The 55,671-nt window shown below is 67.7% G+C and carries 54 protein-coding genes (2 of these 54 only partly in view); 26 read left to right on the top strand and 28 right to left on the bottom strand.

Features of this window, described 5'->3' with window-relative positions:
* The 6 genes in view from HFK18_RS05940 to HFK18_RS05915 are tightly spaced (each overlapping or abutting the next) and all read left to right on the top strand, a layout consistent with a single transcriptional unit that may run on beyond the window.
* A protein-coding gene (locus tag HFK18_RS05940) for an RDD family protein (protein WP_180165068.1) crosses the window boundary here: on the top strand, nt 1–117 show its 3' portion. 573 nt of this gene lie to the left of the window's left edge; 117 of the gene's 690 nt are visible here — the last part of the coding sequence; its start codon lies off the left edge, out of view; it ends in the stop codon at nt 115–117.
* The gene (locus tag HFK18_RS05935) at nt 114–1,106 is read left to right on the top strand and encodes a stage II sporulation protein M (protein WP_180165066.1); all 993 of its coding nucleotides are present in this window, start codon (nt 114–116) and stop codon (nt 1,104–1,106) included. The genes HFK18_RS05940 and HFK18_RS05935 overlap by 4 nt, the downstream gene beginning before the upstream one ends.
* Nucleotides 1,096–2,730, top strand: coding sequence for a DUF4129 domain-containing protein (locus tag HFK18_RS05930; protein WP_180165063.1), 1,635 nt, complete (start codon nt 1,096–1,098; stop codon nt 2,728–2,730). The genes HFK18_RS05935 and HFK18_RS05930 overlap by 11 nt, the downstream gene beginning before the upstream one ends.
* Nucleotides 2,727–3,911 (top strand): DUF4350 domain-containing protein, encoded by a 1,185-nt coding sequence (locus HFK18_RS05925; protein WP_180165061.1) that lies wholly within the window; start codon nt 2,727–2,729, stop codon nt 3,909–3,911. Before HFK18_RS05930 ends, HFK18_RS05925 begins: the two co-directional genes overlap by 4 nt.
* A complete protein-coding gene (locus tag HFK18_RS05920) occupies nt 3,908–4,894 on the top strand; it encodes a MoxR family ATPase (RefSeq protein ID WP_100553942.1) in 987 nt (328 codons plus the stop codon). The genes HFK18_RS05925 and HFK18_RS05920 overlap by 4 nt, the downstream gene beginning before the upstream one ends.
* Complete coding sequence (locus HFK18_RS05915) at nt 4,891–6,189, top strand: DUF58 domain-containing protein (RefSeq protein WP_180165060.1); 1,299 nt, start codon at nt 4,891–4,893, stop codon at nt 6,187–6,189. The genes HFK18_RS05920 and HFK18_RS05915 overlap by 4 nt, the downstream gene beginning before the upstream one ends.
* A 129-nt stretch (nt 6,190–6,318) precedes the next feature.
* On the opposite strand, the gene HFK18_RS05910 is transcribed toward HFK18_RS05915, so the two are convergent.
* Genes HFK18_RS05910 through HFK18_RS05900 form a run of 3 tightly spaced genes read right to left on the bottom strand, consistent with a single transcriptional unit; the run spans nt 6,319 to nt 8,721 of the window.
* On the bottom strand, nt 6,319–6,966 hold the full coding sequence (locus HFK18_RS05910) for a hypothetical protein (protein ID WP_180165058.1): 648 nt from the start codon (nt 6,964–6,966) through the stop codon (nt 6,319–6,321).
* The gene (locus tag HFK18_RS05905) at nt 6,966–8,144 is read right to left on the bottom strand and encodes a glutathionylspermidine synthase family protein (protein ID WP_180165056.1); all 1,179 of its coding nucleotides are present in this window, start codon (nt 8,142–8,144) and stop codon (nt 6,966–6,968) included. The genes HFK18_RS05910 and HFK18_RS05905 overlap by 1 nt, the downstream gene beginning before the upstream one ends.
* Before the next feature lie 7 nt (nt 8,145–8,151).
* Complete coding sequence (locus HFK18_RS05900; RefSeq protein ID WP_032976852.1) at nt 8,152–8,721, bottom strand: DUF1190 domain-containing protein; 570 nt, start codon at nt 8,719–8,721, stop codon at nt 8,152–8,154.
* 342 nt (nt 8,722–9,063) lie between these two features.
* Between HFK18_RS05900 and ilvD the strand changes: the two genes are divergently transcribed.
* Entirely contained in the window at nt 9,064–10,902 is a 1,839-nt protein-coding gene (ilvD, locus tag HFK18_RS05895; protein WP_180165054.1) for a dihydroxy-acid dehydratase, read from the top strand.
* A 100-nt stretch (nt 10,903–11,002) separates the two neighbouring features.
* Entirely contained in the window at nt 11,003–11,602 is a 600-nt protein-coding gene (locus tag HFK18_RS05890) for a hypothetical protein (RefSeq protein WP_180165052.1), read from the top strand.
* 21 nt (nt 11,603–11,623) lie between these two features.
* Here HFK18_RS05890 and dinG read toward each other — a convergent pair whose 3' ends face one another.
* The 3 genes from dinG to aroE all read right to left on the bottom strand — a co-directional run bounded on the left by dinG (nt 11,624) and on the right by aroE (nt 15,078).
* Nucleotides 11,624–13,726: an ATP-dependent DNA helicase DinG gene (gene dinG / locus HFK18_RS05885; RefSeq protein ID WP_180165051.1), complete on the bottom strand. Its 2,103-nt coding sequence runs from the start codon at nt 13,724–13,726 to the stop codon at nt 11,624–11,626.
* A 152-nt stretch (nt 13,727–13,878) separates the two neighbouring features.
* Complete coding sequence (locus tag HFK18_RS05880; RefSeq protein ID WP_108265742.1) at nt 13,879–14,229, bottom strand: hypothetical protein; 351 nt, start codon at nt 14,227–14,229, stop codon at nt 13,879–13,881.
* 3 nt (nt 14,230–14,232) lie between these two features.
* Nucleotides 14,233–15,078: a shikimate dehydrogenase gene (aroE, locus tag HFK18_RS05875; protein WP_180165049.1), complete on the bottom strand. Its 846-nt coding sequence runs from the start codon at nt 15,076–15,078 to the stop codon at nt 14,233–14,235.
* Between the two features lie 48 nt (nt 15,079–15,126).
* Between aroE and HFK18_RS05870 the strand changes: the two genes are divergently transcribed.
* The gene (locus HFK18_RS05870) at nt 15,127–15,990 is read left to right on the top strand and encodes a PD40 domain-containing protein (protein ID WP_180165047.1); all 864 of its coding nucleotides are present in this window, start codon (nt 15,127–15,129) and stop codon (nt 15,988–15,990) included.
* Between the two features lie 234 nt (nt 15,991–16,224).
* Here the strand turns inward: HFK18_RS05870 and HFK18_RS05865 are convergent, their stop codons facing one another.
* The 4 genes from HFK18_RS05865 to HFK18_RS05850 form a co-directional block, all read right to left on the bottom strand.
* Entirely contained in the window at nt 16,225–16,494 is a 270-nt protein-coding gene (locus HFK18_RS05865; RefSeq protein WP_108265739.1) for a hypothetical protein, read from the bottom strand.
* 33 nt (nt 16,495–16,527) lie between these two features.
* The gene (gene hemB / locus HFK18_RS05860) at nt 16,528–17,517 is read right to left on the bottom strand and encodes a porphobilinogen synthase (RefSeq protein ID WP_180165045.1); all 990 of its coding nucleotides are present in this window, start codon (nt 17,515–17,517) and stop codon (nt 16,528–16,530) included.
* A 19-nt stretch (nt 17,518–17,536) separates the two neighbouring features.
* Entirely contained in the window at nt 17,537–18,454 is a 918-nt protein-coding gene (locus HFK18_RS05855) for a bestrophin family ion channel (RefSeq protein ID WP_100462056.1), read from the bottom strand.
* Between the two features lie 123 nt (nt 18,455–18,577).
* Nucleotides 18,578–18,826, bottom strand: a complete 249-nt coding sequence (locus HFK18_RS05850) for a hypothetical protein (RefSeq protein ID WP_032952021.1) — start codon at nt 18,824–18,826, stop codon at nt 18,578–18,580.
* Nucleotides 18,827–19,008: 182 nt separating this feature from the next.
* Here HFK18_RS05850 and HFK18_RS05845 point away from each other — a divergent pair, with 182 nt between their 5' ends.
* Entirely contained in the window at nt 19,009–19,467 is a 459-nt protein-coding gene (locus HFK18_RS05845) for a hypothetical protein (RefSeq protein ID WP_099819834.1), read from the top strand.
* 83 nt (nt 19,468–19,550) lie between these two features.
* Here the strand turns inward: HFK18_RS05845 and HFK18_RS05840 are convergent, their stop codons facing one another.
* From HFK18_RS05840 to HFK18_RS05825, 4 genes are all read right to left on the bottom strand, one after another.
* Nucleotides 19,551–21,353: a DUF885 domain-containing protein gene (locus tag HFK18_RS05840; protein ID WP_180165043.1), complete on the bottom strand. Its 1,803-nt coding sequence runs from the start codon at nt 21,351–21,353 to the stop codon at nt 19,551–19,553.
* Between the two features lie 76 nt (nt 21,354–21,429).
* Entirely contained in the window at nt 21,430–21,945 is a 516-nt protein-coding gene (locus HFK18_RS05835) for a cytochrome c oxidase assembly factor Coa1 family protein (protein WP_180165041.1), read from the bottom strand.
* Between the two features lie 25 nt (nt 21,946–21,970).
* Nucleotides 21,971–24,196, bottom strand: a complete 2,226-nt coding sequence (locus HFK18_RS05830; RefSeq protein WP_180165039.1) for a DPP IV N-terminal domain-containing protein — start codon at nt 24,194–24,196, stop codon at nt 21,971–21,973.
* A 210-nt stretch (nt 24,197–24,406) separates the two neighbouring features.
* Nucleotides 24,407–25,096 (bottom strand): glutathione binding-like protein, encoded by a 690-nt coding sequence (locus HFK18_RS05825; protein WP_180165037.1) that lies wholly within the window; start codon nt 25,094–25,096, stop codon nt 24,407–24,409.
* Nucleotides 25,097–25,209: 113 nt separating this feature from the next.
* On the opposite strand from HFK18_RS05825, the gene HFK18_RS05820 reads away from it, so the two are divergent.
* Nucleotides 25,210–25,839: a TIGR00645 family protein gene (locus HFK18_RS05820; protein ID WP_100553955.1), complete on the top strand. Its 630-nt coding sequence runs from the start codon at nt 25,210–25,212 to the stop codon at nt 25,837–25,839.
* A gap of 200 nt (nt 25,840–26,039) precedes the next feature.
* Nucleotides 26,040–27,047, top strand: a complete 1,008-nt coding sequence (locus HFK18_RS05815) for an energy transducer TonB (RefSeq protein ID WP_180165035.1) — start codon at nt 26,040–26,042, stop codon at nt 27,045–27,047.
* A gap of 74 nt (nt 27,048–27,121) precedes the next feature.
* On the opposite strand, the gene HFK18_RS05810 is transcribed toward HFK18_RS05815, so the two are convergent.
* Complete coding sequence (locus HFK18_RS05810; RefSeq protein WP_180165033.1) at nt 27,122–27,376, bottom strand: hypothetical protein; 255 nt, start codon at nt 27,374–27,376, stop codon at nt 27,122–27,124.
* A gap of 75 nt (nt 27,377–27,451) precedes the next feature.
* Between HFK18_RS05810 and HFK18_RS05805 the strand changes: the two genes are divergently transcribed.
* Entirely contained in the window at nt 27,452–28,255 is an 804-nt protein-coding gene (locus HFK18_RS05805) for a helix-turn-helix transcriptional regulator (protein WP_180165031.1), read from the top strand.
* Between the two features lie 72 nt (nt 28,256–28,327).
* Here the strand turns inward: HFK18_RS05805 and HFK18_RS05800 are convergent, their stop codons facing one another.
* The 4 genes from HFK18_RS05800 to HFK18_RS05785 form a co-directional block, all read right to left on the bottom strand.
* Nucleotides 28,328–29,512, bottom strand: a complete 1,185-nt coding sequence (locus HFK18_RS05800; protein WP_100553959.1) for an ABC transporter permease — start codon at nt 29,510–29,512, stop codon at nt 28,328–28,330.
* Nucleotides 29,509–30,255, bottom strand: a complete 747-nt coding sequence (locus HFK18_RS05795) for an ATP-binding cassette domain-containing protein (RefSeq protein ID WP_100462046.1) — start codon at nt 30,253–30,255, stop codon at nt 29,509–29,511. The genes HFK18_RS05800 and HFK18_RS05795 overlap by 4 nt, the downstream gene beginning before the upstream one ends.
* A complete protein-coding gene (locus HFK18_RS05790) occupies nt 30,252–31,778 on the bottom strand; it encodes an alpha/beta hydrolase (RefSeq protein WP_180165029.1) in 1,527 nt (508 codons plus the stop codon). Before HFK18_RS05790 ends, HFK18_RS05795 begins: the two co-directional genes overlap by 4 nt.
* Before the next feature lie 119 nt (nt 31,779–31,897).
* Nucleotides 31,898–33,091: a GGDEF domain-containing protein gene (locus HFK18_RS05785; RefSeq protein WP_257216080.1), complete on the bottom strand. Its 1,194-nt coding sequence runs from the start codon at nt 33,089–33,091 to the stop codon at nt 31,898–31,900.
* A 135-nt stretch (nt 33,092–33,226) separates the two neighbouring features.
* Between HFK18_RS05785 and HFK18_RS05780 the strand changes: the two genes are divergently transcribed.
* Both HFK18_RS05780 and HFK18_RS05775 read left to right on the top strand, forming a co-directional pair.
* Nucleotides 33,227–33,712: a DUF1203 domain-containing protein gene (locus HFK18_RS05780; protein ID WP_180165027.1), complete on the top strand. Its 486-nt coding sequence runs from the start codon at nt 33,227–33,229 to the stop codon at nt 33,710–33,712.
* Between the two features lie 236 nt (nt 33,713–33,948).
* The gene (locus HFK18_RS05775) at nt 33,949–35,118 is read left to right on the top strand and encodes a lytic polysaccharide monooxygenase (RefSeq protein WP_180165025.1); all 1,170 of its coding nucleotides are present in this window, start codon (nt 33,949–33,951) and stop codon (nt 35,116–35,118) included.
* A gap of 91 nt (nt 35,119–35,209) precedes the next feature.
* Here HFK18_RS05775 and HFK18_RS05770 read toward each other — a convergent pair whose 3' ends face one another.
* On the bottom strand, nt 35,210–35,959 hold the full coding sequence (locus tag HFK18_RS05770; RefSeq protein WP_180165023.1) for a ferredoxin--NADP reductase: 750 nt from the start codon (nt 35,957–35,959) through the stop codon (nt 35,210–35,212).
* A gap of 84 nt (nt 35,960–36,043) precedes the next feature.
* Between HFK18_RS05770 and HFK18_RS05765 the strand changes: the two genes are divergently transcribed.
* The 4 genes from HFK18_RS05765 (at nt 36,044) to HFK18_RS05750 (ending at nt 40,341) form a co-directional block, all read left to right on the top strand.
* Nucleotides 36,044–37,012, top strand: coding sequence for an ABC transporter ATP-binding protein (locus HFK18_RS05765; RefSeq protein WP_162291996.1), 969 nt, complete (start codon nt 36,044–36,046; stop codon nt 37,010–37,012).
* Nucleotides 37,009–37,809, top strand: a complete 801-nt coding sequence (locus HFK18_RS05760) for an ABC transporter permease (RefSeq protein WP_099819852.1) — start codon at nt 37,009–37,011, stop codon at nt 37,807–37,809. The genes HFK18_RS05765 and HFK18_RS05760 overlap by 4 nt, the downstream gene beginning before the upstream one ends.
* A gap of 665 nt (nt 37,810–38,474) precedes the next feature.
* On the top strand, nt 38,475–39,413 hold the full coding sequence (panE, locus tag HFK18_RS05755) for a 2-dehydropantoate 2-reductase (RefSeq protein ID WP_180165021.1): 939 nt from the start codon (nt 38,475–38,477) through the stop codon (nt 39,411–39,413).
* Between the two features lie 4 nt (nt 39,414–39,417).
* Nucleotides 39,418–40,341, top strand: coding sequence for an NAD-dependent epimerase/dehydratase family protein (locus tag HFK18_RS05750; RefSeq protein ID WP_180165019.1), 924 nt, complete (start codon nt 39,418–39,420; stop codon nt 40,339–40,341).
* A 13-nt stretch (nt 40,342–40,354) separates the two neighbouring features.
* Here the strand turns inward: HFK18_RS05750 and HFK18_RS05745 are convergent, their stop codons facing one another.
* The gene (locus tag HFK18_RS05745; protein ID WP_180165017.1) at nt 40,355–41,152 is read right to left on the bottom strand and encodes a TatD family hydrolase; all 798 of its coding nucleotides are present in this window, start codon (nt 41,150–41,152) and stop codon (nt 40,355–40,357) included.
* 68 nt (nt 41,153–41,220) lie between these two features.
* On the opposite strand from HFK18_RS05745, the gene hrpB reads away from it, so the two are divergent.
* Nucleotides 41,221–43,728, top strand: coding sequence for an ATP-dependent helicase HrpB (gene hrpB / locus HFK18_RS05740; RefSeq protein WP_180165015.1), 2,508 nt, complete (start codon nt 41,221–41,223; stop codon nt 43,726–43,728).
* 128 nt (nt 43,729–43,856) lie between these two features.
* Nucleotides 43,857–44,246: a hypothetical protein gene (locus tag HFK18_RS05735; RefSeq protein WP_025877588.1), complete on the top strand. Its 390-nt coding sequence runs from the start codon at nt 43,857–43,859 to the stop codon at nt 44,244–44,246.
* A gap of 105 nt (nt 44,247–44,351) precedes the next feature.
* Here HFK18_RS05735 and HFK18_RS05730 read toward each other — a convergent pair whose 3' ends face one another.
* Both HFK18_RS05730 and HFK18_RS05725 read right to left on the bottom strand, forming a co-directional pair.
* A complete protein-coding gene (locus HFK18_RS05730; protein WP_180165013.1) occupies nt 44,352–44,891 on the bottom strand; it encodes a pseudouridine synthase in 540 nt (179 codons plus the stop codon).
* A 176-nt stretch (nt 44,892–45,067) separates the two neighbouring features.
* Nucleotides 45,068–45,925, bottom strand: a complete 858-nt coding sequence (locus HFK18_RS05725; protein ID WP_180165012.1) for a class I SAM-dependent methyltransferase — start codon at nt 45,923–45,925, stop codon at nt 45,068–45,070.
* A gap of 169 nt (nt 45,926–46,094) precedes the next feature.
* On the opposite strand from HFK18_RS05725, the gene HFK18_RS05720 reads away from it, so the two are divergent.
* A complete protein-coding gene (locus HFK18_RS05720) occupies nt 46,095–47,051 on the top strand; it encodes an aldo/keto reductase (protein WP_180165010.1) in 957 nt (318 codons plus the stop codon).
* 66 nt (nt 47,052–47,117) lie between these two features.
* Here HFK18_RS05720 and HFK18_RS05715 read toward each other — a convergent pair whose 3' ends face one another.
* Complete coding sequence (locus HFK18_RS05715) at nt 47,118–48,023, bottom strand: NAD(P)/FAD-dependent oxidoreductase (RefSeq protein ID WP_180165007.1); 906 nt, start codon at nt 48,021–48,023, stop codon at nt 47,118–47,120.
* Nucleotides 48,013–48,468: an Rrf2 family transcriptional regulator gene (locus HFK18_RS05710; RefSeq protein ID WP_180165006.1), complete on the bottom strand. Its 456-nt coding sequence runs from the start codon at nt 48,466–48,468 to the stop codon at nt 48,013–48,015. The genes HFK18_RS05715 and HFK18_RS05710 overlap by 11 nt, the downstream gene beginning before the upstream one ends.
* Nucleotides 48,469–48,651: 183 nt before the next feature.
* Here HFK18_RS05710 and HFK18_RS05705 point away from each other — a divergent pair, with 183 nt between their 5' ends.
* On the top strand, nt 48,652–50,772 hold the full coding sequence (locus HFK18_RS05705; RefSeq protein WP_180165004.1) for a methyl-accepting chemotaxis protein: 2,121 nt from the start codon (nt 48,652–48,654) through the stop codon (nt 50,770–50,772).
* Between the two features lie 91 nt (nt 50,773–50,863).
* Here the strand turns inward: HFK18_RS05705 and HFK18_RS05700 are convergent, their stop codons facing one another.
* A complete protein-coding gene (locus HFK18_RS05700; RefSeq protein WP_180165002.1) occupies nt 50,864–51,766 on the bottom strand; it encodes a LysR family transcriptional regulator in 903 nt (300 codons plus the stop codon).
* 105 nt (nt 51,767–51,871) lie between these two features.
* Between HFK18_RS05700 and HFK18_RS05695 the strand changes: the two genes are divergently transcribed.
* Together HFK18_RS05695 and dkgB are read left to right on the top strand one after the other, a co-directional pair.
* Nucleotides 51,872–53,086, top strand: a complete 1,215-nt coding sequence (locus tag HFK18_RS05695) for an MFS transporter (RefSeq protein ID WP_089237714.1) — start codon at nt 51,872–51,874, stop codon at nt 53,084–53,086.
* Nucleotides 53,087–53,171: 85 nt separating this feature from the next.
* A complete protein-coding gene (dkgB, locus tag HFK18_RS05690; protein ID WP_099819865.1) occupies nt 53,172–53,981 on the top strand; it encodes a 2,5-didehydrogluconate reductase DkgB in 810 nt (269 codons plus the stop codon).
* Between the two features lie 116 nt (nt 53,982–54,097).
* Here dkgB and HFK18_RS05685 read toward each other — a convergent pair whose 3' ends face one another.
* A complete protein-coding gene (locus HFK18_RS05685; protein ID WP_180165000.1) occupies nt 54,098–54,805 on the bottom strand; it encodes an alpha/beta hydrolase in 708 nt (235 codons plus the stop codon).
* Nucleotides 54,806–54,850: 45 nt separating this feature from the next.
* Between HFK18_RS05685 and HFK18_RS05680 the strand changes: the two genes are divergently transcribed.
* Complete coding sequence (locus HFK18_RS05680) at nt 54,851–55,231, top strand: YbjQ family protein (RefSeq protein ID WP_180164998.1); 381 nt, start codon at nt 54,851–54,853, stop codon at nt 55,229–55,231.
* Nucleotides 55,232–55,284: 53 nt separating this feature from the next.
* On the opposite strand, the gene HFK18_RS05675 is transcribed toward HFK18_RS05680, so the two are convergent.
* On the bottom strand, nt 55,285–55,671 hold the final stretch of the coding sequence (locus HFK18_RS05675) for a bifunctional acetate--CoA ligase family protein/GNAT family N-acetyltransferase (protein ID WP_180164996.1). The gene runs 2,334 nt beyond the window's last position; 387 of the gene's 2,721 nt are visible here — the last part of the coding sequence; the start codon falls outside the window, past its right edge; the stop codon is at nt 55,285–55,287.

The raw sequence follows: 55,671 nt of genomic DNA, 5'->3' as shown, positions 1-55,671 counted from the left end.
TCTCCCGCGCGCCAGCAGGAGCTGGCCGGCATCGCCGAGCCATTGACCAGTGCGTCCGGCCAGGTCGGCGTGCTGCGCCTGTATGCGATGGCCAACTGGCTGCTGGGTCGACGATGAAGCAGGAACAGTTCGTCGCCCGCCATCAACAGGAATGGCATGACCTGGAGCAGTGGCTGCAGCATCGCGCAGGTGCCTCGCGTCGGCGTCGGCGCAAGCCGGGCGCAGAGGAGGCCGGCGATGTCAGCTTCCCGCAGCGTTACCGACGGCTGTGCCAGCAGCTGGCGCTGGCCCGCGAACGCGGCTACAGCCCGCAGCTGGTGCAGCGCCTGCAGCAGCTGATGCAGCACGGCCATGGCGTGCTGTACCGCACGCCACCCACCCGCTGGCGGCGCGCATTGGAATTCCTGGTCGCTGATTTCCCGCTGCTGGTACGCAGCCAGGCGCGCAGCATGTGGGCGGCGCTGGCGATGTTCGCGGTGCCCGCGCTGGCCTGCTTCGTGCTGGTGCAGGTGTACCCGGACAGCATCCACCTGCTGATGGACAACGGCCAGATCGCCGAGATGGAACGCATGTACGATCCATCCGCCGAGCGCCTGGGCCGCGACAGCGGCACCGACTGGATGATGTTCGGCTACTACATCATGAACAACATCAGCATCGCCCTGCGCACCTTCGCCAGCGGCCTGCTGGCCGGATTGGGCACGTTGCTGGTGCTGGTGTTCAACGGCATCACCATCGGCTCGGTGGCGGGCCATCTGCAGCACATCGGCCACGGGGGCCCGTTCTGGCGCTTCGTGGTTGGCCACGGCGCGTTCGAACTGACCGCCATCGTGATCGCTGGCGGTGCCGGACTGCAGCTGGGCATGAAACTGCTGGCGCCCGGGCGGCGCCGCCGCCTGGATGCGCTGGTCGAAGGGGGACGCATCGGCGCGCGGCTGTGCCTGGGCGTGGCCTTCATGCTGCTGCTGGCAGCGTTCGTGGAAGCGTTCTGGTCGTCCATCGCCGAAATCCCGGCTGCAGTGAAGTTCAGCGTGGCCGGTGTGCTGTGGGCCGGCGTGCTGCTGTGGCTGTGGCGCGGTGGACGCGGAGGCAGCCATGCGGATTGACCACCTGGACGTGGTGCTGCGCGCGCGCAGCAGCTGGGAAGCAATGGAGCTGGGCACCGCGCTGGCCCGCCGCCATGCACGCGGCGTGTGGGGCAGCTGGCTGCTGGCCAGTGCGCCGTTGTTCGTGCTGTTCAATGCGCTGGCCTGGTGGCTGGATGGCTTCGGCTGGGCCTGGCTGGCGATGTGGTGGTGCAAGCCTTTGTTCGAGCGCGCGCCGCTGTACGTACTTTCGCGCGGCATCTTCGGCGAGCGGGTTGGTCCGCGCGCTGCACTGCGCGCGCAGCGGCAGTGGGGTGGCAGTGGCTTCTGGGGCTACCTGGGCTGGCGCCGTTTCAGCGGTCTGCGCAGCCTGTGCCTGCCGGTCAATCTGCTGGAGGGCAATGCGCCCGCACAGCGCGGTGCTCGCCGGCGAGCGGTCGCTGCCGGCGCCGCGGGCCCTGCACTGGTGCTGGCGATGATCTGCCTGGCCTTCGAGCTGGTGCTGGTGGTGGGCGCGATCGCAACCATCTTCATCTTCATTCCCCTGGAACTGCTGCCCGAATCCTGGCGCGCGGCGTGGGCGATGGTCAGCGTGGAAGCGCCTGCGTGGGCCAAGCTTGGCCTCAACCTGCTGTGCTGGCTGGCAGCGGCGCTGATCGGCCCGTTCTACGTGGGCGCTGGCTTCGGCCTGTACTTGAACCGGCGCACGCAGATGGAAGCCTGGGACGTGGAAATCGCCCTGCGCCGCCTGCGCGAACGCTTGCTGCCCATCGCCTCTTCGTTGGTGCTGCTGCTGTGCCTGGGGCTACCGTTGGCGCCCGTACACGCGCAGGACGCCGACACACCGGACGCCGCGCAGACCGCCACGGCCAACGCCGATGAAGACGCAGAGGCGGAGGATGCTGAAGAAGCCGATGACGTGGCCACTGCGGAAAACGATCCGGCCAATACACCGGCGCTGATCTTCGGCGACACGCCGGTGGATACCGCTGGCTTCCGCCAGGCCGTGAACCGCGCCTATGAAGATCCGCTGCAGCGGCCGACGCGGCAGGTCAGCCGGTGGAAGCCGATCGAAGACGCGGCCGAAAAGAACAAAGACAAGAAAGAGCTGCAGAAGGACACCGGCAGCAACGCCGACCGCAAGGCGCGCAGGAGCGGCCAGCTGTGGCTGGCACGGATCGCCGAATGGGGCCTGTGGGGACTGCTGGGCGTCCTGCTGCTGGTGCTGCTGTTGACCGCGCGGCTGTGGCTGCCGTGGTTGCGCGGTTCCGGCCGGCGCAAAGAAAAGCAGGCACCGCAGATCACCGAAGAGCAGGTGGTAATGCCGGTGGTGCTGCCACCGGATGTAGCGACCCAGGCCGGCTTGCTGTGGGACCAGGGACGCCCGCGGCAGGCGCTGGCCCTGCTGTATCGCGCCAGCGTACGCACGCTGGTGGAGCGCACAGGTATCGCGTTGCCGCCCGGTGCGACCGAAGCGCAGTGCCTGCGTGCCTCGCGGCGCATGACCGACAGCAGCGACCGTGAACTGTTCGCACGCATCGTGCGCATGTGGCAGTACGCCGCCTACGGTGGCCGCCTGCCCAGCCGCAGCGATTTCGATGCGTTGGCCAGTACCCTGCGCCAACAGTACGGGTGGCACGCATGACGCCGCGCCTGTTCTGGTCATTGCTGCTGGGCGCACTGGTCCTGTTCGGGGTACCGCTGACGATCCTGTTCCTGCGCACGCACGAAAAGGTGACCGAGACCGTGGTGCTGCCGCCGCAGGGCGAAGCCAGCTACAACCCGCTGTATGTGTTGGGCCAGGCCCTGCGCGCCGACGGCATCGAGGTGCAGTCCCGGCAGCGGTTGGACCTGGCACAGATGCCACTGGCCGCCACCGATACGCTGGTGCTGCTGCAGGACACCGCCGACATGCCGCCGCGCACTGCGCAGGCTCTGCTGGACTGGGTGGATACCGGCGGCCATCTGCTGCTGCGCACGCAGCCGCCGGCCGAGGACGACGCCAGCAGCACGCAGGGTCCCTTGCTGGACAGGATCGGCGTGGACAGCCTGTTCCATGGCAGCGACTGCCAGCCCTTCCATGTGGTCGATGACCCCAGCCATGTCGAGTTCTGCGGCGGCCGGCGCTTCAGCCTGGGCTTCCAGGCCAACGCCACGGCCGAGCGCCGCTGGGGTGGCAACGAAGGACTGGTGTTCGCGCGTCTGCCACACGGCAAGGGCCGCATCGACGTGCTGGCGGACATGGACGTCATGCGTGGTGAAGGACCGAACGCGTCCACGCGCCGCCGCCCTGTCGATGCTGTTGCCCGCGATGGCCTGCATGACCTCTCGCACCGCGACCTGACACGCTACCTGCTCGATCCCAACTATGGCCGCGGCACGGTCTGGCTGGTGTACGGCAGCCGCCCGCCCTCCCTGGCCGCGCGCATCTTCTACCAGGGCTGGCCACTGTGGGTGCCGTTGCTGCTGGCGATCCTCGGCTGGCTGTGGTCGCGCGCGCAACGCTTCGGCAGTGCCCTGCCCGCACCGGTGATCGAGCGCCGTTCGTTGCTGGAACACGTCCGCGCCAGTGGCGAACTGCTGCTGCGCTTCGGGCATGGCGCGCGCCTTTACCAGGCCGTGCAGGCGTTGTTCCTGCATCGCCTGCGCCTGCGTGCACCCGTGGCTGCCGCACTCGATGGTGTTGCGCGTGACCAGGCCATCGCCGCGGTGCTGCAATGGCCGGTCAGTCGTGTCACCAGTGCACTCACGCCGCCTTCGCCGCATGATTCCTCCGCCCTGCGCGAGCGCATCCGCTTGCTGCTCCAGATGAGATCCCTGCTATGACCGATGCCCCTGAACTTCCGGCGGCCGCCACCGCCCGCCTGATCGAACGCGTCGACGCCATCCGTCAGGCCGTCGGCCATGCCTTCATCGGCCAGGCCGATGTGCTCGACCAGATCCTGGTCGCCCTGCTGGCCGGTGGCCACGTCCTGATCGAAGGCGTGCCCGGGCTCGGCAAGACCCTGCTGGTGCGCGCGCTGGCGCAGGCACTGGAACTGGACTATGGCCGCGTGCAGTTCACCCCCGACCTGATGCCCAGCGACGTCAGCGGCCATGCGGTGTACGACCCGAAGAGCGAGAGCTTCAAGATCCGTCGCGGCCCGGTGTTCACCAATCTGCTGCTGGCCGATGAAATCAACCGCGCCCCGGCCAAGACCCAGTCCGCGCTGCTGGAAGTGATGCAGGAAGGCCAGGTCACCATCGAAGGCAAGGCCTTCACCCTGGCGCCGCCGTTCATGGCGCTGGCCACGCAGAACCCGCTGGAACAGGAAGGCACCTATCCGCTGCCGGAAGCGCAGCTGGATCGTTTCCTGCTGAAGGTGCTGATCGACTATCCGCAGCTGGAAGACGAGAAGCGCATGGTCGCGGCGATCACCAGCGGCCGTGCCGCCAGCGATTTCGACCTGAGCCAGGTGCCGCGCGTACTCGGTGCCGGTGAACTGTTGGCGTTGCAGCAGGCGACCGCGGCGATCACCGTCGATGACGAAGTGATCGACTACGCGGTGCGCATCGTGGCCGCCACCCGGCAGTGGCCCGGCATCGCCGTTGGTGCCGGACCGCGCGGCAGCATCGCCCTGGTTCGTGCCTCGCGCGCGCAGGCGGTGCTGGCCGCGCGTGATTTCGTCACCCCCGATGATGTCCGCGACATCGCCCGCCCTGCCCTGCGCCACCGCATCGCACTGGCACCGGAGCTGCAGATCGAAGGCCAGGATGCCGACGATGTGCTGGGTGCGCTGCTGGCCAAGGTCGAAGCACCGCGCCGATGAGGCCTGCGCCGCTGCTGCTGGCGTTGCTGCTGGCCTGGGCCGTGCTGGGCGGCATGGTGCTGGGCGGCCTGCTGCCGCGCTGGAGCTGGGCGCTGGCCGGCGCATTGATTGCGGTGCTGGCACTGGTTGATCTGTGGCGACAACGGCGACGGCCGTCGCCCAGCGTCGAACGCGACGTGCCCGAGGCGCTGGCACTGGGCGTGCGTCGCGAGATCTGCCTGCGCCTGCACAGCGAACAGAACATGCACGTGCACGTGTTCGATCTGGTGCCGGGCGGTTGGCCACTGGAGTCGCTGCCACAGCGCGTGCCGTTGCGGGCCGGCCATGTCAGCTCCCTGCATTACCACGTGCAGCCGCAGCAGCGCGGGCGCTTTGCCTTTGAAGGCGTGCAGCTGCGCATCCGCTCGCCGTGGCGGCTGTGGTGGCAGCAACGCACGCTGCCACCGGCGCTGGAGGTACGGGTCTATCCAAACTTCGTGCCGCTCACCCGCTTCGCGCTGTTCAGTGCCGACCAGGCCTCACGCCTGGTCGGCGCCCATGTGAAACGGCGGCGTGGCGAGGGCACCGACTTCCACCAGATGCGCGAGTACCGCATCGGCGACAGCCTGCGCCAGCTCGACTGGAAGGCCACCGCACGCGCGCGCAAGCTGATCTCGCGCGAGTACCAGGACGAGAAGAACCAGCAGCTGCTGCTGATGCTCGACAGCGGCCGGCGCATGCTGGCCAGCGAAGGCGGGCTCTCGCATTTCGACCATGCCTTGAACGCCTCGCTGGTGGTGGCTTACCTGGCGCTGCGCCAGGGCGATGCCGCCGGCCTGTTCGCGGTGGGCGGCGAGCGCCGCTGGGTGGCACCGCAGCGCGGCATGGGCACGGTGCAGCACCTGTTGCGCGCCAGCTACGACCTGCAGCCACAGGCGGTGGCCACCGATTACCTGGCCGCCGCCACCGAAGTATCGCTGCGCCAGCGTCGACGCGCGCTGGTGATGCTGGTCAGCAACGTGCGCGATGAAGACATCGAAGACCTGCTTGCTGCCGTGCGCCTGCTGCAGCGCCGCCACCTGGTGTGCGTGGCCAGCCTGCGCGAGCGCGAGCTGGATGCCGCGCTGGAGGGCGAGGTGCATACGGTGGAAGACGCCGCGCAGGCTGGCGCCGCCGCGCTGTACCTGCAGCAGCGCGCGCAGGCGCACGACGCGCTGCGTGCCGAACGGGTGATGGTGCTGGACGTGACCGCCGATGCGCTGCCCGCAGCGCTGGTGGAACGCTACCTGGCGGTGAAACGCGAAGGGTTGCTGTAACCGGTAATGCCGGCCGCTGGCGGGCGGATCACCGTGGGTACCGGGCATGGCCCGGCGCTACCGGCCCGTTGCTCTGGTAGCTGCCAACCTTGGTTGGCACACAATCAACGGCGCCGACCAAGGCCGGCACTACCCCTGCAGCAAGCGCTTCTGCAACCGCTCCACCGCGCGCTGCAGCAGCACGCGATGCCGCGCCAATTTCATCCACTGCGGCAGCCGCGAGAACATCGAGCGATGATGCCCTTTGGTTTCACGCAGTGTCGCGACGGCGTACTGATGAAGCGCCTGCAGATGCTCGGCGTTGTAGGCCCAAAGCAGACCTGCGCGGGTCGGCTCGACCAGATGCAGCGGAAGGCCGAAGTGCGGATCAGCCGGCTCGGCATCGCGCAGCGGGGTGGCCGACACGTCGACATCGCTGCTGCGCCCACATTGCCCACATCGCGCGGGAAAGGTGGCCGGCAAACGAACACCCGACGCGATCCGGCGATGCACGTACAGCCATTGGTGCCCGCAGTACCCGCACGGCCGACGCCCCTGCATGCACACCGCGCCCACCCAGTCGCCACTGTCCAGCGCAACGCTGCAGCCGGTGCAGCGGAAACGCACCGTCCAACGGTAGGGCTGCCAGCTCGCCAGCACCCAGCCCGGCGTATCGCAGCGGTGGCAGCGCACCGCGATGCGGTCGGCGAACGCATTCAGGCCGCGACCATCGTCGAAATGACGGCCCGGCACGGGAGCAGGACGCCCGCGCCGACCGGGCGGGCGTTGCACCGCCATCAGACGTAGATCCGCGTCGGCGCTTCGTCGATGATCGCGTGCGGCACGAAGCGCGCACTGTCGCGGGTGATCGCGCTGTCGTCCTCGCGGATGCCGATGCCGCAGGCGTGGTCGCCGATCACCCAGCTGCCGATCAGCGGGTAACCGCCTTCGAAGCGGGTGAGCGGGTGCGCACGCTGGAGGATCGCCGGACCGTCGTACGGGCCGTCGCTGCGCTGCGTGCTGCCGTCGGCCAGGTGCATCTCGATGTTGGCGCCTTCGCGCGAGAACAACGGCTTGCGCACCCAGCCCGAGGCCAGCGCGCTGCCGTCATCGAAATGCGCTTCCAGCAGGTTCGGATGGCCAACGTTGCGCTGCCACAGCAGCGGCAGGATGCCCTTGTTGCTGAGCACCGCCTTCCATGCCGGTTCCAGCAGCTGCACGCCCGACCCCGGCAGCGCACGGCCGAATTCCTCGGCCATCAGGTCTTCCAGCGGGTACAGCTTGAACAGCGTGCCGATCACCGTATCGTCCAGCGCGGTGAAGCGCCCGTCTTCGGAAAGGCCGATGTCCTCGATGGCGATCGCCTGCCCATGCAGGCCCGTCTGCGAAGCGCAGTCGCGCAGGTAATCGACCGTACCGCGGTCTTCGTCCGAGCTGCCCACCGCACTGAAGTACAGCGGCGGCGGCAGCTGCGTGGCCAGTTCGCCGAAGCGTTCGACCAGGGCTTCATGGATCGCATTGAACTGGTCGGCATGCTGCGGCAGGCGGCCGGCATTGCGCTGGTCCTCCAGCCATTGCCACTGGAAGAAGCTGGCTTCGAACAGCGAGGTCGGCGTGTCGTAGTTCAGCTCGTACAGCTTGGCCGGGCCGGTGCCGTCGTAGGCCAGGTCCAGGCGCCCGTACAGGTGCGGCTGGCGCTGGCGCCAGCTGTCGGCGATCCAGTCGCGGTAATGCGCGGGGATCGCCAGCTGGTCCATCAGGCGCTCGCTGGCAATGACACCGCCGACCAGGTCCATCGCCATCTGGTGCAGTTCGGCGCTGGGGTCTTCGATGTCCTGTTCGATCTGGCGCAGGGTGAAGGCGTAATACGCGCTTTCATCCCAGTACGGCTGGCCTTCGATGGTGTGGAAGCGGAAACCGGCTTCCTCCGCGCGCGCCCGCCACTGGGCGCGCTCGGCAATACGGATACGTTGCATGGATTGATCAGCCGCCGACGCTGCTGCCGCTGCGGCGCGCACTGGTGCTGCCGAAGCCGCTGCGGCTGGCGGTCACCGCACGGTTCGGTTCGCTGCTGACCGGAGCCAGCCCGGCCTTGCCCGCGCCGATGCCGCTGGCGGTGTTCAGGCCGCCGCTGCCACCCGGGGCAGGACGCGCCCAACCGGCGCTCTTGTCCTGGTAGGCCGGCGCCGACGCCGGCGCCTGCGGGGCCAGGCCACCGCGGTTGCTCAGCATCTGCGACATGAAGAAGCCCATCATCATCGGGCCGATGAACGACGTACCGGCCGAGGTGTGCTGCTGCACGCACTGCTCAGGCTTGTAGTCCTGTTCGCAGGCTTCCTTGGTCGCGTACTTCGGCGCTGCATCGGCGGACTTCTTCTGCGCCTCGGCAAATGCATTGCGACAAGCCGAAGGATCAGCGGTAGCCGTGGTGCAGGCCTCCACCGAGGTATACAGGCCTTCCTGCACCTGCACCTGCTCTTCCTTCTGGCAGGCAGTGAACAGCAGCGGCGCAGCGCTCATCAGCAGCAGCGCAGTGGTGCGGGAACGTTTCATGGCCTCATGCCTTCAAGTCGGAACAATGCCCCATCATGCCAAATCCCGGCCAACAACCGGAATCGGCAAAGTGGGAAAGATGAACGGAATTTCATTTTCGTCGCCCACATGCCGCGCCATCCACGCATGGCGTGGATCTACCGAGTGCCTGGTCTGTGCAGCCCATCGTCCGGGCAGGAGCCCCCTTGTTGTTCAAGGGGGCGCGCCAACGGCGCGGGGATAAGGTGGAATGCGCGGACCACCCAGCCGCTGCAAGCGGCGCAGGTGGTTGCAGCAGCAACCGAAAAACTCCGCCATCATCAACCGACCCCCACGTCGTACGGCCCGCCCGTTCCGCCAGCCATGCCTGAATACCGCTCCCGCACCTCCACCGCTGGCCGCAACATGGCCGGCGCCCGCGCCCTGTGGCGTGCCACCGGCATGAAGGATGGCGACTTCCACAAGCCGATCATCGCCATCGCCAACTCCTTCACCCAGTTCGTGCCCGGCCACGTGCACCTGAAGGACCTTGGCCAGCTGGTCGCGCGCGAGATCGAACAGGTCGGCGGCGTCGCCAAGGAATTCAATACGATCGCCGTGGACGACGGCATCGCCATGGGCCACGACGGCATGCTGTACTCGCTGCCCAGCCGCGAGATCATCGCCGACTCGGTGGAGTACATGGTCAACGCCCACTGCGCCGACGCGCTGGTGTGCATCAGCAACTGCGACAAGATCACCCCCGGCATGCTGATGGCCGCACTGCGCCTGGATATTCCGGTGGTGTTCGTGTCCGGCGGACCGATGGAAGCCGGCAAGACCAAGCTGTCCGAGCACAAGCTGGACCTGGTTGATGCCATGGTCGTCGCCGCCGATGACAGCGCCTCGGATGAGAAGGTTGCCGAGTACGAGCGCAGCGCCTGCCCCACCTGTGGCTCGTGCTCGGGCATGTTCACCGCCAATTCGATGAACTGCCTGACCGAAGCGCTGGGCCTGTCGCTGCCCGGCAACGGCACCACCCTGGCCACGCATGCCGACCGCGAAGCGCTGTTCCGCCGCGCCGGACGCCTGATCGTCGAACTCTGCCATCGCTGGTATGGCGGCGAGGATCCGCGTGCGCTGCCGCGCGGCATCGCCACCCAGGCTGCGTTCGCCAACGCGATGACCCTGGACATCGCCATGGGCGGCTCCACCAACACCATCCTGCACCTGCTGGCCGCCGCGCAGGAAGCGGAGGTCGACTTCGACCTGTCCCACATCGACGCACTGTCGCGGCGCGTGCCACAACTGTGCAAGGTGGCGCCGAACTCGCCCAAGTACCACGTCGAAGATGTGCATCGCGCCGGTGGTGTGTTCGGCATCCTCGGGGAGCTGGACCGCGCCGGGCTGCTGGATACCTCCGTGCCCACCGTGCACAGCGCCACGCTCGGCGAAGCACTGGATCGCTGGGACGTGATGCGCAGCGACAACGACACCCTGCACACGTTCTTCAAGGCCGGCCCGGCCGGCATTCCCACCCAGGAAGCCTTCAGCCAGGCCACACGCTGGCCGTCGCTGGATGTTGACCGCGCCGAAGGCTGCATCCGTGCGCTGGAGCATGCCTATTCGCAGGAAGGTGGGCTGGCCGTGCTGCGCGGCAACCTCGCCGTCGACGGCTGCGTGGTGAAGACTGCGGGCGTGGACGAATCGATCCACGTGTTCGAAGGCAATGCGCGCGTGTTCGAAAGCCAGGACGCGGCGGTGGCCGGCATCCTCGCCGATGAAGTGAAGCCCGGCGACGTGGTGGTGATCCGCTACGAAGGCCCGAAGGGTGGCCCGGGCATGCAGGAAATGCTGTATCCGACCAGTTACCTGAAGTCGAAGGGGCTGGGCAAGCACTGTGCGCTGCTGACCGATGGTCGCTTCTCGGGCGGCACCTCGGGCCTGTCGATCGGCCACGTCTCGCCGGAAGCGGCCAGCGGCGGTGTGATCGGCCTGGTGGAGGATGGTGACCGCATCCGCATCGACATCCCGGCGCGGCGCATCGATCTGCTGCTGGACGACGCCACGCTGGCACAACGCCGCGCCGACGCCGATGCGCGTGGCTGGAAGCCGCGCGCGCCGCGCCCACGCAAGGTCACCAGCGCGCTGAAGGCCTACGCCTTGCTGGCCACCAGCGCCGACAAGGGCGCCGTGCGCAACACGGCCCTGCTCGGCGATTGAAGACGGGTAGTGCCGGCCGCTGGCCGGCAGTGCCCCTTCAGCACGCGGCACTACCCGCCCGCGGGGTGCATCATGTGCGGCCCCACACATGGACGTCCTGATGCGCCGTTTCCTCAGCCTGATATCGCTGGCACTGGCCACTGCGACCGCGTCGGCGTCCGCCGACGAATGCCGCTTCGACAATCGTGCCGAACTGCTGGCGATGTCACCGGAAGCATTCGACCACGGCCCCGGCGAGGGTTGGGACGCGCTGGTCCGGCGCGCCGGCTGCCAGTTGGAACTGGCTGACCTGTTCGCCGCATACCGGCGCCAGGCCAAGGCAAGCGGCCACCCACAGTTGGCCTGGCACGAGGCGCAGCTGCGTGCCTATGAGGGGCAACGCGATCCCGCCAGCGCGCTGATGCGGTTGACGTACAAGCCTGCCGGCGCCGACCCGGAGGGGTGGAACCTCTACGTGGATGCGACCATCGCCTTTCTGGATGACGACCTGCCGGCACTACGACGTGCTCGCGCGCGCTTGGCCGCCCTGCCGCTGCCACCCGGTACCACGCTCAGGGAAGGGATGGTCGAGATGCGCAACGCACAGGGCCTGCAGCACGTCGCATGGCCACCGCGGCTGAAGACGGTGGACGACCTGATCCGCTGCATGTACCAGCCCTACGCACTGGCGTCCGAGTCATGTCCGCAATCGCAATACTGAAACGCGGAACCAGCCGGCACCTCAGCCGATGGTGCGCTTGAACGGCGGCAGCGCGTCGATGATGCGCTTGCCGTAACGACGGGTCAGCAGACGCGAGTCGAGGATGATCACGCGCCCGGTGTCGGTGGAGGTGCGGATCAGGCGGCCGGCGAACTGGGTCAGCGTGCGCAACGCATGCGGAATCGCAATCAGGTTGAACGCATTGAGACCACGTGCTTCCACCCACTCGCTCAGCGTGGCGGTCTGCGGATCGGTCGGCACCGCGAACGGTACCTGGGTGATCACCACCGTGGTGCAGGCCTCACCGGGAAGATCCAGGCCTTCGCCGAACGAGTTCAGCCCGAACAGCACCGAGCCCTCGCCGGCAGCCACCCGGCGCAGATGTTCGTCGATCATGCGCGTCTTCGACATCTCGCCCTGCACCAGCACCTGCTTGCGCTTGGCGGCCGGCATCAGGCCAGCCACCTTCTCCATCTTCCAGCGCGAGGTGAACAGCACCATCGAGCCCTTCGTCCAGTCCAGTTCCTTGCCGATGTAGCGCGCCACTTCACGCGGATGGCCTTCGCGGTCATCGGGCGTGACAGGGAACGGCGGCACGATCAGCTCGGCCTGGTTGGGCAGGTCGAACGGGGAAGACAACGAGACCATCTCGGCGGTTTCAGGGATGCCGTTGTCGATCGCCAGCGCCTGGAAATCGCCGCCGCCGGTCAGCGTCGCCGAGGTCAGCACCACCGAATCCACTTCATCCCACAACAGCTTGCGCAGCACGTGCGCGGCCGACACCGGCGAGCCATGCAGCACCAGGTCGCCATCGCGGGTGGCGGTCACCCAGCGCGCCATCGGCGGCGCGCCTTCCTTGTCCTCGCGGCGCCAGACCTGCCACAGGTTGTACTGCTGCTCGATCATCTCCAGGGCCATGCCCAGGTTGCGCTGCAGGCGCTCGCGTGCCGGATCGTCCGGCTTGCCCTTGGCAACCTGCGCGGTGGCCGCATGCGCCCAGTTGTAGAGGCTGCGGGTATCGTCGGCCAGCGCCTCGATCGGCTCGCGCCAGGCCTCGGGCAGGCGCCCGTTGGCCGCGCGCCACATTGGTTCCTCATCGGCCGGCGCCGGCATCCACATCGCTTCCACGTGGTCGCGGAACATGCGCAGGCCCTTGGCCACGTTGCTGGCCGCGTCGATGGCTTCGTTCGGCAGCAGGTTGCCGAGGCGGTCCTTGTCGACCGCGCGGTAGGCGCCGGCAATCAGGATCTGCAGGCGGCCGGTGCGCTTGGCCATTTCATCCAGCGCCAGGCTGGCGGCGCCCTGATCGATGGCCACATTGCCAACGTGGTGGCCTTCGTCGAGCACCAGCAGCATGTCCGACGGCGCGGCGATCATCGGCTGCCCGTTGTCGCTGTCACCAATGGACAGCGCCGACAGCAGCAGCGCGTGGTTGGTGACCACGATCTGCGCGTCACGCACGGTGTTGCGCGAACGCAGCACCGCGCACTGCGCCGAGTATGCACAGCGCCGCCCCGCACAGCCCGAGGCCGGCGTGGTGATGCGCCCGCGCAGGCCGGGGCTGATGGTTTCCGGTGCGTTGTCGATGTCGCCGTCCCAGCTGCCGTTGCTGAAGGCCACGGTGAGGCGCTTGGCGATGTCCATCTCGATCGGCGCCAGCGGGCGGTCGAACAGCGGCTGCTCGTCGTCGAACATGCCGTTCTGCGCGCCCTCGCCATGTGCTTCGGCGGCGTTGCGCGTGCACAGGTAGCGGGTACGGCCCTTGGCCAGGGCGATGGTCGCCTCCAGGCCGGTTGCCTTGAGGAAGTTCGGGATATCGCGCTCGACCAGCTGCGACTGCAGCGCCACGGTACCGGTGCTGATCACCAGCTTCTTCTTGCTGGCCAGGGCAATCGGCACGCCGGCGGTCAGGTAGCCCAGGCTCTTGCCCACGCCGGTCGGCGCCTCGACCACGCCCACACCGCCGCTGGTGGACAGCGCACGCGACACCACGCCGATCATCTGGCTCTGCGAGCGGCGGGTGGAGAAGCCGGGGGTATTGGCCTGCAGCGTCGTGTACGCCTTGCGGATCGCGTCCTTCAAGGTGTCATCGAGCTTGCGTGGGGCGGCGACGGTTTCGGTCACGCCAGAACTACCGTAGCGGGGTCAGGCCGGTCATTGTCGCATGGCCGGCCACGGGCTCCGATGCGCGGGCGCTGAACGGGGTCAGCAGCGTCGCGCCATGGCTGGATGAGCGCCCCGCAACGCCACCGACGCGGCCAAGGCCGCCATCGCGGTCAGGGCGTCGCAGCGCGCTGCCGCAGCAGCCGTACCAATGCCCAGACCAGCAGTACCGTGCCGACGGCATCGAGCATCGCCAGGCCGAAGTGGACCACGCCCAGCACGGTGCTCAGCTGCGAGATCGCACTGAAGTCACCCTTGCTGACCATCCACATCGGCACCAGGTTGGCCAGCAGGCTGCCCATGCTGGACGCCAGCAACAGCAGCAGGCCGGTCAGCGCGCCAGTGCGTGCCGGATCGCGCGGCGCGCCCATCACCCAGACCAGGCCGACGCACAGGGCGATCAGCACCGGCAGGCGCACGCCGACCATGGTCAGCAGGGAGACCATCAGAGCCTGGCTGTCCATCGATCAGTCCTGCCCGGCGAAGGCACCGGCTCCGGCGCGCAGCTGCTGGTAGACCGCGTCGGTCTGCGGGCGTACGGCGTGCCACTGCAGGAAGCTCTCGGCCGCCTGCTCGACCAGCATGCCCAGGCCATCGACCGTGTTGCGGCACTGCGCGGCGCGCGCCCAGGCCAGGAAGGCAATGGCAGCCTCGCCGTAGTTCAGGTCGACCGCCGTGGTCATCGAATTGACCAGCGACAGCGGCAGCTTGAACTCGGCGTCGCGATCGCGGCCGGCCGAAGTGGCGTTGAGGATCAGCTCGAAATCTCCGAGGTCGCGCAGATCGTCCCAGTAACGGCTGAGCGCGCGGCCCGGCTCGCCCATGGCATCGATCAGTTCGTCGGCGCGTTCCGGCGTGCGGTTGACCACCACCAGTTCGGTGATGCCGGCATCCAGCAGCGTCGGCGCAACGCTGCGCGCCGAACCACCGGCGCCGAGCAGCAGCACGCGGCGGCCGCGCAGGTCCAGGCCGTGGCGGTCGGTGAGGTCGCGCACCAGACCGATGCCATCGGTGGTGTCACCGTGCCAGCGGTCGCCCTTGCGCAGCAGAGTGTTGACCGAGCCGGCGCGGCGCGCGCGTGCGGTCAGCGTGGTGCACACGGAGAATGCCGCTTCCTTGTGCGGTGAGGTGACGTTGGCACCGACACCGCCTTCGGAGGCGAACGCCTCCAGCCCGGCCAGGAATGCGTCCGGGGCGAGATCGATGCTGCGGTAGTCGAGGGAGATGCCTTCCTGGCGACCGAACGCCGCATGGATCTGCGGCGACTTCGAGTGGGCGACGGGGTGTCCGAAGACGGCGTAACGATCGGTCATGGAATCCTCAAGCTGGCTAGACTGGTGCTCTTTCGTGCATGGACCTGGATGATGCGTATCGCCCCGACCCTGCTGGTGCTCGCCGCCAGTCTACTCTCTGCCCCGGTAGCGATGGCGTTGAACGAGTACGGCATCGAGGGCATGGGCGTGGTCTCCACCCGCGCCGATGAGGGCCGGGCCACGATCAGCGCCGATGGCCAGCGCATCGTCTTCGCCCGCCGTGGCGAGGCCGGCTGGGGGCTGTGGCAGGCGCGCGTGGTCGACGGCCGCTGGCAGCAGGCGCAGGCGTTGCCGCTGGCGGTGTCCGGCGAGGTGCGTGATCCGTATTTCAGCCGCGACGGCCGCTGGCTGCTGTTCGCCGCAGGTCGCGAGGGCCGGCTGGCGCTGTACCGGGCGGCGATTGCCGCCGATGGCGGCTTGGGCACCCCACAACCGTTGGCCGGCGATGGCGGTCGCCATGAGGAGCGCGGCCCGGCATTGAGCGCGGACGGGCGGCGGCTGCTGTTTGCCCGCCAGCAGGGCCGTGGTGCCGGCTGGGACCTGTTCGTGGCCACGCTGGACGCGCAGGGCGCGCGAGGGCCGGCGACGGCGCTGCAGGCATTGAACAGCGCTGCCGATGAAACCGATGGGGACTGGCTGGGCATCGAGGGCGCCGTGGCCTTCAGCCGCGACAGCGGTGACGCCGCGCAGGTCTGGACCAGCGGCTGCGCGTGGACGGGCGCTGCGTTGCAGCCGTTGGGGTTGTCGTTCAATCAGGGAAGCGGCTGGACCGGCGCGCCGGTCGTCGACAATGCCAAGCCGGGCGAAATGATGGTGGCCAGCAGCGCGGCGAAGTCGCCACGCGCCGGTGGCGTGGACGTGTACCGGCTGGCCGTGCCGAAGGTGGTGGCAGCGGCGGAGTGCGTGCGGTAGATCCACGCCATGCGTGGATGATGGTTCGGTGGAGGCCGACCGCCCCCTCCGGTAGGTGCCGACCGCCCCCTCCGGTAGGTGCCGACCTTGGTCGGCACAGAAACAAAACCGCCAACCAAGGTTGGCGACTACCAGTAGATCCACGCCATGCGTGGATGTCGTCTTCTGACAGGTGCCGACCCTGGTCGGCACACCGGAGCGCCAACCAAGGTTGGCGACTACCAGAACATCAGATCAGCGCGACAGCACCTTCGCGCGCTGCTGTTCGTATTCCACTTCGCTGAGCTGGCCATTGTCCTTGCGCCGGTTCAGTGCGGCCAGTTCGGCCTGCACGCTCTCCGGCATGGCCTGCTCGCGGGCAACCTGCGCGGCAGCGGAGAGCTGCTCGGGCGGCCGCCGTGCGGCACGCCAGGCAGCGACGAACACGCCGACGATGATGGCCCCGAACACCAGCGTACCGGTGCCCCAGATCAACCATTGCATCCAACCCATTTCAGGTCCCATCGCGTGTTCCTCCGTCCGTCGTGGGCGCTATTGTCAGCGCTCGCGCAGCCAACGCGCCACCTGCGGCGCGAAATAGGTCAGCACGCCATCGGCGCCGGCGCGCTTGAAGCCCAGCAGCGATTCCAGCACGCAGGCGCGCTCGTCCAGCCAGCCGTTGGCGAACGCCGCCTTCATCATCGCGTACTCGCCGCTGACCTGGTAGGCGAAGGTCGGCACACCGAAGGTTTCCTTCACCCGCCGCACCAGGTCCAGGTACGGCATGCCCGGCTTGACCATCACCATGTCCGCGCCCTCTTCCAGATCCAGCGCGATCTCGCGCATCGCCTCGTCACCGTTGGCCGGGTCCATCTGGTAGGTCTTCTTGTCGGCCTTGCCGAGGCTGGCCGCGCTGCCCACCGCGTCACGGAACGGGCCGTAGAACGCAGACGCGTACTTGGCCGAGTAGGCCATGATGCGTACGTTGAGGTGGTGGTCGGCATCCAGCGCACGACGGATCGCACCGATACGGCCATCCATCATGTCCGAGGGCGAAATGATGTCCGCGCCCGCCTCGGCGTGCGACAGCGACTGCTTGACCAGCGCTTCAACGGTGATGTCGTTGAGCACGTAGCCCTTGTCATCGATGATGCCGTCCTGGCCGTGCGTGGTGTACGGATCCAGGGCCACGTCGGTCATCACCCCCAGTTCCGGGAAACGCGACTTCAGCGCGCGGATCGCACGCTGCGCCAGACCGTCCTCGGCCCACGCCGCGGAAGCGTCCAGCGACTTCTGCGAGGCGTCCAGCACCGGGAACAGGTCGATCACCGGGATGCCGAGTTCCAGCGCTTCCTCGGCCACCTTCAGCAGTTCTTCGATCGACAGGCGCTCCACGCCCGGCATCGACGGCACCGCAACGCGGCCAGCCGGTTCGTGCACGAACACCGGATAGATCAGGTCGTCGGTGGTCAGCGTGTTCTCGCGCATCAGGCGGCGCGAGAATTCATCATGGCGCATGCGCCGCGGGCGGTAATGGGGATGAGACATGGCAGGCTCCGAGGAGTGGCTATTGCAACAGGTAACCCTGCGGCAGCAGGGGTTCGGGCAACGGGCGTTCGCCGAGGGCATCGAGCTGGTCGATCTCGATGGTGCGCACCAGCGCGTCCAACGGCAGGTCGTTCGGCTCCAGGCCGAACGGGTCTTCCATTTCTTCACCCAGCTGGTCCAGGCCGAAGAAGGCATAGGCCAGCACCGCCGACAGCACCGGCGTGGCCCAGCCCAGCGAGCTGGCCAGGCCGAACGGCAGCAGTACGCAGAACATCCATGCGCAGCGGTGCAGCAGCAGGGTGTAGGCGAACGGCAGCGGGGTGGTAAGGATGCGCTCGCAGCCGGCCTGGATCGAGGACATCGCGTGCAGGCGCTCTTCCAGCTGGACGTAAAGAATGGAATCGAGCGTGCCTTCGCGACGGGCCTGGGCCAGTTCGGCGGCGATCATCGCCAGCAGCGCATCGGGCACGTTCTCGCGCTGGGCGAGCTGCCCGCGCTGTTCCTCGTCCAGCCAGGGCACCGCGGCCAGCGCCACGTCGCGGGCGCGCAGGCGCGCGGCCAGTGCATAGGCAAAAGCGGTGGTCAGGTAGCTGATGCGCTGGCGGCGTGGCGCATCGTCGGCCAGCAGTACCTGTACCTGCCGCGCCAGCGAACGCGATTCGAACACCAGTTGGCCCCACAGCTTGCGGCCCTCCCACCAGCGGTCGTAGCAGGCGCTGTTGCGGAAGCTGAGGAAGATCGACAGGACCAGGCCGAGCAGGGTGAACGGGGTGACCGAGACGCGCTCGATGCCGACCGGCGGCGCCAGTTCCACCACCGCGGCGACCGCGATGGAGAGGGTGAGGATGGCCAGCACCTTGGGCGCGATCGCCGGGACGATGGAGCCACGCAGGATGTACAGCAGTTGCCAGCCGTGGGGACGGGAACGAATGATCATGGGAGCAGCCGCGCGGCGCGCGGTTCGACAGGCACGCGGGGGGCTCGCGCAGCCGCCCATTCTACTCCCTGCCCGGCCAGCGGCCGTGTCCCTGCGACGCCCTGTCGCACCGGCCGTACTGCCTCAGATGACGCCGCCGCCGAGCCCCAGGCGCAGGATGCCGACCACCACCACGATGCCGTTCAGGATCAGCCCGGTCCAGGCCCGGCCACGCTTGCTGGGGTGGGTGAACAGGATGCCGAGCGCGGCAATGATCGCGCCGACCGCGGCAAAGGGGATCAGGAACCAGTTGCCCCAGCCCAGCAGCGGTATCAACGCCAGGATCATCCACAACAGCGCCAGTACGCCCCACAACAGACTGATCACACCCATAGCGCGCTCCCGTGGTTGTTCTTGCTCCCAACCATAGCCGTTCCCGGCAGCGCCGCCTACCGCCGTTGCCGTCAACCTCACCGGTGCCGTGCTAGCGTGCCGCCATGGGTCGAGCCCCGATGTTGGCGCCGATTCAGAGTGCCCGGCTGATGATCCGAACCAGTCCTACAGGGGTATACGCCATGAACATCCGTTGGGTCGCCTTGGCGGCCATGCTGCTGACCGTTGCCGGTTGCGCCAGCACCTCCAAGGTCATGCTGGGCCGCGCCCGTGCGCCGATCGATCCGGCCCAGGTGCAGATCTATTCGACGCCGCCCGCCGGTTCGCAGGAAATTGCCCAGCTGGAGTCGTCTTCGGCGGTGGGCTTCGGCACGCAGGGCCAGACCGATGCCGCCGTGGCTCGCCTGAAGCGCGAAGCCGCTGCGCTGGGTGCCAACGGCGTGATCCTGATGGGCGTGGGCAGCAGTGGCTCACCGGTCGGCATGTCGGTGGGTGCCGGCAGCTACGGTTCGCACGTGGGCGGTGGCGTGGGCATCGGCATACCGACCACGCAGAAACGCGCGGCCGGCGTGGCGATCTGGGTGCCGAATCCGGCGCCGCCGGCACGCCTGCCGACGCAGACGATCACCCCTCAACGGTGACCCGCACGGGCCACCGCGGGTAGCGCCGGGCCACGCCCGGCGTCTCTTCCGCTGCGCTCGCCGGGCATGGCCCGGCGCTACCGTTACTTCTTCTGGTATTTCGGCACGAACACCTGTTTCACCGCTTCGGCCAGCTGGTCCGGCGGCAACAGGCCCTGGTCGAGCAGGAAGTTGTTGAACGCCAGGCGGTCGAACTTCGCGCCCAGTGCCAGCTCGGTCTGCATGCGCAGTTCGAGGATGCGGGTGTAGCCGTAGAAGTAGCTGCCCGCCTGGCCCGGCATGCGCACCATGTAGCGGTCCAGTTCCTGCGTGGCCATCGCCTTTGACAGACCCACCTGCTCGATCAGCACGCGTTCGCCGTTGGCACGGTCGGTCAGGCCGAGATTGAGCATCGGGTCGAGCATCGCGCGGGCGGCACGCAGCAGGCGGAACTGCAGCGCGATCATCTGCCCGTCCAGCGGTTCGTACGGCACCATCTCCGCTTCGGCGTACAGCGCCCAGCCTTCCACGTTCACCGAATTGAACGCGAACATCGTGCGCGCCAGCGACACGCCACGCTCGACCATCGCGGTGAACTGCAATTCGTGGCCCGGGCGACCTTCATGCGCGCTCAGCGTCCAGGCCGCCGAACCGAAGTTGAAGTCGTCGTACTGCGCACCCGCACCGGCCGCCGGGTTGCCCAGCGGCAGCACGAAGGTGCCCTGCTGCCCGGTGTTGTTGACCAGCGGCGCGGGCAGGAAGTGCGGTGCCGGGCTGGCAGCGCTCTCTGCGGCCGAGCCCAGGCGCATCTGCATCGCACGCTGCGGCACATCGACAATGCGATGTTCGCGGATCAGCGGATCGATGGCATCGATCACCTTGCGGTAATGGCCTTCAAGCTGGTCATCGGCGATCTTCTCGCCCTTCAGCGCGCGGATCACCGCCACCGGGTCGCTCGGATCACTGACCTTCAGGCCCTTATCTTTCGCCACCAGCGGGGCCAGCTGGCGCATCGCCGAGCGCGTTTCCATGAACTCCAGCTGCGCGCGCTGCATCAGCAGCTTCGGGTCGATATCAATACCGACCTGCTTGAGCTGGTAGGCGTACAGCGGGGCCGGCAGGCGCGCATCGGCACGTGCCTTCGGCAGCACCTCCTTGCGGGTCCATGCGGCGTAGTCCTTCATCTGTGCGGCGAGCGCCTTCATCGCCTCGTCGGCACCGGCGACCTGGTACTTCTTCAGCAGTGACTCGATACCGGTGATGTAGGTCTCGACGTTGTCCAGCGACTGCTGCACTTCGATCTTCGTCGGCTGCAGCAGCGTGCTGTCCTTCAGGCGCTCTTCGTAGCGCTGACGGGCCAGCGTGGTGAACGCGGTGCCACCCGGCTGCAGGCCCGCGTATGCCTTGAGGCGATCGACCGCCTTGGCCCGGCGCTCGGCCGGCACCTGGTCGGACAGCAGCAGGTTGAGGCCGCTGAACACGCTCTGCGGCGCATCCCGCCACGGCAGCAGGTACTTCTGGTTGAGTTCGCTGCCTTCGATGTTCTGGTTGGCGGCGGCGATCATGATCTCCAGGTCCTGGCGGACGTTGGGATCCTTCTCAGTGGCCAGTTTGGCCTTCAGTTCGTCGCGGGCCTTGGCCATCGCGGCGCGGTAGCGCTGGTCGTTGTCCGGGCCGAGGTCGGCGACCTTGTCGTCGTAGCCGGGCACGCCGAAGAAGCCGGTTTCCTCGGGCTGGAACGGGCCCTGGGCATCCAGCAGGATCTGCGCCAGCGCGTTGCTGCGCGCGACCCAGGCCGGGCTGGCCGGCGTAGAGGCCTTCGCGGCCGGTGCGGCCAGGGCCGGTGGGGCCGACAGCAGCGGGGCGGCGGTCAGGGCCAGGGCGATGGCAAGCGCGATCGGCTTCATGGAGCACTCCAGGACAGGGTTGCCCGCACCCTACGCGCTCATGGCGGTGGCGACAATCGGCCGGAGGTCACGCCCTCTACAGCGCGGCCGTCAGCGCACAGTCTCCGCGCGCGCGACAGGCCTGCAGTTCGCATTCGCCGGCCGCTTCGGCATCATCCAGCGCGCTCAGGTCGAAGGTCTGCTTGTCTTCGGCCAGCACGTACATCACCGGGTAATCCCACACGTCGTCGCTGCGGGTGCCCTTCACGAACAGACGGCCGTGCGCATGCGGTCCTTCCAGCGCCACGGTCAGGCCGACATCGCGCTCGCCGTTGATGGCGGTCTGCATGCTGCCCAGCGGCAGTGTGCCGGCCTGCAGCGGCTCGCCGAACACCTGCACCAGTTCGACGCTGCAGCCGGCGCGACGCATCGCCTCGCGCATCGGCGCACTGTCATGCGCGGCCTGGGTCCAGCGCAGCACGCTCCAGGCGATGGCGCCGCCCAGCGCGGCCAGGAACAGCAGCACCGCCGACGGCATCGCCCAGCGCCAATGCCGGCACCACCAGCCGGAGGCCAGGTTGGAGGGAGCAGGAATCGGCGGCGGCAGGGTCATGGGCGGGCTCCTTCCCGGATGATGATCAAGGCTTCAGGCAACGTCCCAGGAAGGCTTCGGCAACGCGGTAGCGATGCAGTGCGTCGGCACCGGACAGGCCGTGCTTGGCACCCGGATAGGTCATCAGTTCAAACGGCTGGCCACGCTTCTGCAGCGCGCTCATCAGGCTGGTCGAATTGGTGAACAGCACGTTGTCGTCGGCCATGCCGTGGATCAGCAGTAGCGGCGAACGCAGGCCCTCGATGTGGGTCAGCACGCGTGCTTCGCGGTAGCCGGCATCGTTGCGCGCCGGCAGGTCCATGTAGCGCTCGGTGTAGTGGCTGTCGTACAGGCCCCAATCGGTAACCGGCGCGCCGGCCACACCGCAGGCGTAGCTGTCCGACGCCTTGGCCAGCAGCATCAGGGTCATGTAGCCGCCGTTGGACCAGCCCTGCACGCCGATGCGCGCCGGGTCCACCCACGGCTGCTGCTTCAACCACGCCACGCCACGCAGCTGGTCGGCCACTTCCACCGTGCCCTGCTTGCCATACAGCGCGCCACCGAAGTCACGGCCACGGCGCGGGGTGCCGCGGTTGTCCAGCGAGAACACCACGTAGCCCTGCTGGGCAAGGTACTGGTTGAACAGATGGTCGCCACGGCCGGGCCAGCTGTCGGTGACGGTCTGGCTGGCCGGGCCGCCATACACGTACACCGCCACCGGGTAGCGCTTGGCCGGATCGAAGCCGGCCGGCTTGATCACGCTGTAGTTCAGCGGCGTCTTGCCGTCGGCAGCGGTGAGCGTGCCGAACTCGACCGGGCGCTGCGCCTCGCGGTAGCGCGCGTAGGGATGCTTGGGATCGGCCAGATCGTTCTCGACCAGGGTGGCGATCTTCTCGCCATTGGCGCGGAACAGTTCGATCTGCGGCGGGGTGCTGCTGTTGGACCAGCTGTCCACGTACACGCTGGCGTTGCGCGCGAAGCTGGCGCTGTGCATGCCCGGCGCCTTCGACAGCCGCTGCGGCAGGCCGCCCTGCAGCGGCACGGCGTAGATCTGGCTTTCGCGCGCCGATTCGATGCCGGCACGGAAGTACGCCAGGCCGGCCTTTTCATCGACCGCCAGCAGTTCATCGACCGACCAGTTGCCGTGGGTCAGCGCAGTGGCCTTGCCCTTGCTGTCGATGCGGTACAGATGCTGGAAACCGGTGCGCTCGGACGACCACAGGATGCTGCCGTCGTCGAGGAAACGCAGGCTGTTGTGCAGCGGCACCCAGGTCGAGCTGGTTTCGTGGGTCAGCACGCGCTGCTGGTTCGAGGCCAGGGTGACTTCCACCAGGTCAAGCTTCTTCTGGTCGCGCGACTGGCGCTGGAAACTCAGGTGCTGCGGATCGCGCCAGTCGACGCGGGCCAGGTAGATGTCCTGCTCCTTGCCGAGGTCGATCCACTGCGTCTGCGCCTGTTCCACCGGCGAGATCACGCCCAGCTTCACCTGCACGTTGGCATCGCCGGCGGCCGGGTAGCGCTGTTCGATCACATCGGTGCGGTCGGCATAGACTTCGTAGCGCTTCTGCACCGGCACCGGGCTTTCGTCGATGCGGGCGTAGGCAATGGCCGAATCGTCCGGCGCCCACCAGTAACCGGTATGGCGATCCATTTCTTCGTCGGCGACGAATTCGGCGATACCGTTGCCAATCGTCGTGCTGCCATCAGCGGTCAGCTGCATCTGCTTCCCACTGGCCAGGTCGATCACCCACAGGTTGCGGCCGCGGATGAAGCTGACGAAGCCGCCCTTGGGCGACAGCTTGGCATCGGTGGCAAAGCCTTCGCCGTGGGTCAGCTGGCGCACTGCCGCCTTGCCTTCCTGCTTGAGGTCGTACAGGTACAGCTCGCCGCCCAGCGGGAACAGCAGGCGCTGCGCGTCCGGCGACCACTGGTAATCGACGATGCCGGTCATCGCAGCGATGCGCTGGCGCTCGCGGCGGGCCTTTTCTTCGTCACTGAGGGTTTCGGTACCCGGCAGCACCACCTTCGAATCCACCAGCAGGCGGGTCTGGCCGCTGCCGATGTCGTAGCTCCACAGGTCCAGCTGGTTGCGGTCGCTGTCCTTGCCGCGCAGGAAGGTCACGCGCGAGCCGTCCGGCGCCACCTTCGGCTTCATCAGGGTCGGGCCGGACAACGGCAATGGCCCGGTGATGGCTTCCAGAGTGAGTTTTTCAGCGTGGGCGACGGTACTGGTGGCGAGCATGAGGGCGAGCGAGGCGAACAGATGGCGCATGGAGGATCCCGGCAAACGGCAGGTCCGTCACCGCGGCGGGCGCGGGACGGTCAGCCTCCATCCTAACCAAGCCGGTGCGGGAAGACAGCATGACCTTCTGCCCATGGCGGTCGCGCGCGGCACATCCGCCGGGCATGGCCCGGCGCTACCGTTGGCGGGCTGGGTAGCGCCGGGCCATGCCCGGCGAGCGCAGCGGCCTGCGCTGAATCCTCAGCGCTTGCCGAACAGGTGCTTGCGCTCTTCGTCGCTGAGCGGCTTGCCAGCGTCCGGGTTCACCTGCGTGCGCAGCGCATAGGCGCGCTGGGTGGCCGGACGGGCGGCGATGGCCTGGTGCCAGCGCTTGAGGTTCGGGAACGCGTCGAAGTCGGCCGGCAGCTTGTCGTAGGCGCCAACCCACGGGTAGCTGGCCATGTCGGCGATGGTGTAGTCCGCGCCGGCCAGGAAGGCGTGCTCGGCCAGGCGCTTGTCCATCACCCCGTGCAGGCGGCGCACTTCATTGTCGTAGCGCTCGATCGCGTACGGGATCTTCTCCGGCGCGTACACGTTGAAATGGCCCATCTGCCCGCTCATCGGGCCCAGCCCGGCCATCTGCCAGAACAGCCATTCCAGGGTGGTGACGCGGCCACGCGGATCGGCCGGCAGGAAGCGGCCGGTCTTCTCGGCCAGGTACAGCAGGATCGCGCCGGACTCGAACACGCTCTGCGGGGCGCCGCCGTCGGCCGGGGCGTGGTCGACGATGGCCGGCATCTTGTTGTTGGGGGAAATGGCCAGGAATTCCGGCTTGAACTGGTCGCCCGAGCCAATGTTGACCGGGTGGATGCGGTACTCCAGGCCGGCTTCTTCCAGCAGCAGGGTCACTTTGTGGCCGTTCGGGGTAGGCCAGTAATACAGGTCGATCATGGCGGCGGCTCTGGGGTACGGAAAGGAACCTGAAGTCTAGTGCGTGCGTTGGCTTGGCACCGTCATGGCGGGCCGGTAACCTCGCCTCTCCCCCGAAACGCAGCATCCTCCGCATGAGTGCAAACCGTCCGCTACTGTCCCCGCTGTCCAGCCTGATCTTCGCTACCCGCTGGCTGCAGCTGCCGCTGTACCTGGGTTTGATCGTTGCCCAGTGCGTTTACGTGTTCCTGTTCGGCAAGGAACTGTGGCACCTGATCTCGCACTCGGTGTCGATGGGCGAGCAGCAGATCATGCTGATCGTGCTGGGCCTGATCGACGTGGTGATGATCTCCAACCTGCTGGTGATGGTGATCGTCGGCGGCTATGAAACCTTCGTCTCGCGCCTGCGCCTGGAGGGCCACCCGGACCAGCCGGAATGGCTGAGCCACGTCAACGCCAGCGTGCTGAAGGTAAAGCTGGCGATGGCGATCATCGGCATCTCCTCGATCCACCTGTTGAAGACGTTCATTGCAGCCAGCCCGCTGAACGGCCTGCCGCTGTGCAAGCCGGAACAATGGGCGGCGGCGGCTTCGTCGGCATCGGCCAGCTTCTACAACGCCGGCCCCGATACCTGCACGACCCTGACCCCCGATGGCGTGCTGTGGCAGACCATCATCCACTGCGTGTTCATCCTGTCGGCGATCGGCATTGCCTGGACCGACAAGCTGATGTCCAACAGCCATAGCAAGGCTGCCGCGCACTGACGCCAACGCCGGTGGCGGCACGACTGCCGCCGCCGGCGCCGTTCCCGGCCCTTGTACGCATGGGTGGCCGGGATGCTAGATTGCACCCTCGCTGCAGGCGACGGTGACGCTGGGAAACGTCCCCCGCCACGCCCGGACCTTCGGTCCCGGCCATGCGTATCTACGTTTTTCGTAACGTCGTCTTCTTAGAGGGGAGCAGGATGTCGCACGTCGCAATGATCGCTGCCGCGCGCCGGTGGATGCCGGTCGCTCTGGCATTGGCCCTGGCTGCCTGCTCGGGCAAGGAAGAAACACCGGCTCCGGCCGCGCCGGGTGCCGCCGCCCCCGTCGCTGCGGCGCCAGCCGCACCGGCCGTGGCCGCCAAGGTGCAGTCGATGGGCACCGAACAGCTGCGCGAATCGGCCAGCCAGGCACTGCGCGAGAACCGCATGTACGCCCCGGCCGGCGACAACGCCATCGAGTATTACCTGGCACTGCGCGACAAGACCCCGGACGACGCCTCGGTAAAGAGCGCGCTGACCGACCTGCTGCCCTACACCCTGATCGCCGCCGAGCAGCACCTGGGCCGCGAAGATTTCGCCGAAGCGCAGCGGCTGGTCGCCCTGATCGAAAAGGTCGACGCCTCGGCCCCGGCCCTGCCGCGCCTGAAGGAAGGCCTGAGCAAGGGCGTGCAGGTTGCGGCCAAGCGCACCGAAGACGAGACCGAGAAGGTCAAGAAGGACGCTGAAGACCGCACCAAGCAGCTGGCCGAGCAGCAGCGCCTGACCGAACAGCGCGCCAAGGAAGCCGAGGCGGCCAAGCAGATTGCCGCGCAGCAGGATGTTGCCCGTCGTGACAGCGAGCGCCAGGAAGCCGAGCGCCAGGCCGCCGCCCGCCGCGATGCCGAGCAGAAGCAGCAGCAGGCCGCGGCGCAGCAGGCCAACGCCGCCCGCCAGGCAGCGACCGCCGCCGCGCCAAGCCTGCGCCCGGTCAGCACGCCGGCACCGCGTTACCCTGCCGACGCGCTGCGTTCGGGCACTTCCGGCGAAGTACTTGTGGAAATCACCGTCGGCACCGACGGCTCGGTGACTAATGCGCGCGTGCTGCGTGCAACGCCCTCGCGCGTCTTTGATCGCGAAGCACTCAACGCGGTCAAGCGCTGGCGCTTTGAGCCGGTCAATGCCCCGGTCACCACCCGCCGCACGCTGGTGTTCGCACCGGGCGGCTGATGCCCAAGGCGGTAGCGCCGGGCCGCGCCCGGCGGTTCTGGAGCAAGGCCCGGCATGTCCGGGCTTTGTTCGTTTCAGGCTGCGCCGTCGATCAACCGTTGCAGCGTCGGATCGCGTGCCGCCAGCACCTGGAACAGACCCAATGCGTGCAGTCCGGGCAGCAGACTGCGCAGATCGGCTTCGGCAGCGGCACGGGTGGCGGAGTCACCGGCCGGATCCTGCCAGTCGCGGACGCTGGCGAGGAAGGCGCCGACACTGCCCTTGCGCACGGTGAGACCGTTCACCTGCACGTCGTTCTGGTGATCGGGAAGGATGTCCTGCGGTTGCATGGCGTTCTCCTGGGGAATGGACGACCAGTGTCGACGCTCGCTTCCGACCGTTCTGCCGTATAACTGCCAATCGATATGGCAGAACAGACAGTCCAGACACCCCTGATCGATCCTGCACTGGCTGATGCCAGCGCGGGGCCCGCCCTGCTCGGCACGCAGTTGGCGATGCCGGGTTCACGCCGCACCGCCCGCCACCAGCACGCGCGCGGGCAACTGCTGGGCGCCCACACGGGCCTGCTGCGGATCGAGGCGGGCGACATCCACTGGCTGCTTCCGGCCGGACACGTGGCATGGCTTCCGCCGCAGCACCCGCATGCGCTGTCCAGCATCGGCAGCTTCGATGGCTGGAGCCTGTACTTCAGCAGGGAAGCCTGCGCAGGCTTGCCCACCACACCACGCATCTTCCAGCCCAGCGACCTGCTGCAGGTGGCAGTGCCGCGGGCACTGCGGTGGCCCGGGCAGGCGTTGGATGCGGTGCAGCAGCGCCTGGCCGGTGTGATCATCGATGAGATCGCCGCCGGCACGCCTTTGCCGCTGGCCCTGCAGCAACCCAGCGACCGCCGCCTGCGTCGCATCGCCTCGGCCCTGGCGCGCGCGCCGCATGACACCCGCAGCGTCGAGGACTGGGCCGCAGCGAGCGGCCTGTCCAGTCGCAGCCTCGCCCGCCGCTGGCAGGCCGAGACCAACATGACCCTGACCCACTGGCGGCAGCGCCTGCGCGTGCTGCTGGCGCTGCCGCGATTGCTGGCCGGTGAGCCGGTCACCACCGTCGCACTGTCATTGGGCTACGACACGCCCAGCTCTTTCATCGCCGTGTTCAAGCGCGAGATGGGAGTGACGCCGGCGCGGTATGGGGAAGGAAACGCCTCACTGCGCTGAAATGAACGAGGCCCGGGATGACCGGGCCTCGTTCGATATCCGCCGGGCATGGCCCGGCGCTACCGGTTACGCTCAGCCGGAAATCGCCAGGCGTTCGTTGTGGTAACGACGCACGGCAGCAAACCACAGCACTGCGGCCAGACCCAGGCTTGCGCCGAGGTAGACCGCCCAGATGGTCGGGCTGATCGCCTCGTGGCGGATCACCTTCAACAGCATCTGGTTCTGCGACAGGAACGGCACTGCGTACTGCCACAGCTCGCTCTTCACCGGGTAGGCCATCAGCGCGTAGCCGGGCAGCATCGGCAGCAGCACCAGCCAGGTCATGTGGCTCTGCGCTTCCTTCATGCTCTTGGCCGCGGCCGAGAGGAAGGTCAGCAGCGAGGTGCCGATCAGCAGCATCGGCACCATCACCAGCAGCATCTGCAACATCGAGCCGATGTTCATGTTGAGCTGCCGGCCGACATTGCCGGGCGCGATCTGCGCACTGGCCTTGAACGCGATCAACGTCAGCAGCAACGAGGCGAAGCCGACCACGCAGGCGGCGGCGATCTTGCCGCTGACGATGGCGCTGCGCGAACCCGGGGTCGCCAGCAGCGGCTCCAGCGATTGCCGCTCGCGCTCACCGGCGGTGGCATCCATCACCAGATAGGCGCCACCAATGAACGAGGTCAGCGTCAGCAGCACCGGCAGCAGCATCGACAGCATCATGCCGCGCTTGGCCTCGGCGCTGGCCATGTCCTGGGTAGCCACCTCCAGCGGCCGCGCCACCTGTGCGTCGACGCCACGTGCCATCAGCCGCAGCGCACCGACCTGGCCGTTGTAGGTCGCCAGGGCCGCCTGCAGGCGGGCGCTGGGTACCTCGGCGGCGCGCCGGGTACTGTCACGGATCACCTCCACCAGTGCGGGCTTGCCGTCGGCCCAGTCCTTGCTGAAATCGGGGCTGATGCGCAGGGCCACGTCGATCTCCTGCGAGCGGATCGCCTCGGCCAGATCCTTGGGCGCCGGCGCGGTGTTCAGCCCCTGCGCGGCCAGGAAACGCACCAGGTTCGGCGCATTCTCGGCACCGATGGTCGGGATCTGCAGTGGCTGTTCAATCTGGATGCGCACACGGCTTTCGGCCAGCTTGCCCATGCCCAGGATCAGCAGCGGGTACAGCAGTGGACCAAACAGCAGGGTCAGCATCAGGGTGCGGCGGTCACGCGAGAGGTCGCGCAGTTCCTTGCGCATCACCGTCATCATGGTCGACATCATGCTCATGCGTGCAGGCCCTCTTCGCTGCCGATCAGTTTCACGAACGCATCTTCCAGGTTGGGTTCGCCGGACTGCGCACGCAGTTCATCGGCGCTGCCGGCGGCCATCACCGTGCCCTTGGCGATGATCACGATGTGGTCACACAGCGCACCGACCTCCTGCATGATGTGGCTGGACAGGATCACGCAGCGCCCTTCTTCGCGCAGGCCCAGCAGGAAGCGGCGAAGTGCGCGGGTGGTCATCACGTCCAGGCCGTTGGTGGGTTCGTCGAGGATCACGTTGCGCGGATCGTGCACCAGCGCGCGGGCAATGGCGGTCTTGGTGCGCTGGCCCTGCGAGAAGCCATCGGTCTGGCGGTCGAGGATGTCGCCCATGTCCAGCGCATGCGACAGCACTTCGATGCGTTCGCGGATGCGCGACGCGGACAGGCCGTGCAGCTCGCCGAAGTAAGCGATGTTCTCGCGCGCGGTCAGTCGCTTGTAGACGCCACGCGCGTCGGGCAGTACGCCGAGATGACGACGTACTTCCACCGGATTGCGGGCGGCATCGATGCCATCGACGGTGATGCTGCCTTCATCCGGCGTCATCAGCGTGTACAGCATGCGCATGGTGGTGGTCTTGCCAGCCCCGTTCGGCCCGAGCAGGCCGGTGATGCGGCCATCCTCGGCGCGGAAGCCGACATCGGCCACCGCCTGGATACGGCCGGTGCGGGTGTTGAAGGCCTTGTGCAGGTTGTCGGCGACGATCATGGGGCCCATCCGTTGAACGAGGTGAACGCCGGCACGTAGCTCAGCGTGTCCAGGCAGCTGGCATCCAGCGCCTTGGCATCGGTGGTGTCGATGAACTGGCCGAGCAGGCGCGGCATGCAACCGGCGGTCAGGGTGCCGTGGCCTTGCCCGCGGGCGACCAGCGCGCGTCCCTTCGGCAGCCCCTTGAGCACCTGTTCGGCGTAACGCGGCGGCGTCACCGGGTCCAGTTCGCCGGACAGCAGCAGCACCGGCAGATCGCTGCGCAGTGGCGCTGCCGCATCAGCCGGCGCCGGCTGATGCGGCCACACCGGGCAGGCGGCGAAGAACGCACGCGCCGCTTCCGGCCCGAACAGCGCGTCTCCGCTTTCCGCCGGCGCCTGGTAGCGCGGTGCATCTTCGCTGCAGATCACCGACCACTGCATGCCACGGTTGATCTGGAAATCCATGCTTCGGGTCGCACCGCGTACCAGCGAGGCCAGTGGCGCGTAACGCCCCTGCGCGGCCTCGTCCAGCACCAGTGGCAGCAGCGAGGAATACTGCGGTACGTAGGAGAAGGCGAACGCCAGGCCGACCACGCTGTCCGGGGTCAACACATCCTTCCGCGGCGCATTCGTGCCCGGATCGCGGTACTCGACGGTAACCGGCGTGCGGCGCAGGGTGTCCGCAACGCTGCGCAGCTGTGCGCGGGTATCGACCGGGAAGCGCTTGCTGCAGGCAACATCCTTGCGGCACTGCGCCGACTGCAGGGTGATGGCGTTGTCGAAGGTATTGGCGAATTCGCCCCCGACCACCAGATCGTTCGGCACCACGCCGTCGATGACGATGCTGCGGGTGTGCTGCGGATAGGCCGCAGCGTAGCGCTGGGCAACGCGGGTGCCGTACGAGCCGCCAACCAGGTTGAGCGTATCGGCGCCGAGCGCCTGGCGTACCGCGTCCAGATCGGCGATGGCCTCGGCGGTGGTATAGAAGCGCGGGTCGGCACGGCCCTTCAGCGACGCGGCGCAGCGCTCCGCGTACTCGCGCAGCAGCGCCTCGCTGGGCGCAGCGTCTTCATCCATCGGCAGCTCCTTGCCATCCGCGCCCAGGCAGCTGAGCGGGTTGGAGCCACCGGTGCCACGCTGGTCGATCAGGAAGATGTCGCGCTGCTTGCGCACCTGGCGCAGTGCCGTATCGACGATGACGGCGACCTCGCTGGCCGCCTGGCCAGGGCCACCGGCCAGGAAGAACACCGGGTCCGGCAGGCCGGAACCGCTGTTGCCCGACTCCAGCCAGGCCACGCGCAGATCAATCCTGCGACCCTCCGGCTTGCTCCGGTCTTCCGGCACCTGGAATGTCGCGCACTGCGCCTCGACGTTCGCGCTGGCGCCTTCCGTGGCCAGCGTGCAGGGATGGAAATCGATCTGGCCGTAGCGGCGGCTGGGCGTATCGCCTGCGCCGTCGGACCCTGCCTGCGGCGGTGCGCTGCAGCCGGCAATCAGCATGCTGGCCAGCAATCCGGCCCGCGCGAAATGGTGTCGTTGCATCGTGCGTGATTCCCCTGGGAATGTTCCTGTCCACCACGACGGTGTGCCGCGGCAGATGTGACCAAACAGATGTGACCCAACTTACACGCGCCGGGCGCTGGCGGCGACAGGCGGATGTCCTAGGCCGGCGTCGGCACCGCCACCAGGCGGTTGCGGCCCTCGGCCTTGGCCCGGTACAGGGCGGTGTCGGCCAGCGCGATCAAGCCGGAAAGATCGGTCCGGCCGTCGTCCAGCACCAGCCCGATGCTGGCGGTCACCGCCACCGGACCGGTATCGAGCAGGGCGGGACGCTGCTGCAGGCCGTGGCGGATCGCGTCGGCCAGCGCCGTCGCCTCATTGCCGCTGCTGCCAGGCAGCAGCAACAGGAACTCCTCGCCGCCATAGCGGCTGAGCAGATGCACGCGGCCGATCGCGCAGCGCTGCAGCACCGCGGTGAAGTGCTGCAGCACGTGGTCACCCGCCAGATGACCCCAGCGATCGTTGACCTGCTTGAAATGATCCACATCCAGCAACAGCAGCGCCAACGGCGTACCGTGCCGGCGCGCCTGTTCCAGCTGCAGCTGCCCATCCGCCAGCACCGCGCTGCGATTGAGCAGGCCGGTAAGACCATCGATCCGCGCCGCCCGGCGCAGTTCCACCAGCATGCGTTCGACCAGCAGCAGCACCAGAGCGAAGCAACGGGCCAGCTCCAGCATCACCCCGGCCAGGTAGGTCACGAACATCGGCGTGCCGGTACGCATGATGTCCTCGCCGGCGTCGGCAGCCACCGGTAGGAACAGGCGCACCACGTACAGCAGGCCCTCGGCGAGGAACACCGCAGCGGCCAGCCTGCAGCTGGTGCGCTGCTGTGGCGGGGCGTGGCGCAGCAGCAGCCAGGCGATCCAGCCGTCGATGATCGCGGCGAACACACTGAATACATGCAGGCGCACCACCAGGTTCGGCCACGGCGCCAGGAACAGGAAGATGCCGGTCATGAACGCGGCCACCAGCAACAGCGGTCGCCATGCCGGCAGCGGTTGGCCCAGATGCAGGGCCATGCCACGCAGCAGCAGCACCGCGCAGGCGGCCATCGCCGCGTTGCCGGCCAGAATCGCTGGCACCTGCGGCAGGTAGGGACGCAGCGCCAGCAAGGTCACGCCCAGGGTCAGGGCCCACAGGCTGAGCGTCCACAGCCGCAACACCGGTTGCCCGCGCAGCACCACCAGCAGCAACGAGAACCCCAGCGCGATGCCCACGCAGAGCAGGAAGCCAAGCACGGCGACGGTGGGGAAATCCAGGGACATGCGGCGCTGCAGGAAGGGCGGCGCGCGCATCTTAGCGCCTTGTGGCGGCCGCACGGACCGTCGCACCTGGGCAGGGGCAGGCGAGCCATCGAATCCGGTGGCGGAAAATGGCGAGCACGCAGCCCGTGGCGCCGACAGAATGCGCGGAAAACCGGGAGACACTCCATGCATTCGTGGCAACTCAGTGGCATCGACCACCAGCCGTTCGAAGCACTTTTCGAATCCAGCGACGATGCGTTGGCTGCACGGGGAATCGTGCGGCGACGCGCCGGCGACAGCGGCGGCTACCCCTGCAGGGTCAGCCTGACCGACGCGCCGGCGGGTGCGGAACTGCTTCTGCTGCCATACACACACCTGGCCTCGCAGTCGCCCTACCGCGCCTCGGGCCCGATCTTCGTGCAGCGTGGTGCCACCCGCTGCATGCTGCCGGCAGGCGTGGTACCTGCCTACGTGCACCGTCGGCTGATTTCAGTGCGTGCCTATGACAGCGCGGACTTCATGCTGAGCGCCCTGGTCTGCCAGGGCACCGAGGTTGCTGCGCACCTGGACCGGTTGTTCGCCGATGCGACGGTGGCCTTCGTGCAACTGCACAACGCAGGGCATGGATGCTTTTCGTGCCAGGTGGATCGGGCAGGAAATCAACGGTCGTGAAGGTACGCGCGAACGTGATCGTTTCCGCGATGCAGGCGTGACCGCCAACGCATTCGTTCAGAGTGGCGTGAAGCCTGCGGGAAGGGCTTCACACACGTAGTCACGGATCTGCGTTGACGTGGTTTCCCGCTGTGCATCGCCGCTCGATACTCGCGGCGGTACCGCTCATCGTCCGTCGCGTGGCACAGCGCGGGTGCTGCGGTCACCGCTCTCTTCGACGACCACAAGGATGCGCCATGTCTCTGCGATACACCCCCTTGCTGCTGGCTACCGTCTTCGTTGGCGCCGGTGTTGGCGTTGCCGGCAACGCGGCCGCACACGGCACGATGATCACCCCGGTCAGCCGCGTCTATGCCTGCTTCCAGGGCAACCCGGAAAACCCCACCAACCCGGCCTGCGCCGCCGCCAAGGCAGTGGCCGGTTCGCAGGCGTTCTACGACTGGAACGGCATCAACCAGGCCAACGCCAACGGCAACCACCAGGCCGTGGTGCCGGACGGCAAGCTGTGCAGCGGCAACAACCCGACCTTCCGCGGCCTGGACCTGGATCGCAGTGACTGGCAGACCACGCCGATCCAGCCCGATGCGAACGGCAGGTTCACCTTCGTGTTCAAGGCCACCGCCCCGCATGCCACGCGTGACTGGAAGTTCTTCGTCACCCGCGCCGGCTGGCAGCCCGGCAGCCCGCTGCGCTGGGCCGACCTGCAGGAATTCTGCTCGCTGGGCAATACGCCGCTGTCGGCCGATGGCACCTACAAGCTGCAATGCACGCTGCCGCAGCGCAGCGGCCAGCATGTGATCTACAACACCTGGCAGCGCTCGGATTCGACCGAAGCGTTCTACACCTGCATGGATGTGCGCTTTGAAGGCGGCGGCGCTACCACGCCGGTGCCGCAGTGGCAGGATGCCGGGCCGGTCACCGCGCGTACCGAGCTGCCGGTCGGCACCACGTTGGCGCTGCGTGTGTTCAATGCCAACGGCAACGATGTGGAACGTGTGGAAGCCACGCTCGCCGCAGGCCAGACCGCGCCAGCGCAGTGGCCGCTGGCGCTGGCCCGCAAGGTCAATGCCAGTGCCCAGCATGCGCGCGTGGGGGTGCTCAGCAACGGCGCGATCACGCCGATCGCCTCGGCCACCGACAACCGCGTGTACCTGAAGGACGGCAACCGCTTCCAGCTGGACACGAAGGTGCCGGACCCGGGCACGCCGTCGCCCGGCGGCGACTTCGACCATGTGTATCCGGCCGGCATCGGCAGCTACGTGCCCGGGCAGACCGTGGTGAAGGGCAGCGACGGCAAGCTGTACGCCTGCCGCCCGTTCCCGGAAGGCGCGTGGTGCAACGTCAATGCCGAGGCGTACCGGCCGGGCGTGGGTTCGGCCTGGCGCGATGCCTGGGTGCCGTACTGAGGCATGGTCCGGGGGCGGCGTGATGCCGCCTCCAGTGAGGGCTTCGTGCGTCCATGAGGTTGCCGGCCAGCGGCCGGCACTACCCTTGGGTTTACTTGCTGCTGACGTACTTCTCGCGGCGGATCTGCGGATTGCCCAGGCCCGCCGCCTTCAGCGCTTCGGCGCAGGCGTCGACCATGTCCGGGTTGCCGCACAGGTAGGCGATGTCGGTGGCCGGGTCCGGCGTGAACTCCGCCAGCGCCTGCTGCACGTAGCCGTGGCGCACGTCCGGGTGCGGCTCGGCCGGCAGTTCCCGCGACAGGCACGGCACATACCGGAAGTTCGGGTGCTTTTCGGCGAAGCTGTAGAAGTCTTCGCTGTACAGCAGCTCGCCCGGGCTGCGTGCACCCTGCAGCAGGACCACCTGCACCCCGCGCTCGGCCATCGCCGTTGCCAGCAATGGCAACATCGAGCGGTACGGGGTGACGCCGGTACCGGTGGCGATCAGCAGGTAGCGGCCGTTGTGGTCGCCCGGATTCAGGCAGAACCGGCCGTAGGGGCCGGACGCGCTGACCTGGCCGCCAATGTCCAGCGCCTCGAACAGGGCCGTGGCGGCGCCGCCGGGGACGAAGCTGACCGCGATATCCACCGCCTCGCCTGGCCCCAGCGCGTGGTCGTGGATGGTCGCCAGCGAATAGCTGCGCTTGGTTTCGGTGCCATCGGCGTAGTTGAAATGGACCTGGATGAACTGGCCGGGCTGGAAATCCAGCGGCTGGCCGTCGTCACGCACGAACTGGTAATGGCCGATGGAGGGCGCCAGCATGCGGCGGTCGACCAGTTTGATGGGGAATTGGACAGGCACGACTTTTCGGGACAGTGTGTAGCCGGGGCAAGCCCTCGGGGTCTTCTATAATAGACCTTCCCCGCCCCTCTCCAGCGCCAGCCCATGGGCGCGAAGGCTTCGAGCTTGGCTTCCCAGAACGATACGGCGCCCGCCCTGCGCGTGCGCGACCTGCGTAAAACCTATGACAACGGCACCCAGGCCCTGAAAGGGGTCTCGCTGGAAGTGGCCCCGGGCGACTTCTTCGCCCTGCTGGGCCCGAACGGCGCCGGCAAGTCCACCCTGATCGGCATCATCAGCTCCCTGGTCAACCTCAGCGAGGGCCAGGTGGAGGTGTTCGGCAGCGACCTGGTGCGCAACCGCAGCGCCACCATGCGCCTGATCGGGCTGGTGCCGCAGGAGATCAACTTCAACCTGTTCGAAAAGCCCTTCGACATCCTGGTGAACTACGCCGGTTTCTACGGCGTGCCGCGCGCGGAAGCCGAGCAGATGGCCGAGGTCGAGCTCAAGCGCGCCCACCTGTGGGAGAAGGCGCAGGTGATGAGCCGCACCCTGTCCGGTGGCATGAAGCGCCGGCTGATGATCGCCCGCGCGATGATGACCCGGCCGCGCCTGCTGATCCTGGACGAACCGACCGCCGGCGTTGACATCGAGATCCGCCGCGACATGTGGCGGGTGCTGAAGGAGATCAACGCCGCCGGCACCACGATCATCCTGACCACCCACTACCTGGAAGAGGCCGAGCATCTGTGCCGCAACCTGGCCATCATCGACCATGGCCAGATCGTCACCCAGGGCCCGATGCGCGAACTGCTGGCCAAGCTTGATGTGGAAGGCTTCCTGCTGGACATCGACGGCGCCCTGCCGGCCCAGCTGCCGGTGATCGAGGGTGCGACCCTGATCGCCACCGACAGCCACACGCTGGACATCGACATGCCGCGCGCGATGGATCTGAACCGCGTGTTCGAGGCACTGAACGCAGCGGGCATCCGCGTGCGTTCGATGCGTACCAAGAGCAACCGCCTGGAGGAACTGTTCGTGCGCCTCACCGGCAACCAGGAGACATCCGCATGAGCAGCACCCCAACCCCGGTCCTGACCGACGGCCAGCGCAACCGCATCGCACTGATGACCATCGTGCGCCGCGAAGTCGCCCGCATCATGCGCATCTGGGGCCAGACCCTGGTGCCGCCGGCGATCACCATGACCCTGTACTTCCTGATCTTCGGCGGCCTGATCGGTTCGCGCGTGGGCGACATGGGCGGCTACACCTACATGCAGTTCATCGTGCCGGGCCTGGTGATGATGAGCGTGATCCAGAACAGTTACGGCAACATCAGTTCGTCGTTCTTCGGCGCCAAGTTCGGCCGCCACGTGGAAGAACTGCTGGTCAGCCCGATGCCGAACTGGGTGATCCTGTGGGGCTACGTGGCCGGTGCGGTGCTGCGCGGGCTGATGGTCGGCGTGATCGTGCTGATCATCGCGATGTTCTTCACCCCGGTGCGCATTCCGCATCCGCTGGTGACCCTGACCACGGTGATCCTGGGCGCGACGATCTTCTCGCTGGCCGGCTTCATCAACGCGGTGTATGCGAAGAAGTTCGACGACGTGGCAATCGTGCCGACCTTCATCCTGACCCCGCTGACCTACCTGGGCGGCGTGTTCTATTCGGTGAAGCTGCTGCCGCCATGGGCGGAGGCGGCCACGCACGCGAACCCGATCTTCTACATGGTCAACGCGTTCCGCTATGGCCTGCTGGGCAGCAGCGATGTGCCGGTGGTGGTGGCGTATGCGCTGATGATCGGTTTCGTGGTGGTGCTGACGGCGCTGGCGCTGTGGCTGCTGAAGCGTGGCGTGGGCATGCGCAGCTGAGGATGTTCTGCAGGGCCTGCGGCCCTGCACCCGCGGTGGTAGTGCCGGCCGCTGGCCGGCAACGTCAACGTCAAAGGCGAGATATCCGTGGGTTGGCGGGGTGGTGTCGGGTTGCGGGGACGCCGCAAGTACGTCCTTGTAGGCTTGGCCGCGCCATCCATGGCGCGGACACCCCGCAACCCGACACCACCCCGCCTTCGACAGTTTCCCGATGCCGTCGGAACGGCGGTGTGTGCTGCTGTTGGTGGCTGTCGACCTTGGTCGACACGGTAGATCCACGCCATGCGTGGATGGCTGGAGATCATGTAGAGCCGAGCCAATGCTCGGCTCTTTTTGTTTGCGATCTGATGGATATGGATCCACCGGAAAGATGATCACGAGAAACGAGCGGAGCGACCCGCTGTTGCTTTTGATTTTCTTCTTTGTTTTCCGTGGTGGATGCACACGGAAACCGTCAGGGGTCGGGCGGGGTGGGCTCGCGGGGGTGTCCGCCGCATGGATGCGGCGGCCAAGCCTACAGGGACGTATTCACGGCGTCCCCCGCGAGCCCACCCCGCCCGACCCAAACACGGCTTGTGCTTCAAACCACCACGAGGGGCGCAGCCGTTGGCCGCGAACTCCGGCACAATCACGGCAGTGAATTCCCCAACTGCGGTGAGCGTGCAATGCGTATCCTGATCCTCGGCGCCGGCGGTACCGGCGGTTACTTCGGTGGTCGCCTGGCCCAGGCGGGCGTGGACGTGACCTTCCTCGTGCGCCCGGCCCGCGCCGCGCAACTGGATCGTGATGGCCTGGTGCTGCGCAGCCCGGTGGGTGACGCCACGTTCCCGGTGCAGCATGTCACCGCTGAAGCTCTGCCTGCGCTGGCTGCGGAACAACCGTTCGATCTGGTGATCCTCAGCTGCAAGGCTTACGACCTGGACAGCTCGATCGATGCCATCGCACCGGCCGTGGGTGCGGGTACCACCGTGCTGCCGATCCTCAACGGCCTGCATCACTACAACGCGCTCGACGCACGCTTCGGTCGCGATGCAGTGCTCGGTGGACTGTGCTTCATCAGTGCGACCAAGGCGCCCGATGGTGCCGTGCTGCACCTGGGCAAGCCGGCCAAGCTGACCTTCGGCGAACGCGATGGCGGTGCGGTCTCCGCGCGCGTGCAGGCATTCGCTGCAGCGTGTGCACAGGCGAATCTCGATCATCTGGCCAGCGAGCACATCGGCCAGGAACAGTGGATCAAGTACACGTTCCTCACCGCGCTGGCGGCGGCTACCTGCCTGCTGCGCGCGGACATCGGCACCATCATGGCCACCGATGACGGCGACGCCATCGTGCGTGGGCTCTACGACGAATGCCTGGCGGTGGCCGAAGCCGCGGGCGAACCGGTGCCGCAGGCGGCGCAGGACACCGCGCGCGGTACCCTGACCCAGGCCGGTTCGGCGTTGAAGGCGTCGATGCTGCGCGACCTGGAAGCGGGCCAGCAGGTGGAAGCCGCGCAGATCGTCGGCGACATGCTGGCGCGTGCGCGCGCCGCGGGCCAGGAAGCGTTGCTGCTGCAGGTGGCCTACAGCAGCCTGCAGGCCTATCAGGCCCAGCGCGCGGCGTGACCCGATGAACCTGCCTGGCCCGTTGCCGAAGCGGGTACTGATCCTCGGCATGGGCTGGAGTGGGCGCGTGTTGGCTGCGCACCTTCAGGCCCTAGGCGTGCAGGTGGAAGGCACGGTGCGCGATCCGGCGTCAGCACCTGACGATGGCCTGCAGCGCCATCAGCTGCAGGCCGACGCTGCGCTCTCACCTGCCCTGCTCGCTGCCATCGCCCACACCGACGCGGTGCTGTGCAGCGTGCCACCCGATGCCGAGGGCGACCCGGCACTGCGACTGCTGCATGCCGCGCTGCGTGACAGCGTTTCCTTGCGTTGGCTTGGCTACCTGTCGTCGACCTCGGTCTATGGCGACCGCGACGGCGGTTGGATCGACGAGAGCAGCGTTGCCGATGCCACAGAACCCGTGGGCATGCAGCGTCAACTCGCCGAAACGCAATGGCGTGCGCTGGCGGAGGCGCGCGGCATCGCCTCGGCCGTGTTCCGCCTGCCGGGCCTCTATGGGCCTGGGCGCAATGCGCTGCTGCAGCTGGCGCAGGGCCGCGCGCGGCACGTGGTGCGCCCGGGGCTCGCGTTCAATCGCCTGCATGTGGAAGACCTGGCAACGGTGGTGATCGCCGCGATGCGCCGCCCCATGGCCAATGCGCTGTATCTGCCGAGCGATGACGAGCCGGCGCCGTCGCAGGATGTACTGGCCTTCGCCGCGCAGCTGGGGGGCTTCGCCCTGCCGCCCGCAGTGGCCTGGGATGATCCATCGCTCAGTGCGACGTTGCGGCGCTTCTACCAGAGCAACAAGCGCATCGACAGCCGCGGCACGCGCGAGGCGCTGGAGTGGACACCGCGGTTTCCAACGTATCGGGAAGGGCTGACGGATCTTGCCGCTTCGCTCGCCGGGCATGGCCCGGCACTACCGGATCCGGGCGTTCCCGGCTGACGGGTAGTGCCGGTCAGGCAGCGTCGGGCAGGCGGAAGAACGCACGCGTGGCGGCCGTGGCGTTCGCTGCCGTGGTCTGCACATCCTCGCCACGGTCCCGCGCCAGCTCTTCCACGATGTGTGACAGGAACACCGGTTCGTTGCGGCGGTCCTTCGGCATCGGCTTCAAGGTGCGCGGCAGCAGATAGGGCGCGTCGGTCTCGATCATCAGGCGATTGGCCGGAATGTTCTTCACCAGCTCGCGCAGGTGCCCACCGCGGCGCTCGTCGCACAGCCAGCCGGTGATGCCGATGTACCAGTCCTGGTCCAGGTAATCGAACAGCTCCTGCCGCTCGCCGGTGAAGCAGTGCACCACGGCCGGACCGATGCGGCCTTCGAAGTTCTTCATCTGCGCCATGAAATCGGCATGCGCATCGCGCTGGTGCAGGAACAACGGCTTGCCGTTGTCCGCAGCCAGCTGCAGCTGGCGCTCGAACGCGCGGTGCTGCGCCGGGCGCGGCGAGAAGTCGCGGAAATAGTCCAGCCCGCACTCGCCCACCGCCACGACTTCAGCGTGGGCATGCAGCGCGCGCATCTCCGCATCGCACTCGTCGGTGTACTCCACCGCGTGGTGCGGATGCACGCCGGCGGTGGCGTACAGGAAGCCGGGGTGCTGCTGCGCCAGCTGCAGGGCCAGCGGCGAATGCTCGCGACTGGCACCGGTAATGATCATCTGCACCACACCGGCCTGCCGAGCGCGGTCCAGCACGGCCTCGCGGTCGCGGTCGAAGGAGTCGTGGGTCAGGTTGGCGCCGATATCGATCAGATGCATGGGGGCAGCAGGGGCAGGAAAACCCGCGCATTGTACCCGTGCCCGCCATGGCCCCTTATCCTTTGCACATGAACGCCCCGCAATTCCCGATTTCCCCGCTGCTGCCGCAGATCCAGCAGCACCTGGCCGCGCACCCGCGGCTGGTGCTGGAAGCCCCGCCCGGCGCCGGCAAGACCACCCAGGTGCCGTTGGCGCTGCTCGATGCGCCGTGGCTGCAGGGCCGCAGGATCATCCTGCTGGAACCGCGCCGGGTGGCCGCGCGCAGTGCCGCGATGTTCATGGCGCGCCAGCTCGGCGAGGAGGTCGGCGGCATCGTCGGCTATCGCATCCGCTTCGAGAACAAGGTATCGGCGCGCACCCGCATCGAGGTGGTCACCGAGGGCATCCTGACCCGGATGCTGCAGGACGACCCGATGCTGGAAACGGTGGGCGCGATCCTGTTCGATGAATTCCACGAGCGCCACCTCAGTGGCGATCTGGGCCTGGCGCTGGCCCTGGACGTGCAATCGCAGCTGCGCGACGACCTGCGTTTGCTGGTGATGTCGGCGACGCTGGACGGTGAGCGCCTGGCCCGCTTCCTCGATGCACCACGGTTGAGCAGCGAGGGCCGCAGCTATCCGGTGGCGATCAGCCACTTCCCGGCGCGGCGTGACGAGGCGCTGGAACTGCAGGTGCGGCGCGCAGTACAGCAGGCGCTGGCCGAGCACCCGGGTGACCTGCTGGTGTTCCTGCCCGGCCAGCGTGAGATCGCACGCGTGCAGGCCGGCCTGCAGGACAGTCTTGATGGCGCTGCGGTGGACGTGCTGGCCCTGCACGGTGAACTGCCGGTGGAACAGCAGGCGCGCGTGTTGCAGGCCTCCAACGATGGCCGCCGCCGCGTGGTGTTGGCCACCAACGTGGCCGAGTCCTCGGTGACGCTGCCCGGCGTGCGTGTAGTCATCGACAGCGGTCAGGCACGCGAGCCACGCTACGACCCCAACAGTGGCTTCACCCGCCTGGACGTGGTGGCCATCGCACAGGCCTCGGCCGACCAGCGTGCCGGCCGTGCCGGGCGTGTGGCCGAGGGCGTGGCGTGGCGGCTGTGGCCGCAGTCGCAACGGCTGGAGCCGCAGCGTCGCGCCGAGATCGACCAGGTTGAACTGGCCGGCCTTGCGCTGGAGCTGGCCGCCTGGGGCAGCAGTGACCTGCGCTTCCTCGACCCGCCACCGAGCGGGCCGATGGCCGCCGCACGCGAACTGCTGCAGCGCTTGGGTGCGTTGTCCAGCACCGGCGCGATCACCGCACTCGGCCGTCGCGTGCTGGCGCTGGGCACCCATCCGCGGATGGCCGCGATGCTGCTGGCCGCACCCGATGCGCGCGCACAGGCCTTGGCCGCCGATCTTGCTGCCTTGCTGGAAGCCCGCGACCCGTTGCGCCAAGGCGGTGATGCATTGGCCGCGCGCTGGCGTGCACTGGCGGCCTTCCGTAATGGCCGCGCGCCCGCCGATGCCAACCGCAGTGGCCTGGCCGCCATCGACGCTGCTGCCAAGCAGTGGCGCCGCCGCCTGCGCTGTGATGCCGCACCACCGGCCAGCATCGAAGCGCACGAACTGGGCGACCTGCTGGCGCACGCCTTCCCCGACCGCATTGCCTTCCAGCATCCGAACGACCCGCTGCGTTACCTGCTGGCCAACGGCCGCAGCGCCCGCCTGCATGAACTGAGCGACCTGCGGGGCGAACCGTGGCTGGTGGCGAGCGAACTGCGCTTCGAGGCACGCGACGCGCTGCTGCTGCGCGCCGCACCGGTGGATGAAGGCTATCTGCGCAGGAACTGGCCCGACCGCTTCGTGACCGAAGACGCTGTGCGCTGGGATGACACACGCCGCGCCCTGGTTGCGCTGCGCGAAACACGCTTCGACCGCATCGTGATGGACAGCCGTTCGGCTGGCCGGGTTGATCCGCAGCTGGCGGCGCAGGCGCTGACCGACGCCGTTGCCGAGCTCGGCCTGCAGGCATTGCCATGGACCGAGGGTCTGCGCCAGTGGCAGGCGCGGGTGGAATCGCTGCGGCGCTGGATGCCCGAGCTGGGCCTGCCCGACTGCAGTGACACCGCATTGCTGGCCAACCGTGCGCAATGGCTGCAGCCGGCATTCGCTGGCAGGACACGTCTGGATGCGCTGGACGAGGTCAGTTTCGGCGAAGCGCTGAAGTCGCCACTGGAATGGTCGCAGCGGCAACTGGTCGAGCGCCACGCGCCCACCCGGATCACCGTACCGTCAGGGCTGGAACGGCCGATCACCTACGCGCTGGACGGCGAAAGCGGCGAGCCGCTGCCGCCCGTGCTGGCGGTGAAGCTGCAGGAGTTGTTCGGGCTGGCCGACACGCCGCGCATCGCCGATGGCCGGGTGCCGCTGACCCTGCACCTGCTGTCACCGGGTGGCCGGCCGTTGCAGGTGACCCAGGATCTGCGCAATTTCTGGGAGAACACCTACGCTGAGGTGAAGAAGGAGATGAATGGCCGTTACCCGCGCCACCCCTGGCCGGACGATCCGTGGACGGCCACGGCGACCCACCGGGCCAAGCCGCGCGGGACGTGACGCGCGCCGACACCCCGCCCGTTCCTGAATGGCTGCGGTAGAGTCACACCACGCGCCCGCCTGACTGACATACCGTTTACGGGCAACAGGCGACACTGGACTTCGACCCGAGGCAAGGACACCCCCGCATGAGCAAGCTGACCGTAATCACCGACCGCGCCCTGGAGCGCGCCCTCGACCTGGCCCATACCGCAGGCGATGGCCTGAAGAGCGCTGGCGGCAGTCTGCGTCACCTCGGCCCGCAGGCCAGCGACTGGATCAAGACCGGCGCCGCGCTTGGCGCGGTGAAGACCGGCGGCAAAGTCGCCACCAAGTTCGCCCGCCGCAATCCGGCGGTGACCATCGCGGCAGCTGCCGTGGGCGTGGGCCTGCTGGGCTATGCGCTGTACCGCAAGCAGCAGAAGAAGAAGGCCGCCAATGGCCATGTGGTCAACGGCCAGGCCCAGCGCATCAATGCGCGCGATCGCCGCAACGACACCGTGGTCGATGAGCACAGCGATATCGGCAGCGACGCCTGATTGGCCGGGGTCGGATCTCTTCCGCAGGAAGGGCTCTGACCCCATGACGCTGCACCAGGGTCGGACGCCGCAAGGCCTCCGGCCTTTTTTCTTTCAGCTTTTCTTTCAGCCGATCTGCCGCCACTGGCCCGGCTGCAGGTCATCCAGCCGGTACGGCCCCATCGCAGCGCGCACCAGGCGCAGCGTCGGCAGGTTCACCGCAGCAGTCATCCGCCGCACCTGACGGTTGCGTCCTTCGCGGATCGTGATCGCCAGCCAGCTGTCGGGCACCGTCTTGCGGAAGCGCACCGGTGGATCGCGGGGCCACAGCTCAGGCGCGGGATCGAGGCGCTCGATCTTCGCCGGCAGCGTCGGACCATCATTGAGCACCACGCCATCGCGCAGCTGCTGCAGCTGCTCGTCACTGGGCGTGCCTTCCACCTGCACCCAGTAGAGCTTGTCCGCCTTGTGCTTCGGGTCGGTCAGCTTGTGCGCCAGCGTGCCGTTGTCGGTCAGCAGCAACAGGCCTTCGCTGTCGTGGTCGAGGCGGCCGGCAGCGTAGACCCGCGGCGGCAAGCCGAAGCCGGCCAATGTCGGCCGCGGCGGCATGCTGCGGTCGGTGAACTGGCAGAGCACGTTGAACGGCTTGTTGAAGGCAATCAGCATTACGGGCACGGCAGGCGGCGGGCAAGGCATTGTCCCACGCCGCGCGTCGTGCAACCGACCTGTAGAGCCAAGCCGATGCTCGGCTGCTGTTGCGTTCCGTCGCGCTGTGCGCGATGAGCCGAGCATGGGCTCGGCTCTACAGCGGGGAATCCGCGCTGGCAGTACGACGTGCCGGCTTACGGCTTCACGAAACGCAGGGTCATGCGATCGCTTTCACCGATGGCCTGGTACTTGGCGTCATCTGCCTTGTCATGCTGGTTGGTCGGCGGCAGGGTCCATACGCCATTCGGATGGTCCTTGGTATCGCGCGGGTTGGCATTGACCTCGGTACGCGCATCCAGCTTGAAACCGGCGGCCTCGGCCATTGCGATCACCTGCTGCTGGCCCACATAACCGGTGTCGTCAGCGTCGGCCACGTCGGCCTTGGCGCGGTGCTCGACCACGCCGAGCACGCCGCCCGGCTTGAGCACGTTGAAGAAGCCCTGGAACATGCCCTGCGCCTGGCCGGCCTTGCGCCAGTTGTGCACGTTGCGGAACGTCAGCACCACATCAGCCGAGTTGGCTGCGCCGAACACCGGCTTGGCCGGGTCGTAGGCGACCACGGTGGTCTTGTCGAACTGTGCCGGTGCGGCGGCGTACTTCTTTTCCAGGCTGTCGCGGCTGCGCTGCTGGTAGTCGCGGCCGCGACCTTCCGCCACGGCCTGCGGATCGACCACCGCAGCGATGTAATGGCCCTTGTCGCGCAGCAGCGGCGCCAGGATTTCCGAGTACCAGCCATTGCCGGGCGTGATCTCGATGACGGTCTTTTCCGGCGCCACGCCGAAGAAGCCCAGCGTCTGCGCAGGATGACGGAAACCGTCGCGCTTGACGTTGGCCGGGTCGCGGGTCGAGGCCTTCACCGCCGCATCGATCGCCGGCGACACCTGGATCTTTGCCGGTGCGACCGTGGCCGGCGCAGCGAATGCGGGAACGGCGACCAGCAGCGCCGAGGCAAGCAGCACGCGGCAACCACGCAGGGATGAGGCAGCAATCATCGGGGCGACTCCAGCGGAAGATGCGGCGAGACTAGCAGCCGCCGCGCCGCAGGTGTTCACAAAACGTTAGCCGCGTGCGCGTCGCGGAACACAGTTTTGTGGTCAGCGCCGCAGCGCGGTCACACATCGCGCTCTATCCTGAAGGACTTCCCCCAAGGAGTCCGTGCCCATGACGGCAATCCGCGAACTGGGCCGTTCCGGCCTGCATGTAGCTCCGCTCGCCTTCGGTGGCAACGTATTCGGCTGGAGCGCCGATGAGAAGGCCAGCTTTGCGCTGCTGGATGCCTTCGTCGATGCCGGCTTCAACCTGGTCGACACCGCCGATGTGTATTCAGCGTGGGTGCCGGGCAACCAGGGTGGCGAGTCGGAGACCCTGCTCGGCAAGTGGTTCGCGCGCAGCGGCAAGCGCGACAAGGTGGTGCTGGCGACCAAGGTGGCCAAGTGGGCCGAGCGGCCCGGCCTGACCCCGGACAACATCAATGCAGCGGTGGAAGATTCGCTGCGTCGGCTGCAGACCGATGTCATCGATCTGTACCAGGCTCACGAGGACGATGAATCCACGCCGCTGGAGGCCACCCTGGCTGCGTTCGGTCGCCTGATCGAGGCAGGCAAGGTGCGCGCCATCGGTGCATCCAACTACAGCGCCACGCGCCTGGCCGAAGCGCTGAAGGTGTCCACCGACTACAAGCTGCCGCGTTACGAAACCCTGCAGCCGGAGTACAACCTGTACGACCGCGCCGGCTACGAGAAGGAACTGGAACCGCTGGTGCAGCGCGAGCAGATCGGCGTGATCAACTACTACGCACTGGCCAGTGGCTTCCTCAGTGGCAAGTACCGCACGCCGGACGATGCCGGCAAAAGCAGCGCGCGTGGTGCCACCGTGGTCAAGCGCTATCTGAACCCGCGCGGCCTGCGCATCCTGCAGGCGCTGGATGATGTGGCCAGCAAGCACAACGCCACTGCCGCGCAGATCGCGCTGGCCTGGCAGATCGCACGGCCGTCGATCACCGCACCGATTGTCAGCGCGACCAGCGTGGAACAGCTGCACGACCTGCTGGCAGCGGCGAACGTCACGCTGAGCGTGCAGGACGTGGCGCAACTGGATGCGGCCAGCGTGGAAGGGTGAGGAAGGACGGTGCCGACCAACGTCGGCACCGTTCAGTAGATCCACGCCACGCGTGGATGCAGCAGCTCAACGCGGCAGGCTGTCTTCGCCGACCAGCGCATGGTGCACGCCGATACCCGCACGCACCCCTTCGGCCATGGCCAGGGTGATGTTGCCGACCGTGGTCGCATCACCGGCCGCATGGACGTTCGGCACCGAGGTCTGCTTCATCATGTCCACCTCGATCAGCACGCCCAGCGGACTTTCCACCAACGCGCAGCCCAGTTGCTGCACCAGCGGCGTGGCCATCGCCTGGCCGGCAGGCACGAACAGCGCACGCTGTGCGATGCGGCGGCCATCGGCCAGCTCGACCTCCAGCCAGGTGGGCTGATCGCCCTGCACGCCGACCACGGGGGTGGTTTCGATCTGCACGCCGCGTTGCTGCATGGCGGCCAGTTCCTCGTCGCTGATCGGCAGGCCCTGGCTGAAGAAGGTGACGTTGCCCCAATCGGCGAACAGCGGCGCCTTGCCGGCCGACATCGGATGGCCGCCGAGCAGGCCGATCGAACCGCCACCCACTTCGTAGCCGTGGCAGTACGGGCAGTGCAGCACGGTGCTGCCCCAGCGTTCGGCCATGCCGGGCAGTTCGGGCAACTGGTCGGCGATGCCGGTGGCCAGCAGCAGCTTGCGCGCGGTCAGCACCTGACCGTCGGCGGTATGCACCTCCACACCCTCGGCGCTGGCCGAGGCCCGCACGGCTTCGGCATTCAGCCAACGCACGGTCGGGTAGTCCAACAGTTGCTGGCGTGCGTTCTTCAGCAACTCGGCGCCACTGATCCCGTCCATGCCCAGTACGCCGTGCGAATGGCTGGCAAAGCGGTTGCGCGGCGAACCCGCGTCGATGATCGTGACCGGCCGACGCGCACGCGCCAGGATCAGTCCGGCGGCGATGCCGGCGTAGCTGCCGCCGACGATGAGGACATCAGGATTCATGGTGAACTTCCAGGGAACGGTGATGGGCAAGATGGCGGGCGAAGTCGGCGCCAAGCTGGTCGAGGGTGGTTGCCTGCAGCCGCTGCTCGAGCAGGCGCTGCGCTTCGCGGGCGCTCTCCAGCAGGGCCTGGTTGACCAGCTGCTGGATCGGGCAGCCGCCCATGCCTTCGCGGGTACCGACCTGGACCATCGGCGGCGCGCCGATGGCCTGGTAGACGTCGTGCAGGGTGATCGTCGCCGCATCGCGGGCGAGCTGGCTGCCACCACCGTGGCCGCGCGTGCTGCGGACCAGGCCGGCCTTGTGCATCTGCGCCAGCAGGCGGCGGATCACCACCGGATGGGTTGGCAGGCAGGTGGCCAGCTGTTCGGAGGTTCGCGGCCCGGGCTGGCCGACCAGATGGGCCATCACGTGCAGGGCATCGGAGAGCGGATTCGCGGATTTCATGTAACTACGATAGTTACATTTAAACCAGCTGTCGAGGGTCTGCTTTCGTTCCATATGGACACATTTGTCCTATTAAACACACCCTTCACATCACTAAACAGAACGGGAATGTGACACGCATCGCACTTCAGAGACCTAAAGGATGGTCGATACCGCATCGCACCCCTTCCGAGATCTCGTCCCATGAAAGCCTCTTCCCATGCGCCGCGGCTGCAGTCGAAGCTGCTCGGTGCCGTTTCTGTTGGTCTGGCCGTTGTCCTGGTATGCGCCCTGGCGGGCCTGGCGTCTGCCTGGTTGAAGCTGTCCACCGAAGTCCCCCCGGAGGTCGCCCACAGCCGCGACGCCGAGCGCCTGCAGCGTGAGTTCCGCGGGCAGGTGCAGGAATGGAAGAACGTGCTGCTGCGCGGTCACGATGACGCGTTGCGCCAGCACCACCTGCAGGCCTTCGACAGCGAAGGCCGCCTCGTCGCCGAACTGGCCAAAGGCCTGGCGGCCAGCCCCGATGCGCGCACGCGTGAACTGGCGCAGGCGTTTTCCGGCCTGCATGCTCAATTGCAGCTGGATTACCACGCGGCACTGCAGGCCTTCGCTGACGCCGACTATGATCCTGCGGCCGGCGATTCGCTGGTGCGTGGCAAAGACCGTCCGGCGGCCAGCGCGCTGGATGCCCTGAGCACGCGTGCCACCGCGGTTGCCGAGACCGCAGTGACCGCGCGCTCGCAGCAGGCACGGCAGACGCTGCTGCTGTGCGCCGCACTGACCATTGGCGCGGCCGTGCTGCTGTTGATGGGCCTGGGCTGGTGGCTGCGGCGTGCCGTGGTGCAGCCGGTGCTGGCCGTGGAAGCGGCCGCACGTGCGGTCGCTGCCGGCGATCTCGACTACCACGTGCAGGTGCGCAGCCGCGACGAGATCGGTCGCCTGGCGCAGGCGATGCAGGCCGTGCAGAGCACTCTGCGTGGCGTGCTCGACGCGCAGACTGCGATGGCCAAGGCTCACGACGCCGGCACGATCAGCCACCGCATGGACAGCAGCGCCTTCCCCGGCGCCTACGGCACGATGGTGGCCGATACCAACACCCTGGTCGATGCACACATCCAGGTGAAGATGCGCGCGATCGCGATCATGGGCCGCTATGCAGTGGGCGACCTCAGCCTGGACATGGAGCGCCTGCCGGGCGAAAAAGCCGTGATCACCCAGGCGCTGGATGCGGTCAAATCCAACCTCGGTGCGATCAACGGCGAGATCCGCCGCCTGGCCGAAGCCGCTGCCGCAGGCGACTTCAGCCAGCGCGGCGACAGCGCGCGCTTCGAGCATGATTTCCGCGCGATGGTCGATGGCCTGAACCGGTTGATGCAGACCACCGAACACAACCTCGGCGAGGTCTCGACCATGCTGCGTGCCATTGCCGATGGTCGCCTGGGCGCACGCATGCACGGCGATTTCCAGGGCGTGTTCGCCCGCATTGCCGGCGATGCCAACACTACGGCGGCACAGCTGGCCACGATCGTCACCGACATCAAGCACGCCTCGGGCAGCATCCACACCGCCGCCGCCGAGATTGCCGCCGGCAACAATGACCTGTCGCGCCGCACCGAACAGCAGGCGGCGAACCTGGAAGAAACCGCCGCGTCGATGGAAGAACTGACCTCCACGGTGCGCCAGAACGCCGAGCATGCGCGGCAGGCGAACCAGCTGGCGATCGGTGCGCACAGCGTGGCCTCGCAGGGCGGTGAAGTGGTCGGCCAGGTCGTGGCGACGATGGATGCGATCGAAGGCTCCTCGCGGCAGATCGCCGACATCATCAGTGTGATCGACGGCATCGCATTCCAGACCAACATCCTGGCGCTGAACGCGGCAGTGGAAGCGGCACGTGCCGGCGAGCAGGGCCGCGGCTTCGCAGTGGTCGCCAGTGAAGTGCGCACGCTGGCGCAGCGCTCGGCGGCAGCGGCCAAGGAAATCAAATCGCTGATCGAGGCATCGGTGGAACAGGTGGGCCACGGTGCGCAGCGTGTGCGCCAGGCCGGCGACACCATGGCCGAGATCGTCGCTTCGGTACAGCGCGTGACCGACATCATGGCTGAGATTTCGGCTGCCTCGCAGGAGCAGTCGGCCGGCATCGAGCAGGTCAGCCAGACCATCATCCAGATGGATGGCACCACCCAGCAGAATGCTGCGCTGGTGGAAGAAGCGAGCGCGGCGGCACGCAGCCTGGAACAGCAGGCGAACCGCTTGATCGACTCGGTGGATGTGTTCGATCTGTCGACCACGGCGGCGGCAAAGGATGCCTTGGCGCGCGCGGCGTGATCCTTTGCAGGCAGCCGAGCATGGGCTCGGCTCTACACCGGGCCGTCGATCGTTCCGGGCTCTGTAGAGCCGAGCCTACGCTCGGCTCACATCAGCGCAGGTAATCCGATGCGGCCATCGCTTCACCCAGATAATCCAGGAACGAGCTGATCCGTGCCGACACGGCCGTGTTGCGGTAGTACACCGCATGGATCGGCTGGTACACATCCAGCGTCTGTGCGGCCAGCACCGGCACCAGTGTGCCGGCCGCACGATCGCGTTCGGTCACGAAGTCGGACAGGCAGGTGATGCCCACGCCTTCCACCGCCAGCGTGCGCAGCGTCTCGCCGCTGGATACCGCGATATCCGGGCGCACCAGCAACTGCCCGTCGGCATCGCCCGGCAGCGGCCAGCGGTTCAGCGATTCCGGTTCGTTGAAGCTGAGCAGCGTGTGCTGGCCCAGCGCCGCCACGCTGGTCGGCTCGCCGTGCGCGGCCAGGTAGCCCGGGCTGGCCAGCACCTGCAGCCGGCAGCGTCCCAGCGGCCGTGCATGCAGCGTGGAATCAGCCAGCGGGCCGATGCGGATCGCCAGGTCGGTACGCCGTTCCAGCAGGTCGATGTAGCGCTCGGAACTGTTCAACTCCAGCTGCACGTCCGGATAGCGCGCGCGGTAACCGGCCACCAGCGGCGCGATCACGTGCAGCACGAACGGCATCGCCGCATCCACCCGCAGCCTTCCGGCCGGACGCTCGCGGCGCGCAGCCATCTGTTCCTCGGCCGATTCCACTGCATCGATGATCGCCCGCGCGTGACGCAGGTAGGCCTCGCCCTCGGCGGTCAGGTGCAGGCGGCGGGTGGTACGGGTCAGCAGGGTGGTGCCCAGCTTGTCCTCCAGCCGGCCCAGCGCGCGGCTCACGCCTGAAGGCGTCTGCCCCAGCTGCTCGGCGGCGGCGCTGATCGAACCGCTGTCGATCACCGCCAGGAAGACCTGCATTTCGTCGAGGGTGGTTTTCATGCCGCCATTATTGACCACGCGGCAAGAGTGATTGGCGTGAAGACCGGTTTTTCGGCAAAGGTCGGCCGCGCACACTGCGCCCCTTCCTTCGCTCTGGACACTGTCATGATCCGTGGCATTCCGCTCGCCCTGCTGGCGCTGACCCTCGGCGCCTTCGCCATCGGCACCACCGAGTTCGTCATCGTCGGCCTGATCCCGACCATCGCCGCCGACCTGCAGGTCAGCCTGCCGTCGGCCGGCCTGCTGGTGTCCCTGTACGCGCTCGGCGTGGCCGTTGGCGCACCGGTGCTGACCGCACTCACCGGCCGTGTGCCGCGCAAGACCCTGCTGGTCGCGCTGATGGTGCTGTTCACCCTCGGCAACGTCATCGCGTGGATGGCACCGGGCTACACCTCGCTGATCGTCGCCCGCATCCTCACCGGCCTGGCCCACGGGGTGTTCTTCTCCATCGGCTCGATCATCGCCACCGCCGTGGTGCCGAAGGAGAAGGCCGCCAGTGCCATCGCCATCATGTTCACCGGCCTGACCGTGGCACTGGTGACCGGCGTACCGCTGGGTACCTTCATCGGCCAGCACCTGGGCTGGCGCGCCACGTTCCTGGCGGTGGCCGGGCTGGGCGTGATCGCGCTGCTGGGCGCTCTGCTGTTCGTGCCGCGCGGCCTGGCACAGAGCGCACCGGCCACCTTCCGCCAGCAGCTGGGCGTGCTTGCGCAGCCGCGCCTGCTGATGGTCTACGCCATCACTGCACTCGGCTACGGCGGCACCTTCCTGTCCTTCACCTACCTGACGCCGATCCTGCAGGACGTCACCGGCTTCTCGGCCAACGCGGTCAGCCTGGTGCTACTGGTGTATGGCGTGTCGGTGGCGATCGGCAACCTGTGGGGTGGCCGCATGGCCGACCGCATGGGCCCGGTGCCCGCGCTGAAGCGCATCTTCGCGCTGCTGGCCGTGGTGCTGCTGGTGATGACCTTCACCGCCCACAACACCTGGTTGATGCTGCTGACCGTACTGGCACTGGGCGCGGTGGCATTCGGCAACGTGCCCGGCCTGCAGGTGTATGTGGTCAAGCAGGCACAGCGCTACGCACCGCAGGCCACCGATGTGGCCTCGGGCCTGAACATCGCCGCGTTCAACATCGGCATCGCACTGGGTGCATCGCTGGGCGGCCTGGTGGTCGAACACATCGGCCTGATGCACACGCCGTGGCTGGGCGCGCTGGTGGTGGTCGGCGCGTATGGCCTGACCGTGCTGAGCGGTCGCCTGGACCGTCGCGACGGCATCGATGATCGCGCCGAGGGCATCACGGTGGCGGCGCATTGATGAGCGCAATGCACCGTTGCCGGCATGCACACGGCCCCTGCCCTACCCTTTGCAATCACCTCCTTCCCCCGCTTTGGAGTTCCCCATGACTGTCCCCGCTTTCGGTCTCGGCACCTTCCGCCTGAAAGACCAGACCGTGATCGACTCGGTGCGCAACGCACTGGACGTCGGCTACCGCGCCATCGACACCGCGCAGATCTACGGCAACGAAGCCGAGGTCGGCCAGGCCATCGCCGAGTCCGGCGTGCCGCGTGACGAGATCTACCTGACCACCAAGGTGTGGATCACCGAGTTCAAGCGCGACGCACTGCTGGCGAGCCTGCGCACCAGCCTGGAAAAGCTGCGCACCGACCATGTCGACCTGGCGCTGATCCACTGGCCGTCGCCGAACGACAAGGTCGATACGCCGATGGAGGAGTACCTGACCGCGCTGGCTGAAGCCAAGGCGCAGGGGCTGACCCGCGAAATCGGCATCTCCAACTTCACCATCGCCCAGACCCGCAAGGCGATTGAGATCCTCGGTGCCGATGCGATCGCCACCAACCAGGTCGAGATCCACCCGTACCTGCAGAACCGCCTGCTGGTGAAGTTCCTGCAGGACAACGGCATCCGCGTCACCGCGTACATGAGCCTGGCCTATGGCGAGGTGATCAAGGACCCGGTGATCCAGGCCATCGCCGGCCGCCATCAGGCCAGCCCGGCGCAGATCGCACTGGCGTGGGCGCTGCAGCAGGACTACGCGGTCATTCCGTCGTCGACCAAGCGCGAGAACCTGGCCAGCAACCTGGAGGCGGCAGCGATCCGCCTGACCGAGGACGACATGGCGCAGATCGCCAAGCTGGACCGCGGCCATCGCCTGGCCAATCCGGAAGGCATTGCGCCGGCCTGGGATTGATCCCAGCGTCGCGCACGGGCAGGTTTGGGTAGATGCCGACCTTGGTCGGCGCTTGCCTCTGGTCGATCGATGAAACACCGTGCCGACCAAGGTCGGCACCTACCAGAAGCGTGGGTTCAGCCCTCGCCCTGCAACAACCACCCGCGCATCGCCGCACTCACCTCGTCCGGCTTCTCCATCGGTGCCAGGTGCCCGCAGTCGGGCACCACCACCAGCTGCGAATGCGGCACCAGCGCGTGTATCTCTTCGCTCACCGCCAAGGGCGTGATGCGGTCGTTCGCACCACAGACGATCAGCAGCGGATCGCGGTAGCTGGCCAGCACGTCATGGCCGTCACTCCGTTCCAGCGCGCTCTGCCGCAGGAACACCTCCGCACCCAACCGCGCGGTCATGTCGCGCACGCGCTGCACCAGCACGTAGTCGTCCAGCCGCGAGGCGTCGATGTAGCTGCGCATCAGCACATCGCCAAAGCCATGGAATTTTCCCGGCAGGCGCACGCTGGCACGCTGGCTGCGACGTTGTTCGGCACGTTCGGGAGAGTCGGCATGGATCGAGGTGTCGATCAGGGCCAGCTGCAGGACGCGCTCCGGCGCGGTGCGCAGGATCTGCTGGGCCACGAAGCCACCCAGTGAGAAACCGGCCAGCGCGAATCTCGCGGGCGCCTGCGCCAGCACGTCCTCGGCCACCGCCTGCAAGGTCTCGCCCCGGGTCTGGTCGCCCACGGTGCAGTCGGCGATATCGGCCAGGTCGGCCAGCTGCGCGCGCCAGAGTTCGGCATCGTTGAGCAGGCCCGGGAGGAGGAGCAGGGGAATACGGTCGGTCATGGCGGTATTGTGGCGCCTTCAAACCCACAAGACGACCAGACACCCATGGCCGATCCCTACAACAGTGGCACTCCCAGCACCTCCGCAGCGCGCTTCGATGATTCGATGGTGACCACCGCCTTCGAGCTGCCCGGCTACCGCATCGAGCGCAACCTGGGCGTGGTGCGCGGCATCACCGTGCGCTCGCGCTCGATCGTGGGCAACTTCCTTGGCGGCCTGCAGACCATCTTCGGCGGCAACATCACCATCTACACCGAGCTGTGCGAGCAGGCACGCGAGGAAACCTATCGCGACATGGTCAAGCATGCGCGGCAGCTGGGCGCCAACGCGATCATCGGCATGCGCTACGACGCCACCGATGTGATGACCGGGCTGACCGAGGTGCTGTGCTATGGCACGGCGGTGGTGGTGGAACCGTTGCGCTGAATCCGGCGTTCCGCCGGGCATGGCATCAAGTGCAGCCGAGCGTGGGCTCGGCTCTACAGCGGAGGCGCAGCGACTTCGACCTGTTGTACCGGCAACGTCACCATCATCACCGTCGGGTCGTCCGGGTCCAGCCGGGTCTTGAAGCCCAGGCTCTGGCACATCGCCAGCATGGTGCTGTTCTCGCGCAGCACCTGGCCTTCCACCACGTCCAGGCCCAGCCATTTGGCGTACTCGATCATGATCGCCATCAGGCGCCAGCCGATGCCGTGGCCCTTCAGGTCCGAACGGATCAGGATGCCGTACTCGCCGCGGTGGTAGTCCGCATCGGCATGCAGTCGCACCGCACCCAGCATCTCGCCGCTGCGCGGCTCAATAGCCACCAAGGCGATCGAGCGCGCGTAGTCCAGCTGGGTCAGGCGGGCGATGAACTCGTGGCTGAA

Origin of the sequence: Stenotrophomonas sp. SbOxS2, from assembly GCF_013416715.1 — a bacterium.
Taxonomy (GTDB): Bacteria; Pseudomonadota; Gammaproteobacteria; order Xanthomonadales; family Xanthomonadaceae; genus Stenotrophomonas; species Stenotrophomonas lactitubi.
The sequence above is the reverse complement of the archived record's forward strand: the minus strand, read 5'-3'. Positions and strand labels throughout refer to the sequence as shown.

Coding starts and splice junctions, on each gene's coding strand:
- HFK18_RS05935 (WP_180165066.1), top strand. CDS start 114: ATGAAGCAGGAACAGTTCGTCGCCCGCCATCAACAGGAATGGCATGAC.
- HFK18_RS05930 (WP_180165063.1), top strand. CDS start 1,096: ATGCGGATTGACCACCTGGACGTGGTGCTGCGCGCGCGCAGCAGCTGG.
- HFK18_RS05925 (WP_180165061.1), top strand. CDS start 2,727: ATGACGCCGCGCCTGTTCTGGTCATTGCTGCTGGGCGCACTGGTCCTG.
- HFK18_RS05920 (WP_100553942.1), top strand. CDS start 3,908: ATGACCGATGCCCCTGAACTTCCGGCGGCCGCCACCGCCCGCCTGATC.
- HFK18_RS05915 (WP_180165060.1), top strand. CDS start 4,891: ATGAGGCCTGCGCCGCTGCTGCTGGCGTTGCTGCTGGCCTGGGCCGTG.
- HFK18_RS05910 (WP_180165058.1), bottom strand. CDS start 6,966: ATGGCGGTGCAACGCCCGCCCGGTCGGCGCGGGCGTCCTGCTCCCGTG.
- HFK18_RS05905 (WP_180165056.1), bottom strand. CDS start 8,144: ATGCAACGTATCCGTATTGCCGAGCGCGCCCAGTGGCGGGCGCGCGCG.
- HFK18_RS05900 (WP_032976852.1), bottom strand. CDS start 8,721: ATGAAACGTTCCCGCACCACTGCGCTGCTGCTGATGAGCGCTGCGCCG.
- ilvD (WP_180165054.1), top strand. CDS start 9,064: ATGCCTGAATACCGCTCCCGCACCTCCACCGCTGGCCGCAACATGGCC.
- HFK18_RS05890 (WP_180165052.1), top strand. CDS start 11,003: ATGCGCCGTTTCCTCAGCCTGATATCGCTGGCACTGGCCACTGCGACC.
- HFK18_RS05880 (WP_108265742.1), bottom strand. CDS start 14,229: ATGGACAGCCAGGCTCTGATGGTCTCCCTGCTGACCATGGTCGGCGTG.
- aroE (WP_180165049.1), bottom strand. CDS start 15,078: ATGACCGATCGTTACGCCGTCTTCGGACACCCCGTCGCCCACTCGAAG.
- HFK18_RS05870 (WP_180165047.1), top strand. CDS start 15,127: ATGATGCGTATCGCCCCGACCCTGCTGGTGCTCGCCGCCAGTCTACTC.
- HFK18_RS05865 (WP_108265739.1), bottom strand. CDS start 16,494: ATGGGACCTGAAATGGGTTGGATGCAATGGTTGATCTGGGGCACCGGT.
- hemB (WP_180165045.1), bottom strand. CDS start 17,517: ATGTCTCATCCCCATTACCGCCCGCGGCGCATGCGCCATGATGAATTC.
- HFK18_RS05855 (WP_100462056.1), bottom strand. CDS start 18,454: ATGATCATTCGTTCCCGTCCCCACGGCTGGCAACTGCTGTACATCCTG.
- HFK18_RS05850 (WP_032952021.1), bottom strand. CDS start 18,826: ATGGGTGTGATCAGTCTGTTGTGGGGCGTACTGGCGCTGTTGTGGATG.
- HFK18_RS05845 (WP_099819834.1), top strand. CDS start 19,009: ATGAACATCCGTTGGGTCGCCTTGGCGGCCATGCTGCTGACCGTTGCC.
- HFK18_RS05840 (WP_180165043.1), bottom strand. CDS start 21,353: ATGAAGCCGATCGCGCTTGCCATCGCCCTGGCCCTGACCGCCGCCCCG.
- HFK18_RS05835 (WP_180165041.1), bottom strand. CDS start 21,945: ATGACCCTGCCGCCGCCGATTCCTGCTCCCTCCAACCTGGCCTCCGGC.
- HFK18_RS05830 (WP_180165039.1), bottom strand. CDS start 24,196: ATGCGCCATCTGTTCGCCTCGCTCGCCCTCATGCTCGCCACCAGTACC.
- HFK18_RS05825 (WP_180165037.1), bottom strand. CDS start 25,096: ATGATCGACCTGTATTACTGGCCTACCCCGAACGGCCACAAAGTGACC.
- HFK18_RS05820 (WP_100553955.1), top strand. CDS start 25,210: ATGAGTGCAAACCGTCCGCTACTGTCCCCGCTGTCCAGCCTGATCTTC.
- HFK18_RS05815 (WP_180165035.1), top strand. CDS start 26,040: ATGTCGCACGTCGCAATGATCGCTGCCGCGCGCCGGTGGATGCCGGTC.
- HFK18_RS05810 (WP_180165033.1), bottom strand. CDS start 27,376: ATGCAACCGCAGGACATCCTTCCCGATCACCAGAACGACGTGCAGGTG.
- HFK18_RS05805 (WP_180165031.1), top strand. CDS start 27,452: ATGGCAGAACAGACAGTCCAGACACCCCTGATCGATCCTGCACTGGCT.
- HFK18_RS05800 (WP_100553959.1), bottom strand. CDS start 29,512: ATGAGCATGATGTCGACCATGATGACGGTGATGCGCAAGGAACTGCGC.
- HFK18_RS05795 (WP_100462046.1), bottom strand. CDS start 30,255: ATGATCGTCGCCGACAACCTGCACAAGGCCTTCAACACCCGCACCGGC.
- HFK18_RS05790 (WP_180165029.1), bottom strand. CDS start 31,778: ATGCAACGACACCATTTCGCGCGGGCCGGATTGCTGGCCAGCATGCTG.
- HFK18_RS05785 (WP_257216080.1), bottom strand. CDS start 33,091: ATGCGCGCGCCGCCCTTCCTGCAGCGCCGCATGTCCCTGGATTTCCCC.
- HFK18_RS05780 (WP_180165027.1), top strand. CDS start 33,227: ATGCATTCGTGGCAACTCAGTGGCATCGACCACCAGCCGTTCGAAGCA.
- HFK18_RS05775 (WP_180165025.1), top strand. CDS start 33,949: ATGTCTCTGCGATACACCCCCTTGCTGCTGGCTACCGTCTTCGTTGGC.
- HFK18_RS05765 (WP_162291996.1), top strand. CDS start 36,044: ATGGGCGCGAAGGCTTCGAGCTTGGCTTCCCAGAACGATACGGCGCCC.
- HFK18_RS05760 (WP_099819852.1), top strand. CDS start 37,009: ATGAGCAGCACCCCAACCCCGGTCCTGACCGACGGCCAGCGCAACCGC.
- panE (WP_180165021.1), top strand. CDS start 38,475: ATGCGTATCCTGATCCTCGGCGCCGGCGGTACCGGCGGTTACTTCGGT.
- HFK18_RS05750 (WP_180165019.1), top strand. CDS start 39,418: ATGAACCTGCCTGGCCCGTTGCCGAAGCGGGTACTGATCCTCGGCATG.
- HFK18_RS05745 (WP_180165017.1), bottom strand. CDS start 41,152: ATGCATCTGATCGATATCGGCGCCAACCTGACCCACGACTCCTTCGAC.
- hrpB (WP_180165015.1), top strand. CDS start 41,221: ATGAACGCCCCGCAATTCCCGATTTCCCCGCTGCTGCCGCAGATCCAG.
- HFK18_RS05735 (WP_025877588.1), top strand. CDS start 43,857: ATGAGCAAGCTGACCGTAATCACCGACCGCGCCCTGGAGCGCGCCCTC.
- HFK18_RS05730 (WP_180165013.1), bottom strand. CDS start 44,891: ATGCTGATTGCCTTCAACAAGCCGTTCAACGTGCTCTGCCAGTTCACC.
- HFK18_RS05725 (WP_180165012.1), bottom strand. CDS start 45,925: ATGATTGCTGCCTCATCCCTGCGTGGTTGCCGCGTGCTGCTTGCCTCG.
- HFK18_RS05720 (WP_180165010.1), top strand. CDS start 46,095: ATGACGGCAATCCGCGAACTGGGCCGTTCCGGCCTGCATGTAGCTCCG.
- HFK18_RS05715 (WP_180165007.1), bottom strand. CDS start 48,023: ATGAATCCTGATGTCCTCATCGTCGGCGGCAGCTACGCCGGCATCGCC.
- HFK18_RS05710 (WP_180165006.1), bottom strand. CDS start 48,468: ATGAAATCCGCGAATCCGCTCTCCGATGCCCTGCACGTGATGGCCCAT.
- HFK18_RS05705 (WP_180165004.1), top strand. CDS start 48,652: ATGAAAGCCTCTTCCCATGCGCCGCGGCTGCAGTCGAAGCTGCTCGGT.
- HFK18_RS05700 (WP_180165002.1), bottom strand. CDS start 51,766: ATGAAAACCACCCTCGACGAAATGCAGGTCTTCCTGGCGGTGATCGAC.
- HFK18_RS05695 (WP_089237714.1), top strand. CDS start 51,872: ATGATCCGTGGCATTCCGCTCGCCCTGCTGGCGCTGACCCTCGGCGCC.
- dkgB (WP_099819865.1), top strand. CDS start 53,172: ATGACTGTCCCCGCTTTCGGTCTCGGCACCTTCCGCCTGAAAGACCAG.
- HFK18_RS05685 (WP_180165000.1), bottom strand. CDS start 54,805: ATGACCGACCGTATTCCCCTGCTCCTCCTCCCGGGCCTGCTCAACGAT.
- HFK18_RS05680 (WP_180164998.1), top strand. CDS start 54,851: ATGGCCGATCCCTACAACAGTGGCACTCCCAGCACCTCCGCAGCGCGC.